Origin of the sequence: Nocardia barduliensis (assembly GCF_013315795.1) — a bacterium.
Taxonomy (GTDB): Bacteria; Actinomycetota; Actinomycetes; order Mycobacteriales; family Mycobacteriaceae; genus Nocardia; species Nocardia barduliensis.
Map to the genome: position 1 here is coordinate 1 of NZ_JABLTE010000048.1, position 54,928 is coordinate 54,928.

The following is a 54,928-nucleotide window of genomic DNA, read 5'->3' on the forward strand; positions in this document are numbered from 1 at the left end:
GCCCCCACCTTGCGCGGCAACTCCGACCATCGACGTTCGCCGCACCGCCGCCTCGCCACCCGTGCCGCCGCACGCAGCGCGAATCCCGAACGGAGACTTACGATGACCGCCAAGACCACCCCGAACGCCGCTCGGCGACTGCTCACCTGTGCCGCGATCGTCGGCGTACTCACCGCGGGCGCCGCGGGGGTCGCGGGCGCCGAGTCGCACTCCGGCCCCTCGAACCCGCGCAACGGCACGGGCGACAACACCGGCTGGCATCACATCGACCCCATGGGTCAGCACCACCGCAACAGCGATCGACTGGACGCCGAGGAAGCCGACCAGGCCGTCCGCGACTACCGCAGGCGGCAGAGCCAGGCCGCGCCGACCGACGTCGTCACCAACGGAAACGCCAACGGCTCGAGCTGGTCGCGTGTGGCCCGCCCGGACGGCAGCGGCTACACCGTGTGCCGTCCGCAGGCCGCCTGGTGCCGGTGACCGCAGGCCCAGCGCACTCCCTCGCACCCGAAACCTTCCGTGGCATCACTCTGACCTAACCGTACCGCTAACTAGCGGCACATTACTTGAAGTATCACCATCCCGGAAATCCACTCCGGCCGGGATAGCACGAAATGGGGAAACACATGATCAAGTTCAACGGGCTTCGCCGGACGACCGCGTGTGACGACAAGCGCGGCGGCACGGCACGGACGCTCACCCTGCTGGCGGCGGCAGCGGTGGCGGCGGGCGGCCTGAGCCTCGGCGCGGGCACCGCCGAGGCTCAGGGCGCTGCCTGCCTCTGGGCCGGGGGCGCCTACGGCCAGGGCAGCACGGTGGTCGCGGGCGGCTGGACCTTCGCCTGCGGAACCGACGGGCACGGCGCACCGTACTGGCACCGCGGCCACGCCGTGCGACAGGCCAGCACCGTGCCCAACCCGGGCGCGTACGCCCACCCCGCGGGCCTGTTCAGCCCCGGCGCACGCCAGTACGGCACGGAATACAACGACTACTGCGTCGGAGCCCAGCTCATCGAGGGCTCCGAGGACGTCTACCAGGTGGTCTCGGACGGCCGCGGCGCACTGTGGTGGAAGGCCGCAGGCCCGATCGACCAGTGGGCCTTCGATCCCGGCACCGGGCCGCAGCGGTCCTGGCGGTCGGCGAGCCTCTGCTACGACGGCTCCCTGACCTGACCCGATCACCCGGCTTCCGCACGCCCGTAACCGTCCACGGTTACGGGCGTGTTCGCATTCGCGCGGGCCGTCGCTCGGACTCCAGCCGGATCCGCTCGCCGAGGTGATCCGGTACGTGCCAGCTGATGTCGGCTCTGGTGGCCGCGATCAGCTTGCGGCGCACCGACGCGACCTGCGCGTCGACCGTCCGGATCGAACTGCCCCTGCGCGCGGCGATGGCACTGTTGGCCCAGCCGGCCGCGGCCAGCACCGCGACCTCGCGTTCGGCGGGCGTCAACTCGTCCCAGCGCGAGGCCGTCGACCTGACCTGGGCGCGGGGGCTCGGCAACTGGTCGGCGGGCAATCTGCCCAGCAGCAGCAACTGCAGTTCGTCGCGTTCGGGACGCAGGCGGGCGCCGCGCTGGACGGCCGCCGCGTGGGCCTCGGCGCCGATGACCGCGGTGACCGCCGCGACGGCCTGGGCGGTGCCGCGGGCCACCAGCGTCACGCGATCGGCGACGATGCCCATCGAGCGGTGCAGCGTCGCGATTCCGCCTTGCAGATGGGCGATCTCGGTGGCGGCGGCGGACGCTTCGGCGCCGCGGATGTCGCCCGCTTCGATCCGGGCGGTCAGCGAGTAGGTCAGCGCCATCATGCTGAAATGCGCGACCCAGCCGGCGGTCCAGGTGTCCCCGGTGCTCAGTAGGCGTTCCAGCGTGGACTGTCCGAGTTTCACCGCCTCCCGCGGATCACCGTGCCGGGACACCGCGATCATCCAAGCCAGCTCGGCCCAGGAGGTCGCCCAGCCCGCGTCGGAGGCTACGGCCCGATCCAGATGTTTGCGCGCGGCCCCCAGCGCGACGTCCGCCGTACCCAGGTTCGCGTAGCTGAGCGCCTCGAACAGCTCACTGCGCTGCTCCCCCGCCCGATCACCCAGGGCAGCGAATTTCCGGCGCGCCCTGGCCAGCACGTCGACCGCCCGCAGGTCGAGGTGGATCAGCAGCAGTTCCAGGCCCCAGGTGAACTCGACCGCGGCGGGCAGGCCCACGTCCACCGCCGTCGTGTCGCGCCAGCGGCGGCGCAGGTCCGGGTCGGTCAGGCACTCCGCGGCGCATTCGTCCAGCAATTGCGCGGTGTAGGCGTGCCTGCCCTGCCAGATGGCGATCCATCCCACCAGCGCGGTCGCGTTGATCCGCAGCCGCGTCGGCGGCGGCTCGACCTGCGCGGTGACTTCCAGGGCCTGTTCGGTCAGGCTGGTGATGGCGCGGTTGGATCCGGTGATGAACGGCACGCGCAGCGCCATCAGCGTCGCGGCCGTCTCCAAGCCGACCACGGCCTCCTCGGGATCGGCGAGGCTGGTTTCCACGGCGATGAGGATGTTGTCCCACGCCGCCCGCGCCCACGTGATCCATTCCTGCTCGCGCGGTCCGTACCACATGGCGGGGCCCGCGGCGACCCGGTCCCGGTAGTGCCGCCGATGCCGGGCGAGCAGGCGCGCCTGGTCCAAGTGGTCCTGACGGGTGGAAAGGCGGTCGCGCACGAACACCCGGACGCTCTCCAGCAGGTAGTAGCGGACCGTGGCCGCGGTGAAGTGGACCGACAGCAGCGAGCGTTCGACCAGGCGCTCCAGCAGCCCGCCGATCTCCGCCGCGGGCAGCGCCGCGTCCGCGCACACCGCCACGATCGCGTCGAGTTCGGCTCCGCCGGACGGGCTCTCGTCGTCGTCGGTGTCGCAACCGGTGGCGAAGACCGACAAGCGATCCAGCAGCAGCTGTTCGGACGCGGTGCACAGGCCGTAGGACCAGGCGATCACATCGCGCACGCTGCGGTGCCGTTCCCCGACGCCGCCCCGGGCACCGTGCGTCCATTGCAGGCGTCGATCGTCGAAGTCACCGGACAATTCACGCAGGACGATCGCGGGTGGCCGGTGCAGCAGCCGCGCCGCGGCCAAGCGGATGAACAGCGGATTGTTGTCGACGTGCCCGCAGATGCGGGTGGCGATGGCCAGCTGCCCGGGGTCCTCGGGGATCGGCCGGCCGGTGCGCTCGGCGCGCCGCCGGAACAGTTCCAGGGCGTGCATGCTGGACAGCGGCGGCACGGTCACCAGGTGCTCATCGATCCAGCCGACCGGCTCGCGGCTGGTCGCGACGATGGTCAGGCCGGAGACCGCCTGCAGCAGCCCCACGATGAGCGGGCCCACCCCGCCCAGCACGTGCTCGCAGTTGTCCAGCACCAGGATGGTCCGGTGGGTCTCGTCGTCGGTGCCGCCCTCGGTGAAAGTCGCCATCAAGCCGTCCCAGGCCGAGCGGCCCGCGATGCCGTTCTTCGCGACCGACAGCAGGACCTCCTCGGCGACCGCCCCGGTCTCCACGCCGGCCGCGAGCCGGGCCAGGCGTGTCCAGTAGACCGCGTGCCGCGCCGCGCCGCGATAGCGCCGCACGGCTTCGACCGCCAGCGTCGTCTTGCCGATGCCGCCGGGCCCGACCAGGGTGATCAGCCGGGCGCTCGGCGAGTTCAGCAGGGCGTCGATCTGCCGCAGTTCGGCGTGCCTGCCCACGAACTCACCGGGCGCGGCCGGACCGTTGCCGCCACCGCTGTTCACCTCCGACATGCCGATCCACCTACCGATCCGGAAAACCACCGCTCGGGCAGCCTAGTAGGCGCGGAAGGGCGAAACGATTCGCGAGTCCCGTGCCCGCGCGGACGATGGAGAGGCAGCCGTCTACCGATCCCTGGTCACCCCTCGACGGCGGCGGCTGGGCCGCCGCTCGGATTCGTACCGGACCCGATCGGCGAGCTCGTCGGGGATGTGGCGGGCGATGTCGGCGCGGGAAGCGATCATGAGCTTCTGCCGGATGGCGGCGACCTGGGCGTCGACCGTCCGGACGGAGCTGCGCCTGCGGCCTGCGATGGCGCTGTTGGGCCAGCCCGCCGCCGCGAAGACCGCGACATCGCGTTCGGCCTCCGACAGATCGCTCCAGCGCGAGCCGGGCCGCCGCGACACCGGCCGGGAAGCGACCGGGCGGTCCGGCCGTCGCGAGACCGGCGCCGGATCGCCGGTGGCCCCCCACAGCGCGTCCAGTTCGGGACGCAGCCGCGTCTTGCGTTCGGCGGCGGCGTAGGCCCGGTCGCCGAGCACCGCGCGGGAGACCTCCACGGCGCGGCGGATCTCGGCGGCGACCAGCGGCACCTGGTCGACGAGGATGCCCATCGAACGCTGCCGGGTCTTGAAACTGCCCATCAGGTAGGCGATCTCCGTCGCGGCGTCGGCGGCCGCGGTGCGGTCACCGCCCTCGGCCCGCTCGGCGCTGACGACCTGGGACAGCGCGACGATGTGCGCGCCCACCGCCCAGCTCGCCGTCCAGGTGTCCTGCTCACCGCGGTGGCGGGCGAGGACGCCCTGGGTGAGGGTCAGCGCCTCGGCGGCGGACCCGTGCTTGGCCAGCGCCACCGCGCGCGCGATCTCGGCCCACGCTCGCGCCAGCGTCGATCCGGACGACACCGACCGCTCCAGGAACCGGGCGGTGTTCTCCAGCGCCGCCCGCCGGTCGCCGAGCAGCGCGGAGCAGAACGCCACGAACACGTCGCTGCGCTCGGCGCCGATGCGATCGCCTTGTTCGGCGAATTTGCGCCGGGCCCGGGTGAGGACGGTGACGGCGCGCGGGTCACCACGCACGAGCATCAGCTCGAGTCCCCACATCCACTCCACCGGGGCGGGCAGCCCGAGATCGGTGTCGGTGTATCGGGGCCCCACACCAGAGGGGACGGTGGCGCAATCGGCGAGCAACTGGGGGATCTGATCGGCGCGGCCCTGCCACAACGAGATCCAGCCGAGCAGCGCGGTGGCCAGGTCGGCGAGCTCGGCGGGACCGAGTCCGGCCGCCCGGGTGACCTCGAGTGCGCGTCCGGTCAAGCGGGTCAGCGCGCCGGCGCCGGACTTGACGTAGGGCACTTTCATCGAGAGCAGGACGGTGGCGGTCTCCAGGGACACCACGGCCTCCGCCGGATCGGCCAGGCCCGATTCGATGCCGAGCAGGATGTCGTTCCACGCCGAGCGCGCCCACGCCAGCCAGGCCCGATCCTGCGGACCGAGCCAGATGGCCTGTCCGGCGACCACCTTGTCCCGGAAGTACCGGCGATGCCGGGCGGCCAGGCGGTCGAATTCCGCGCGGTCCCGACGGCGCAGCCGGTCGCGGGCGAACACCCGCACGCTCTGTACCAGATACCAGCTGACGGTGGTCGCGGTGAGATGTGCCGACAGCAGGGACTGTTCGGTGAGCCGCTCCAGCAGGTGTTCGATCTCGCGCGCGGGCAGGGTCTCGTCGGCGCACACCGCGATCGCGGCGTCGAGTTCGATGCCGCCGCGCAGCGACTCGTCGTCGGTCTCGTAGCCGGCGGCGAAGACCGACAGCCGCTCCAGCAGCAATTGCTCGGCGGGGCCGCACAGCGCGAAAGACCAGGCGACCACGTCGTAGACGCCGCGATGCCGCTGTTCGGCGCCCGCACGGGCCCCGTGTGTCCAGTGCAGGCGCTTGTCGTCCGCGTCGCCGCTGAGCTCGCGCAGCACCATGGCCGGCGGCTGATGCCGCAGGCGCGCCGCGGCCAGCCGGATGAACAGCGGGTTGTGGTCGACTCGCCGGCAGATCCGCGCGGCGACGTCGGCCTGTTCGCGCTCGTCCGGGATGGCCCGTCCGATGAGTTCGGCGCGCTGCCGGAACAGTTCGAGCGACTGCCGCGGCGAGAGTGGCGGGACGGGCAGGATGTACTCGTCGGCCCAGCCGATCGGCTCGCGGCTGGTGGCCAGGATGGTCAGCCCCGGTGCGGCCTCGAGCAATTCGGCGATCATCGCCGCGACCGCGCCGAGCAGGTGTTCGCAGTTGTCCAGTACCAGGACCGCGCGCTCGACGGATCGGTCGCCGCTGGTGAAGGTGCGCACCAGCGCGGCGCGGGTCGGCGGCGCGCTGGGGTCGGTGCGCACGGCCGACTGCATCACGTCCTGCGCGGTGGCGGCGCTGTCGGCTTCCAGCCCGGCCAGCCGCGCCCAGTACACCGGCCTGCGCCTGGCGGGCGCGCCACGGCGCAGCGCCTCGGCGGCTAATCGCGTCTTGCCGATCCCGCCCGGGCCGACCAGGGTGATCAGGCGGGCGCCGCCGTCCAGCAGCGTGCCCAGCCGGTCCAATTCCGTTTCCCGGCCGATGAATTCACTGGTGGATGCAGGCAGCACGTCGCCACGTGCCTGAACCAGGGACATAAAACGAAAGTTAGCCGACAACGCGGCAACGCGCTCGGCAATCAGAGGTTACAACGAGGTCAAGCCCCTGCTTTTGCGGGCGATGGACCCCGTTTCGCGCTTCCCGTGCGTGCGGGTTCTACCCGGCGGAGGCCATTTGCTGGTAGTGCATCTGGACCACCGCGCTGTCGAAGGTCATCACGTCGACCAGTTGCAGCCCCGACACCACCGCAGGCGTCGGGAACAACGGAATCCCGCCGCCGAGCAGGATGGGATGCACGAACAACCGGTACTCATCGATCAGGTCGTGCTTCATGAAGGCCGACGCCGTCTCGGCGCCGCCGAACAGCACCATGTCGCAGTCCGGCCGCGCGCGCAACGCGGTGATCTCCTCGACGAGACCGTCGCTGACCACGCGGGTGTTCCACGCCGTGGTGGCCAGGGTCCGGGAGAAGACCAGTTTGGGCGTCTGTTTCCAGCACCGCGCGAAATCCACGTAGAACTCCGAGATCGCGGGGTCCACGTCGGCGGTCGGCCAGAACGACGCCATGATCTCGTAGGTCTTGCGACCGTAGAGGAACAGGTCGGCCGAGCGTAATTCGTCCAGGAAGGACTCGCACAGTTCCTCGTCCACCACCGGCCAGTGGACTTCCTGATCCGGCCCCTCCGCGAAGCCGTCGAGCGACATCTGCATCCACAGTGTCACGGTTCCCATGTGCCCACACCCATCTGCTGCCCTTGTGCGACAGTCAGATTGTCGGGGTGAGCGACACTTCGGCGCATCGGTAGGTGGCCGCCGGACATACTTAGGTAGACCACCGTAGGTATTCCCGTTGAACTGTGAACGCACACGGGATGCTTACCAATATACCGCTGATCAACGGCACGTTACTGTCACGTATCGCCAACGGTGGGAATCTGAAACGTTAATGCTCCGGTCGTCGACGCGGCCCCGCGCGACCGATCAGGTCTCCGGCAACGCCTCCGACAGCTCGGCGTCCTGACCGAGATACCTTGCGACGGACTGATTTACGAGGGACGCGGCGACCTCCGCCGGGATCACTCTTGTCTCGTCCAACTGCTGCGCGAGTTCGGCGGCGCGCGCCGGGCCGCGATCGGAATCCTGGAACGACGCCCACACGGTTCGCCGGAACAGGTCCACGTAGCGGCGCGCGATCCGGTCGGCGTCGGCGCGCAGCTTCTCCAGCTCGCCCAGCGCCTCGTCGGCCGGAATGCCCGCGGCCGCCAGGCGATCGAGGCTGTGCGCCAGCCTGCGATCGGCGATCCGATAGGTCGCCGCGTCGACGGGTTCGTACAGACCCGCGGTGACGACCCGCGCCAGGCCGTTGGGCACGTCGCGGTAGCGCTCGGCGAGTTCGGTCGCCGCGATCGTGTCCCCGGCGTCGGCGGCGGCGGTCTCGTCCGCGTCCGGCTCGACGACCCCGAGAATGTCCCCGAGATCGTCGCCGCGATCCCAGGCGTTGAGCAATTCCTTGATGCCGTTGAGCTTGATCCCACGATCGAGCAATCTGCTGATGGTGCGCACCCGGTTGAGGTGGTCGGCGCCGTAGAACCCGGTACGCCCCTTCACCTGCGGGGGCGGCAGCACACCGCGTTCGTGATAAACGCGCAGGCTGCGCACGGTCGTACCGGCCTCCCGCGCCAGCTCGTCGATCGTGTACTCCACACCCGCAGTCATATCTCAAGGAAACCACATCGCAACACGGGACACCCGCCGGTGCGCGGCCATTGCCGGGGCGACCGACCGGTCTCTAGCAACAAACTGGCTAACATGCTCCGCGCGGGGTCGATCCGCCTGCGAAGACGCTCGCGGACGGCCCTTCCCGCCGCTGGAAATCCACTCGGGTGCCCGGCTCCGGCCGCTGCGCCTATCCTTCCGGCATGGGTGAATCAGCGGGCCCCCCGGCCAGTCTCGCCGACCGCGAGCGCGCGATGCGCGAGCTGACCCACCATCTGGGCACGGGCCGGCTGAGCCTGACCGAATTCGACGAGCTCAGCGCCGCCGTCGCCGCCGCGACCAGCAGGAGTCAGCTGGCCGAGTTGTTCGCCGACCTGCCTGGCACCACACCGCCCGCGGCCGAGGTCGTCCCGGTCAATCCCCTGCCCCGCCTGGTCGTGCTGGCCGGGGCGGCCGTGGTCTTCTCCGTGGTGCTCGCGGTGACCACCGGCAGCTGGCTGTGGCTGCTGGTGATCCTGGCCGCGCCGGCGCTTTTCATGCTCACCGCGCGCGCCACCTGAGGCCGGTCACCACCGCGACTTCGGCCGCACGTAATTGGCCAGGTCGACCAGCCGATAGCGGTGCAGACGATGCGGGGCGATCCGCGCGAGCGCCCGCAGGCTGGACTCGAGCCCGCGCTGCAGACCCATGGTGGTGAACGGGAAGCCGAGCAGGGTCGCGTCCGGATCGGCCGCCTGACCGCCCGCGCGTACCCACTCCAGCGCCGCGCCCACCACGATGACCTGCAATTGCAGCGCCCGCGGTTCGTCCGGCGCCGCGTCCAGCCGAGCCGCCGCCTCGAGCAGATCGGCCTCGGTGGTCTCCGGGATCGGTTGCGAGACCAGCAGCAGACACCCGGTCATCCGCGCCACGCTCTGATATCGCGACGCCTCCGGGACCTGATCCAGGACCTCGACGGCTTCCAGCAACCCGCCGTCGGCGGCGAGTCTGCGTGCCAAGCCGAAGGCCGCGCTCACCACGCCGTGGTTGGTCCGCCACACCGTGCGGTAGTACTCCTCGGCGAGCCGATGCCAGTGCTCGCCCGCGGCGTCCCCGAGATGCTGCAGGGTGAGTTCCGCGGTAGCCGCGAGGGCGAGCGCCGGGGCGATCTCACCGGGCAGCATGCAGTGCACCAGGTCGAAGTATTCGTAGGCGCGTTCGTACTGTCCGTCCAGCAGGGCGGCGACGGCGGAGTACCACTCCAGGCGCCAGTCCGTGCCGTAGTCGGGCCGCAGATCGGCGAGCCGATCGCAGGCGGGTATCACCTCGCCGAGGTCCAGGTGCGCGCGCACCGCGGTCAGCGTGCCCTCCAGTTCGAACGTCTCCGGCTCCGGAATGGTCCCCGAGACGATGCGGTCGGCGGTGCGGCGCAGCGCGTCCAGCGCGTGCCCGGGGTCGCCGTGCAGCAGCGTGGACAGCAGGTCGGCACTGGGGTCTTCGCTGTCGATCAGCGGAACCGGCAGGGCAGCGACCACGCTGGGCGCGTCGAGGGCGGGCAGGCGATGGCGTCCGTCGGTCATACCGTCGGTCTGCCCGATCAACGTCTCGATGCCGAAATCGCCGCGCATGGCGCCGAACTCGAGCGAGGACTGCGGATGCTCCTTGCCGGTGTCGTAGGCGAGCACCATGCGCAGGACGCCGGCGAGCTGACCGTACATCGCGTAGGCGGTCGGGAAGCGGCGGCGCGGATCGGGGTCGGTCGCGCGGCGCAGCAGCCGGTGCAGCGCCGGATAGTCCCGCAGCAGCGGCTGGTCCTCCGGCGACGGGATACCGGGCAGCTGGTGCCCGTCGGCGTTCTTGGGCATGTCAAGCACCAAGGCGGCCAGCGTCCGTCCGACGGTGTAGATGTCGGAGGCGACCGTCGGGCCGGTCTCGGTGATCTCGGGCGCTTGGTAACCCGGGGTGCCGTAGATACTGCCGTAGGACTCCATGGCGGCGACCGCGCCGAGGTCGATCAGCTTGACCTCGTCCTCGCTGACCATGATGTTGTCGGGCTTGAGGTCGTTGTAGGCCAGACCGAAGGAGTGCAGATAGTCCAGCGCGGGCAGGATCTCCATCATGAAGGCGATCGCCTCGGAGACCGGAATGCGGTCCGGCGCACGCAGATCCAGCATCTTCTTCAGCGAGCGGCCGCCGACGTACTCCATGACGATGTAGCCGTCGGCCACGTCGCGCCCGGAACGGTGCTTGACGAAGTTGTGGATCTTGACGATGCCGGGATAGGCCACTTCGGAGAGGAACTGGCGTTCGGCGAGGGCGACCACGTGCGCCTCGAAGTCGAGCGGGTTCTGCAACCCCTTCAGCACCACCCAGCGGTCGCTCACATTGCGGTCGACCGCGAGGTAGATCCAGCCGAGCCCGCCGTGGGCCAGGCAGCCCTGGACTTCGTACTGGTCGGCGACCATCTCCCCGGGCTGGAGGGAGGGCCGGAAGTTGAACGGCGAGGCGCATCGGCCGCACTCACCCTCCACGGCGCCGGGCCCCGCGTCGGTGGTGCGGCCGACCGGCTGCTGACATTTCCAGCAGAACCGTTTGTGCTCCGGCACTTCCGGGTTCGGCATGACCGCGGTGCGCGGATCGAGCGGGCTCACCTTGGGCATGGACACCAGCCCGCCGCCCAGTCTTCGCACGCTCGGCCGCGAACGCGCGCTGCGCCCGGAACCGGGCTCGGACTCGAGTGCGCCGAGCAACAGCTCGGCCGTGCCGATGGTGCGCTCACCGGCGCCGTCGGAGCCGGTCGCCGGTTCGGCGACCCCCGGAGCCGGGTCGACGGCCACGGCACGTGGTGGTTCGACGTACCGTGGCGCCGACCACGGATTGGGTGGTAGTCGCGGGGGCACCTCGGTTTTGAGCAGGTGTCGAGTTGCCCAGGGGTGGGAAGTTCGCCGAGGCACGTCGGTGCCGCGCATTCGCCGATTCGCCCATGGATGCGCAAGTGGACGGTCGGATGCGCTGGGGTGCTCCGGCATACGAACCTCTCAGACCCGCCGTTGAATCGCGGTTTCATTCTGGTCCGCCGCCTGTCGATGCGCGCGAGTATTGTTCCCGGCATTGGGAATGGATCCGCCCCGGGCGAACGGCCCGGGGCGGATACTGCTTCACTCCTCGTCGGGCTTGTCGAGGATCACCACCGGGTCGCCGCCCTGTGCGCGCAGCGGCCGCTCGGCCAGAACCGGGAACTGACCGGTGATGCCCTGGCGGATCTCCGCGATCTGCAGCACCCGCTTGCGGGCCAGGAACCAGCCGCCCACCAGCGCGGGAACCATGATGACGAGCATCGCGATCACCGCGCCGCGCTGCACGTGGTCGTCGCTGAAGGCCATCAGACCGACCACGGCAACCAGGAACACCAGCGTGGCGAAGCTCGTGTACGGCGCGCCGATCAACCGGAACGACGGCCGTTCTACGCGACCCTCGCGTGACCAGCGCCACAGCTGCAGCTGGCAGATCACGATCGCGGCCCACGCGAAGATGGTGCCCAGTGCCGACATGTTCAGTACGATCTCGAAGGCCTGCTCCGGCACCACCGCGTTCAGGCCGACGCCGATCAACGCGACCGCTCCGGTGGCCAGGATGCCCACATAGGGCACGCCGCCGCGGGACATCCGCGCCGCGATGGTGGGCGCGCTGCCGTTCATCGACATCGAGCGCAGGATGCGGCCGGTCGAGTAGAGGCCCGCGTTCAAGCTGGAGAACGCCGCGGTCAGCACGACGAGGTTCATCACCGAACCGGCGCCGTCCACACCGAGCCGCGAGAAGAAGGTGACGAAGGGGCTTTCACCGTTCTTGAACGCGGTGTAGGGCAGCAGCAGCGCGAGCAGGACCAGCGAACCCACGTAGAACAGCGCGATCCGGGCGATCACGGAGTTGATCGCGCGCGGCATGATCTTCTCCGGGTTCTCCGCCTCACCGGCTGCCGTGCCGACAAGTTCCACCGCGGCGTACGCGAACACGACCCCGGTGGTGACCAGAACCAGCGGAAGCAACCCGGTCGGGAAGAGCCCGCCGTTGTCACCGATGACGCTCGGGCCGGTGACCTGGCCGTCGACCTTGAAGCGGCCCGCCAGGAACACCGTGCCGACGATCAGGAAGGTGACCAGCGCGATCACCTTGATCAGCGCGGCCCAGAACTCGAGCTCGCCGAACCACTTCACCGACACGAGGTTGATGCTCACCACGACGGCGAGGGAGACCAGCGCGATCAGCCACTGCGGTACCGCCTCGAACGCTCCCCAGTAATGGACATATGTCGCGATGGCGGTGATGTCTACGATCCCGGTCATGCACCAGTGGAAGAAGTACATCCACCCGACGGCGAATGCCAGCTTCTCGCCGTAGAACTCGCGGGCGTAGGAGACGAACGATCCCGAGGAGGGGCGATGCAGCACCAGCTCACCCAGCGCCCGCAGGATGAAGAACACGAACACGCCACAGATGGCGTACACGATGAAAAGCCCTGGTCCCGCACTGGCCAGCCGGCCACCCGCACCGAGGAACAACCCGGTGCCGATCGCCCCACCGATAGCGATCATCTGCAGCTGACGCGGGCGCAGCGACTTGTGGTAGCCCGAATCCTCGTCTTCGAGCGCGGCAGACTGCGCGGACGCCTCCGCGGGTGGTCGAACTGTGGTCATGGCGATGGCCTTTCAGGTGACGGCGATCATAACTTCGCTCAATGTACCGTTATCTAGCGGCACGTTCAATAGCGATCCACACCTTGTAACACGCTGGACATCAACGGCTTTGGAAAAAGTGCCCCCGAACAGGGGCGATAGTGAAGTAATTCGTTGAACGTACCACCGGTTATCGGTACGCTCGATGAGATAAGACGGATGAGGGAGCGCAGATGGCCTGGTTCGAGCGGGAGTTCGTCGCGGTTCCGGAGGACCGCAAGAATCAGCTGGTCTACAAGTGGCCGGATGTCAACATCCGCCGCTACACCCGTGCGATGGTCAATGCCGACCAGATCGCCCTCTTCGTCAAGTCCGGGCAAGTGGTCGGCGCGATGGGCCCGGGACGCCACCGTATCGACGCCGACGAGCTCCCCGTGCTCGGCGCGCTCGTCGACACCCTCACCGGCGGCAACTACTACCGCGCCGAACTGTATTTCGTCTCCACCAGAGAGTTTCCGGGGATCCGCTTCGGCGGACGGCTGGACGACATCCTCGACCCGGTCAGCGAGCAGGTGGTGACGCTGCGCGTCTTCGGCGAGTTCGCCCTGACGGTTCGCGATCCGGCCGAGTTGCTCACCGCGCTCGCAGGCACCGCCGATCTCACCGACCAGGAGCGGGTGCAGAACTGGTGCGCCGACTTGCTGCTCAAATCCATGAAGATGGCGGTGACCCAGGGGGTCGCGCGCCGCGACTGGCCGGTGCTCGGGCTCTCGGCGCAGCTGCAGCCGATCGAGCAGGCGGTGCTGCGCCAGACCAATACCGCGCTCTACGAGTACGGGCTGCGCATCCCGCGGATGGGCAACTTCGACATCAGTCTGGCGCCGGAGGACGCCGACCGACTCAAGCGCCTCGCCAAGGACGTCAAGTACATCAGCCTCACCGGCGATTTCCAGCGTTACGCCGCGGGCGAGCTCGCGCTCGGCGCGAGCCAGGGGTTCGCGCGCGGACACCACGGCATGGAAGGCGGATTCCTCGGCGCGGCATTGAGTTTGAACGCCATCGGTCACCAGGTCGGCAACCACTCCCCCGCGCCGCAGCTGCCCGCCGCGGCGCCGGAGACGGCCCAGACCTCGTGCGCCGCCTGCCAGGCCGCCAATCCGGCGGGCGCGAAGTTCTGCATGAACTGCGGCGCGCGCCTGGCGCCGCAGCCGCGGCACTGCCCGAGCTGTGGCGCGGAATCGAGTCCGGGCGCCAAGTTCTGCGGCGCCTGCGGAACGCCGATGCCCGGAGGCTGACGCCGAGCGCGCCTGCCTCCGGGCATCGTGCGGTCGATCAGCCCGCGACCGTCGGCGCCACGGCCGTCGACTCGCTGCCGCTCACCATGCCGCGGACCTGCCGTGCCGCCACCGAGAGCGCGGCGAGATCGTGCGTTTCGGCGGCGAAGATCTGCGCCAGCGACGCACCCGCGCGGGCCAGCCGCGACCGGTTGGTCGACTCCCAGTACGCGATCTTCTCGGCGGTGCTGTCCTGCGGTTCGGTCGCGGTGAGCACGTCGAGGGTCAGCGACCGCAGCGAATCGTAGAGATCCTCGCGGACCGCCAAGCGCGCCAGCGCCCGCCAGCGCCCACCGCGCTCCAGCTTGCCCACCGCGGTGAGCAGCCGTTCGATCTGGAAGTGCTCGTTGAGCGCGTAGTACAGCACCGCGACCTCCGCCGGATCACGCTCCGCGATGTCGGCCAGGTCGATCACGTCCAGCAGCGGGAACCGGTGGATCAGGCCGAACACCTCCTCGGCCAGCTCCAGCGGCGCGCCGCGGGAGATCGACCGCCGCGAACGCTCGGCGAGATCGTCGATGAGATAGCCGGTCAGCCAGCCCGGCACCTGGCCGGACAGCGCCCGCACGCCCGCGCGGTACCTGGCGATGTCCGCGCCGATCGCGATCGGCTGCGGCCGGTTGGACAGCAGCCAGCGGGCTGCCCGGTCGAGGGTGCGCTTGGTTTCCAGCTCCAGTTCGTTGCGCGCCGCCGTGGACATCGGCGTCTGCCTGATGCGCTGCCAGAGGGTGTGCAGGTCGAAGATCTCCACTGCCGCCTTGTACGCGCGCACCGCGTCGTCGGTGGTCGCCCCGGCCTCTTCCGCGAGCCGGAAGGCGTAGGTGATGCCGCCGTAGTCGACCATCTCGTTGACCACGACGGTGGCCACGATCTCGCGCCGCAGCGGGTGCCTGCCGATCGCCGAGGCGAAGCGTTCGCGCAGCGGCGCGGGGAAGTAGCCGGGCAGCACCGAGGCGAACGCCGCGCTGTCGAGCAGGTCGCCCGCGAGCAGGTCGGCCTTGAGCGAGAGCTTCACGTGCGCCATGAGATTCGCCAGCTCGGGCGAGGTCAATCCGGTGCCTTCGGCCGCACGGCGGGCCAGCTCGGCCTCGGTGGGCAACGCTTCCAGCTCGCGGTCCAGCCCGCGGCGCTGCTCGAGGTCGTTGATCATCCTGCCGTGCACGCCGGACATGCCCGCCGCGTCGGCCCGCGACATACCCAGCCGGAAGTTCTGCGAGATGTTGTCGCGCAGCACGAGGTCGGAGACCTCGTCGGTCATCGAGGCCAGCAGCGGATTGCGCTCGGCGAGGGCGAGTTCGCCGCTGGAGACCACGGCGTCGAGCAGGATCTTGATGTTGACCTCGTGATCGGAGCAGTCCACCCCGGCGGAGTTGTCCAGCGCGTCGGTGTTCATCCGCCCGCCGCCACGGCAGAACTCGATCCGGCCCAGCGCGGTCGCACCCAGGTTGCCGCCCTCGCCGATCACCTTCACCCGCAGCTGGTCGGCGTTCACCCGCACCGTGTCGTTGGACTTGTCGCCCACCTCGGCATTGGTCTCGGCGCTCGCCTTGATGTAGGTGCCGATGCCGCCGTTCCACAGCAGGTCCACCGGGGCCAGGAGAATCGCCTTGATCATCTCCGGCGGGGACAGCGTGGTCACGTTCGCGGGAAGATCCAGCGCCGCGCGTACCTCCGGGGTCACCGGGATCGCCTTGGCGGAACGGTCGTAGATGCCGCCGCCGGGGCTGATCAGGGACGTGTCGTAATCCGCCCACGACGAGCGGGGCAACGCGAACATCCGCTGCCGCTCCCGGAAAGAAACAGCCGCATCCGGAGCAGGATCCAGGAAAATATGCCGGTGGTCGAACGCCGCCACCAAACGAATGTGCTCCGACAACAACATGCCGTTACCGAACACGTCACCGCTCATGTCACCGACCCCCACGACCGTGAAGTCCTGGGTCTGAGTGTCGATTTCCATCTCGCGGAAGTGGCGCTTGACGCTTTCCCAGGCGCCCTTGGCGGTGATGCCCATCGCCTTGTGGTCATACCCGGCCGACCCACCCGAAGCGAACGCGTCACCGAGCCAGAAACCATAACTCTGCGCCACATCATTGGCGATATCAGAGAACGTCGCCGTACCCTTGTCGGCCGCCACGACGAGATACGTGTCGTCACCGTCCCGGCGCACCACCTGCGCGGGCGGAAGCACTTCGCCGGTCGCGCGGTCGACGTTGTCGGTGATATCCAGCAGGCCGGAGATGAACGTGCGGTAGCAGGCGACACCTTCCGCACCCAACGCCTGCCGGTCGGCGACCGGATCACCGGTGACGGCGGGCGGTTGCTTGACTACGAAGCCGCCCTTCGCGCCCACCGGCACGATCACCGCGTTCTTCACCGCCTGCGCCTTCACCAAACCCAGGATCTCGGTACGGAAATCCTCCAAACGGTCCGACCACCGCAAACCACCACGCGCCACCGATCCGAAGCGCAGATGCACACCCTCCACCCGCGGCGAGTACACGAAGATTTCGAACTGCGGCCGCGGCTTGGGCAATTCGGCAATCGCGTGCGGATTCAGCTTGACCGACAGATAGTTCAGCGCGTCGCCCGCCGCGTCACGCCGGTAGTAGTTGGTGCGCAGCGTCGCCTCGATCAAGCCGAACAGCGCCCGCAGGATGCGGTCGGTGTCCAGGCTGACCACGGCGTCGATCTCGGCCTGCACCCGTTCGGCGATCGCCGCGGCCCGGTCGGCGGCTTCCGCGCCGACGTCGTCCGGGTCGAAGTACGCGGCGAACAGGTCGATGCACGACCGCGCCGTCGCCGGGTGGTTCAGCAGGACGCGGGTGATGTTGCCCAAGGTGTAGGCGAATCCGGCCTGCTGCAGGTACTTCGCGTAGGCGCGCAGCAGGGCCACCTCCCGCCAGTGCAAGCCGGCGCGCAACACCAGTTCGTTCAGGCCGTCGACTTCTGCCCGGCCGAACCACATCGCGGTGACCGCATCCGGGAATCGACGCCGCACACTGGTTTCCGGCAGTGCGGCGGCATCCACGGAGTGCCCGGTCTGCGCGGGCGGCTCACTGTCCAGCGCGTCCCGCAGAGGTGCGGAGGGCACGCGCAGCCCGAAGTCGTAGATCCAGCGATCCGGCCGGTCCGCCAGTGCGATGCGATAGGGCCGCTCGTCGACCACTTCCACACCGAGACTGTGCAGAACCGGCAGCACCCGGCTCAGCGAGACGCCTTCGCCCGCGACGTAGAGCGTGAATCGCCACTCCCCGGAGCCGGACTCGCCCTGGCGGTAGAGATCGGTGTCGATCGCGCCGTCGGCCAGCCGCTCGAGGCGCCGCAGGTCGGTGAGCGCGTGCGCGGGGTCGTGCTCCTGCTGGTAGGCCGCGGGGAAGGCCGCCGCGTAGTCGGTGACCAGCGCCTGCGGCAGGTCGGCCACGCCCGCTGCCTCGGCGACCAGCCGGTCGCTCCAGGTCCAGGTCGTCGCCAGCAGCAGTTCCTGGATCCGCTCGCGATTGTCCTCGGAGATGTCGGCGGCCTCGGCCCCCGGCTTGCGGTGCACCGTGAAATAGACGACGGCCAGCTCCGATTCGGTGGCCCGCGCCGAATAGGCGATCTGCTCGGCGTCGAACTGCTCGCGCAGTATCTCGCCCATGCGCACGCGAACCTCGGTGGAGTAGCGATCGCGCGGCATGTAGACCAGGCAGTAGATGGTGTCGCTGCGCGAATCGCGCCGGATGAACAACCGCACCTGCCGTCGCAGGCCCAAATTCATGACGGCCGAGACGGTTTCGAACAGTCTGCGCGCGTCGGTGGAGAACAGCTCCACGCGCGGGAACGACTGCATCATCTCCAGCATCGCCTGCCCGGAGAACGAATTGAGGCCGAAGCCCGCCCATTCGATGACCTGCAGCACGCGCCGCGAGATGACCGGGATGTCGAGGATGTTCTCGTGCAGGCCCGCGACGGTGAAGGTGCCGACGAAGACATGCTCGCCCTTGACCATCGCGACGGTGTCGCCCCAGGCCGCGCGACCGCTCGGGTCGCTAGCGCCGTAGTCGGCCACGCTGATGAAGTACAGATCCCGCGATCCGGGCAGCAGCGAGTCGACCGAGCCGTTGGCCATGCGCAGGACCGTGCGCTTCGCGCCGACCACGGGCACGCTGATGTCGGCGGCGGCGCCGCCCGCGAGGACGCCGAGCCCGGTGCCGGGCAGCTGCCACGGCTCGAAGTCGGCGTTCGCGCTCGGCGCGGAGCGGCGGAAGTGGTAGTAGCCGTAGCCCAGCGGCGTGAAGTGCCCGTCGGACAGCCAGCGCAACAGCCCGGCGGTCTGCGGGATCTCCGCGTCGCCCGCCCACTGCGCGGCTTGGTCGAGCTGGTCGGCGACCGTGTTGAGCACCTCGACCATGGTCGGCGTGTCGTCGGCGACCTGGCGCAGGTCGGCCAGCAGCGGCGGCAGCGCGCTCTCGATGCGGTCCACCAGTTCGTCGGACAGGCCGGTGCCCAGCTGCACGTGGATCCACGACTCGCGCAACGTATGTCCGTCGGCCTCCGCGGCCGGTTCGGTCTCGCCGTCCCGGGGCGCGATGGACAGCACACGGCCCTCGGCATCCCGGGAGACGTCGAAAATCGGGTGAACGACCTCGGTGACCGTCGCACCGAGGCGGCGCAGCGCCGCGGTGACCGAGTCGACCAGCAACGGCATGTCGTCGTTGACGATCTGGATCGCGGCGCCGAGTCCGGCGCTGTCATCCGGACGGTAGACACGGGTGGTCGCCGAGCCGGGCGCGCGGGTGGCCGCCAGTTCCAGGTGCTGCCGGAAGATCCGCTCGGCTCGATCCGTGATCGCCGACGTCGAGGGACCCGGCTGGATCCACCGGAAGTAAGCCGCCTCCAGATCGGTCGGATCATCGCGGAACCGCTTCGGTGAAATCGTCTGCTGGGTGGTTGCCACCATCGATCCGTTGCCTTCCCGAGAACTGCGCTCGTACGTGTTTCGTACTTCACATAACGTACCGCTGGATAACGGCACAATCAACAGTGTAACAATAATTTCCCGCTACGGACATGGGTCGCGGCGTCCGGATCAGGGATTTTCCGCGGTCCGGCGGAAGGGGCGCTGTCAGGTCAGCGAACCAGGCCTGCCCGCGACATGAAGGTCTGGGCGCCGGCCCGGCCGGCGAAAGTGCCCGTCTCCAAACGCAGACCCGTCCGGGTATCCGCGTACCAAACGGTTGCCGAGGGCCCGATCGCCGCATAGACGGGGCCGTCGACCAACGCGGCGCCGCCGGAACCGCGCCATCGGGAAATGCTGTCCGCCAGACGATCCTGCTGCGCCAGTTCGACGTAGAAGATCATGTCCCGCCCGCCGGCGATGCCGCCGAACAGCATCGGGTGGTTGGCCGCGACGACGCACTTCTCCCCCTGGCCACCGGCGTCGAGCCGCTGACAGGTGGCCGCCGAGCGCAACGCGCCCGGCATGGCCTGCACGGGCGTCGTGGCCTCCGAGAGCGACGGCAGCGACGGCAGCGAACAGGACCGGACCGCGAAGACGGCGAGCACCAGCAGCACCAGCAGGCCGATCCCGAGGGCCCGCCACTGCCAGCGCGGATACGCCTTGTCGACGATGAACTTCTTGGTCTCCGTGCCGACCTTCTCGGCGACTTCGGCGACCTGGGCCGGCACCTTCTCCGCGGCGGACTTCGCCGCGTCCGCCGCCGCGCGCAGCGGTGCTCCGCAGTGCGCGCACCGGGAATCCGCGCCGGTGTTGCGGTGCGAGCAGTACTGGCAGACCAAGTCGTGCAGTGTGGACACCTCAGCGCCCCGTCACGACGATGGAGGAGATCGCGGTGGTGTTGACCGACGGATCACCCTTGGACTCCAGCACCGTCAGCACGATCTTCGACGCGCTCACCGCGGGCTCCAGCTTGGTCACCACCAGAGTTCGCTGATCGAGGGTCGGCTGCGTGTAGACGGTCTTGTTGCCGTCGTCGAACTGGTACGAAACGCGGCTCACCGTGCGGTATTTCGCCCACTGATCGGTGCCGTCCGCGCTGATGTGATCCCAGCCGGGCACGATGCCGATGGAGTCGATCTGATAGGTCTTGCCCAGGTCGATGGTGATGACCTGACCGTCGACCTTGTAGGCGCGCACGCACGACCACGCCTTGCCCGTCTGCCCGCCGAACGCGTCCATCGCCGATGTGCTGCCGGGCGGGCACTTCGAGTCCGCGGACTTCACCTGGATGATCGAGCCCGCCGCGGGCGCGGCCGAGGTCGTCGGCGCCGCGGAGGTGGGCGGCGGCGTGACGACCAGCAGCTGATCCTGTGCCGTGTTCTTCTCCTGGCCGCCCGTGGTCACCAGCAGCAGCACCAGCAGCACGGCGACCACCGCGGCGACGATCAGCGCGACCCTGGGCTTACGCAGTTGGACGAGCGCGTCCTTGGCCATCCGCTGCGCGGGCGCCAACCGGTCGGCCGGTGCGGGGGACGCGCGTTCGGGTTCCGGTTCCGGTTCGTCCAGCGCGGCCGATCGGGCGGCCACCGAGGAGTAGTCGTTGCGGAGTTCCATGGCCGGAGCCGACTCCTGCGCCTGCCCGTTCAGCAGCGCGAGGATGCGCTCGCTCGCTTTCGGACCGTCACCGCTGCGCCGCCGCGGGGCGACCTCCTGCGGCTCGGAGTCCAGGTCGGGCAACCCGAGCGACGCGGCGCCGATATCCGCGCTGTCGCCGAACTCCGCCGTCGGGCCGAGCGGCGCGGCGCCGGTGAGCGGCGCCGCGGAGGACCCGAACGAGGGATCGGAGAGCAGCGCGTCGAGGACCGCACCTCGATGACGGAGAAAGACGTCTCCCGGGTCCTCGGCGGGCATGGTCCGGATCGTATCCGGCCCGAGCCACCCGCCGGGCCCGCGCTATTCCCGCTGGGGAGAACAGCCGACCCGTCCGGTCAGCGCTTCTTCTCCTCGGTCACGAAGTACTCCGGCGGCACGTCGAAGACCCGCGCCAGCGCGATCACCAGGTCCAGGCGCGGGATCGCGTCACCGTGGATCAGCCGGTAGAGGCCCGACTGCGACACCGGCACGTCCGGATAGGCCAGTTCCAGGTGCTGCGCCAGCGAGTACAGCGTCAGCGACCGCGTCGACCCGTCCTCGGTCGAGACGACCGATTCCGCGATCAACTCCGACAACCGGCTGGAGAAGATCGCCGCCGCGGCCTGCCTGGGGGTTAGCGCGTCCCCGGCGTCCGATTGAGGGAGATCGCCGCCATCGGAATGGGTGTCCGCTACCACGGTGATAGACATTAACCGACCACTCCCATCAGCTCACGCGACGGCCACCGGGTTGCGGGGGTGCAACCACGGGTCCCGATGCACCCGCGCCAGGCGCGGGTGGTCCGTCGACGGTATCGAAATATCGTGTTTCGCCTCTCGGCTCGATGAGGTCAACCCGCACCGTGCGCATCGGGATGCTCACGTCCACCGCGGTTGCGCTGACCTGCTTGATCGCGAGATCGACCGCACGCCTGCGCGGACCGCCGGGCTCGCTGATGGTGACCGTCGTGTGCGCGTTGGACGCACGCGGCGGCAGGTGGTCGAAGACCGCGATGGTGGCCGGTTCCGCGTCCGCGGCCTCCGGGTGCCCCGCGGCCGGATCGGCCAGGCGCATCGAGCGCTGGTCGCCGACCGCGGTCACCAGCTGGCGCCAGCTGTCCGGTCGCGCCGAATGGATCTCCACGTCCGCGCCGACCACCATCGCCCGCAGGATGATCTGCTGGGCGACCGGCAGCATGGCCTGCACGTCGATGGTGCGCCTGCGCGGGTTGAACCGGGCCGGGTCGAACAGCGGCAGCGCCAGGGTGTGCCGCGGCTGACCGCTGATCGCGCCGAGGATCTGGCCGTTGGGACCGATCGCGATGGCCAGGTCGGTGACGAGGTCCTCGGGTGCGATGTCGGCGCCGGACTCGAAGCCGCGCAGGGCGCGCACGGAAGCGCCGGTGGGCAACGAGGCAAGCAAGGCCGTGGACTGCGCGCCGCGCAGCAGTCGCAGGTAGTCCGGCGGTTCGGTGGTGACCGCGGGACCGATGAACCGGACGAGGGCGCGCGGACCGGCGGTATCGGCGGTCAGGCTCACCACGAGCGTGGTGCGGCCGCGGTTCCAGGTCCAGCAATCGTCCAGGCCGACCCCGTCCAGACGGGTCCAGTCGATCAGGAAGCTGGTCACACACCGGCCGGGCACCGACGATTGGAGATTGCTCCAGGTTTCCCGCAGATCGGAGAGTTCCACCCCCGCGTGCAGCAGGCGCGTCGCGTCCCGGAGGGCGGCGGCGGGCAGTGCGTGCGCGGCGATACCGCGCTCGCGCAGCCGTCCCGCGATCCGGTGCGTGGCGCTGGCCAGCGCCTTGGGCGCGACCACCGCGCACGGACCGCGCTTGCTCAGCGCCGCCAGGTTGCGTTCCTGGTCGAGCCGGACCACCAGCCAGGTCAGCCGGTCCCCGACCACCGGGTGCGAGCCGATGAGCTGGTCGTAGAGCATGCTGTAGCTGCCGGAGGAGCGGACGCGCTGACCGGTGGTGACGATATCGATGTCGACCGCGATGCCGAACTGGTCCAGCATCGGCAACAGCAGGTCGACCGGGATGGTGTCCTCGGTGTAGAGGGTGCGCTCGGAGATGACGGTCGGCAAGTCCAGGTTGGGCGCGAGCTGGATCATCGCGATGAGGGTGTCGCCCGCCTCGTTGACGCCGCACACCCCCGCGGCGACCTGAACGTCGCGGATCTGCGCGAGCTGGGTCCGTTCCTGCGCCCGCGCGGTGCGGCCGGTGCGGTAGGCCGCCCAGTCGAGCAGCCAGCGAGCGCCGGTCCGTCCGTTCACCCGGACGGTCACCGTCACGACCAGGACCGTGACCACCACCGCGCTCACCCACCACGGCGTCTTGGCCGACAGTCCGGCCAGCAGCGGACTGCCGACGATGACGAAGGCGGCGAACGGACCACGCTCGACGCCGGCGACCCGAACGCTCGGAAAGCTCACCGGCGCCTCCGCATCACGGAGTTCAGGTGGCTGCCCGCGATCCCGAGGAGCACGGCCGCGAGGATGACGACGGTCGCGGTGATCGCGGGCCGCAGGTCCTTCGCGCGCGGTGCGGGCGGGATGGGCAGTTCCGCCGACCGGAACAGACCGGCGGGCTGCTGTGGCGGCGTGCGGTAGCTCAGGGCGGCGAGCGGATCGATCATGCCCACGCCGACCATATTGTCGATGCCGCGCGCGGGGGCGTGCGCGCTGGCTTGCAGCCGAGCGGCGATCTCGCGCGGGGTCTCGTTGGGGAAGCGCGACCGCAACAGCGCGGCCACCCCGCTGACGTAGGCGGCGGCGAACGACGCGCCGCCGACCGGCACGAGTTTGTCCGGTTCGCCGACACCGTTGATCAGGCCACCGCCGCCGGGACCGAGCGACTCGATGCCGGTCCCCGGCGCCGCGACCGAAACCCAGGGGCCGGTCAGCGAATCCGGCATCGGTGCGCCGGTCGCGGTGGTGAATCCCACCGTGAGCACGTCCGCGCCGAACCAGCCGGGCGTCGAGATGGTCTTCACGTCGCGCCAGTTGCGCGGGTCGGCGGGCCGGGCGGGGTCGACGTCCGGGTTCTGCGCGCAGTTCGCGGCGCCCGCGCTGTTGCCCGCGCCCGCCACGATGAGCGCGCCGCGAACATGGACGGCATGGCCGATGGCCGCCGACAGCATGGATTGATCCACCTGCGCGTCCACCGGCAGGCAGATCGGCAGCGACACCGTGATCACCCCGGCGCCCTGGTTCGCGGCGCGCGTGATCGCCCTGGCCAGGGTCCGGATCTCGATGGCGATCCGCTGGGTCGGGTCGGAACCGGGACGTTCGGGACTGAACGCGCCGGAACGGGTGCGAATGGAGATGATCCGCGCGTCCGGGGCCACCCCGGCGAATCCGTCCGTGGGATCGGAGGCGGCGCCGATGATGCCGGCGACCAGCGTGCCGTGCGCGTCGCAGTCGGACAGTCCGTCGCCACCGGCCGCGAGGTAGTCGCCACCGCCGACGAGGTTGGGCAGGCGCGGATGGGGCTGCACGCCGGTGTCGATCACCGCGACGCTCACCCCGGCGCCCCGGCTCAGCGCTCTGGCGCGGCGCAGGTCCAGCGCCAGTTCCGGCGGCGGAACGCGGGTCAGGTCACTGTCGGGCAGCACACCCGCGGCCAGACAGCCCTTCTCCTGCTTCATCGGCTGCTCGGGGCCCGGCGGGTCGTCCACGGGCGGCACGCCGACCACGACCTGCGGCGGTTCCAGCGCGAGGGCGGGGGCGGCGGTGACGGCCAGCATCACCCCGGCGAGAACCGCGACCGCGGCACTGCCGACCTTCATCAGATTCCTCGCATCGCCGTGTAGACGCCCATGATCCAGAACGCGATCACCGGAACCACCAGGATCAGCGCGTATTCCACCAGGTCGATGACACGGCGGGTCACCGGTGACAGACGCTTGCCGGGCAACTGGAGCGCCGCGACACAAGCCACACACGCCACCACGGCCACCACGAGGCCGACCACGAGGCGGGGGGCCGGGGTTTCGTAGGCGCCGATCAGGACGAAGCCCACGCCGCAGACGGTGACGGCCGACCCAGCGATCAGCGCGATCGCCTGCACGCGATCCGGGTGCCAGCGCGCGCGCATCGCCAGCAGGCCCGCGATGGCGGTGGCCATGACGATCTCGCGAATGCCCCCGGGGCTGCCCGCGGCCGCGATCACCGCGGAGACCGCCAGCACCGTCGAGATCGCGGCGATCAGGCCGCGCAGGCTGGTGACCGCCAGCCGGGCGCGGCCCTCGATACCGGCCTCGGCGTTGTGGCGCTGCTGTTCGATGTCGGCGGGGGTCTCGTCTCCGTCGCGCACTGTCTCCGCGTCGAACAGGTCGGTCAGCGTCGTCGGCGAGACCTCGTTGCCCGGGTCGGGCAGGTCCGGCGGACGGATGCGCGCGATGGCAACGGCCAGGCGCGGCGCCATGGTCAGCAGCACGATCCCGACGAACACCACGCCACCGGCGACCTGCCCGACGGACAGGTCCACGTAGGTCAGCGGCAGGGCGGCCAGGGTCACCGTGACGCCGAGCACGGTCACGGCCATCAAAGTCGCGATGCCCACGCCGCTCACCCGCATCATGGTGGCGGCGGCCACCGCCGCGACCACCGCTCCCGCCGCCAAGTTGGCGGCCGCGAACGGGCCCGGCTGGCCGTAGGCGGGCGGCACCAGCATCGCGCCGCCCGCGAACAGCAGCGGCGTCGCCGCCAGCGACAAGCCAAGGCAGATCTTCGCCGGAGCGCTGCGCCGCCGGGCCAGCGCGGCCGCCGCCCAGCACAGCGCCCCGAGCAGCAGCGCGGGCAACCCGCACCAGAGGGCCGAACCGGTCATCGTCCACGACCAGGCCAGCATCGCGGCCGCCGCGGCGGCGCCTGCTCCGAGCACGGTCAGCCCCGCGATCGCGGCGGTGTCGGCGTCGAATTCGGCGAACTCACGCTCGTTGATCAGGGCGAGCGCGTCGGTGATGTCCTCAACCAGCGGCGTGAACACCTCGGCCGATTCCACCACCGACAGCATCAGCACCGCGCCGTCGTCGACGTCGTGGTCGGCCAGACTGCGCCAGCGCGGAATCGGCGCCTCCCCCGGGCGAGCCAGGCTCCACTGGCCCTGCGGCGGCGTGAAATCGACGCTCTCGTCGTCGATCGCCGAGGCCAGCACGACCAGCAGATCGTCGATGAAAGTCTCGATGGTGAACTTCGTCGGCACCACCACGTCGACCTGATAGCTGGAGACCATCACGGCGATCCGAGCCCGTGCGACCTCCGCCGACGGCTGCGTCCCGGCGGGCGCGGGCGCGACGGCAGTACTCATGCCTCCGCCTCGCGGACGCTGGGCTCCGGCAGGACCACCGGCGTGGCCGCGCCGATTGTTCGCTCACTCATCGCCACCCTCCGCGGTCACCGGAGTTGTCCGCTCCACCCGAGAGGTAGCCGGGGAATCCATCGGCCAGCCAAGCGGCCAGCTCCTCGAACGCGAGCACGGTCTCCTTCTCCAGCAGGCGCAGGTCGATCTCGCCGCCCTCGGCCAGATGCGCGTCGTAGGGCAGCACACAGGTGGGGCGCTGCGCGGTCTCGAACAGCTTCTCGATCGCGTCCACCTCGACGGTCGGCTTCAGCGGCTGGTGATGCACGATGCCGACGATCGACTTCGCGATCAGGTGTTGCAAGCCATGCGAACTCAACCAGTTCAGGGTGGCCACCGCGCCGGTCACGCCACCGACGGTGGCCGGGGTGACGACCACGACGGCGTCGCTGGTCTGCAGCACCGTCGCCGTCGCGGAATCGAGCACGCCGGTTCCGCAGTCGACCACCAGCAGGTTGAAGTGCTTGCGCAGTATTTCCACGGCGGTGCTGTACTCGCGGCCCGACAGCGCCTCGGTGGCCTCGGTGCTCCACGGCGACGCGATCACGGCGAGGTCCGCCGAATTGATCGAAGTGAACGACTGCACCGCGGAGAACGCGTCCAGGTTCTGCGACTGCGCCAGGTCCCGCAGGGTCAGGCCGTAGGGATGGCGGCAGGTGCGCGTCGAGAGGTCGCCGAAGTCCGGGTTCGCGTCGATCGCGACCACCCGGTCCGGGCGCAGGCTGGCGAAGGTCGAGCCGAGCGTCGCCGCGGTGGTGGTGCGGCCGACGCCGCCCTTCACACTGATCACCGCGATCTGATAGGTCGTGGTGAGCTGGCGCCGAATGCGCGTCTTGCGGTCCTCGGCGCGCTGTTCGGCAGGTGAGAGGCCGAGGTTGAAGCCCACTTTGTTGAGCGCACCCCGCACGCCGGAGTTGGAGCGCAGCTGCGCGCGCTTCGCGGCGGAGATGTCGGCGAGCAGTTCGATCGAGCTGAGCGCGGCGGGCAGCACCTCGATCCGCGGCGTCGGCTCATGGGTCGAGCGGTCGATACGCTCGGGCACCCACGGCGACGCCGATCCGGCCGCCCACTCCTGGTTCGCGGACGCGGCCTCGTTGCGCGCGAGCGCCTGCGAGGGCTCGGCCAGGTACTGCTCGGCGCCGTGCTGCTGAGCCGAATAGGGCTGCGCCGCCTGCGGTTGCGCCGGGGGCGGCGGAGCGGCCGAGTGTTCCCGCTGCGCATTCGGCTGCGCGGGCCGGACACCCGCCTGGGGCGGCTGCGCGACAGCTTGCGGTGGCTGGGAATGCACCTGCGGTGGAGGCACACTCGCGCTGGGCGGCGGCGCGACCACGCCCGCCGACCGGTGGTCGGGTTCCGCCCCGGCGGGCGCCTGGGGCTCACGCGGCGGTTCGACGTGGGTGAACGTGTCGGCATCCTGGCGCGTTTCGGCTGCGGGACCCTGCGCGACGGCCGCATCCGCCAATTCGCCGGTAGGTGCGAAGAACGCGTCGTAGCCCCCGGCCCGCGCGGCGTCGGCCGCATGACCGTTTCTGCTCGGTGCTCGGTTCATTTCCGTCGTCCTCTCCACAACCACGGTCCGACGTTCAGTTCACTCTGCTGGTGTCGAACCAACTTCGACCGGGCAGCAGGTCGATCAGCGCCCCGATGCCCGACCGCAAGGCCGCATCATCGCCCGGCGCATATCTCGCCCACTTCCGTCCGTCCATCGCGACGCTCGGAGTCACGATGATCCGCCCCGACAGCGTATCCACCACGTTCACGCTGGATACGGGGTGCGCAGAGCTGCCGTCGTGGTGCTCGATGAGCACCACCTCCGCCCGTCGGACCACCTCGTCCAGCACCCGGCTCAGCACCGCGGCGGCGTGCGGTTCCGCCCCGAGTTCCACCAGGGCACGCCGCCGTTCGTCCTGGTCGTCCGGAATCTCGCCGAATTGCTCGACCGTCGCGGCGATCGGCTCGAACTGCAACACCGGTGCCGGACCGAGCGCGGCCAGCACGGCGGCAGGCAAGGTGTCGAGCTGGTTGTCCTGCTGGAACACCGACTGGATGACGACATGGTCGTCGGAGCGCACCGCGAGCACATGGGTCTCGCCCGCGCGCACCAGCGACATCCGCAGCATTCCTTTCCGCTCGCCATCCAAACCGGTGTCCAGGATCCGTACCGCCATTTCCACGTCCGGCCGGTACAGGCACCCGAGCCAATGCTCGACGACCGGGTGCACGCGACCGTCCTCGAGCACACCCACTTCGGTGAGCTGCTCGGCGACTACGGCATGCACCCGATCCCGGTCCTCGATGCGGTAGATGTTCGGCAGCAGCGCCAATACCGGCGGATAGGACTCGATGCCGACCAGATGCTGTAACAGCAGGGCTGCATCGACATTCAGGTCGATTGCGACCGGATCGTCTTCCACACCTTCCCCGAATGCATTGTGATCATCTACCTCGGTTGGGTATGACCTCCGCGTGTTCACCGAGGACGTTCTGCGGAGGCCAGCACCGCTTCGTCTTCGTTTTCGTTGTCGTTCCGCTCGATGACGCCGACCGCCAGCACCGGTTCGAGCGTCGGCTCGTCTCGGCTGTCGCGGTCCTCGTACTCGATGACCCCGATGACAGGAGGTTGCTCGAGTACCGGAACATCCTGAGGTTCACCCGGCACGAACACCTTCGACGACCTCTTCTCGTCGTCGCGGCGCCGTCGCATTCGCGCCTTGGGCGCGAGCGCACCGCGCGGCGGGCCCTTCCGGGCCATCGGCCCGGACGCCGCTTGTTGCGGCATGGCGCCGAATGCCCGTCCGGCCCCTGGATTCCAGCTGGCGGGCATCCGGAAGCCGGTCGCGGCGCCCGGCATCGATCCGAGGCCGCCACGGGCCATGTTCAGCGCGACCAGGCTTCCGGCCCCACCGCTCAACGCGGCCAACGTCGGCGAGTTCTGCGACGTGTCATAGAACCAGGACTGGCCCATGTCTCCGTCTCCCGAGCCGTTCATTCCCGAATCTCCGGACCAGCCATTGGCATTCGGGTCCGGCGACAATTGCTCGGGATTGGTGGCGGGGTCCAGCGGATCCGCAGGCTGGGTCGGATCCGCCGGTTGAGTGGGATCCGTCGGCTGGGTCGTATCGCTGGGTTGTGTTGTATCGCCGGGCTTCTGATCGCCCGTCCCGGTGTTGTTATCCGTTCCGGTCGGCCCATCGTCCGTCGTCGTGGTCGATGTGTCCGTCTGCTGGGTGAAGTCGTTACCGTTGTAGTCGGTCGGGTTGTCGTAGGACACGTTCTGCGTCTGCGGGCCCGGCCCTGGGCCGCCGGTCACGATCGGCGGCGCCTCGATCGGCGGCGGCAGCGCGGCCAGTGTGGGCACCAGCGCCCCGGCGTAACCGGCCATCACCCCGAGGGCGGCCGCTCGCAGCGCCATCAACTCGGCTTCGGCTTCCAAGAGCACCGGCCCGCTCGCCGGTCCGAAGCCGCCGCCGAGCGCGATTCCCTCCTGTACCCGGACCTGGGCGGCCTTGGCAGCGAGGACCGCCATGGCGGCCTTCGCCGCGGTGGAGATTTCAGCCGCTCGGTCCAGCAACTGGCCGGTTACCTCGGCCACCGCCGCCTGTTCACGCAACCACGCCGAGTGTTTACGGAAGGCCGCCTGCGCCTGGTCCGCGGTGAGCGCTTGGAACGTCCCGCTCATCTGAAGCATCGAACTGTCGGTGTTGGCCGCGGCGGCATTCAACCGCACGGCCATAGCCGTATAAGCCTTCGCGGTCGCCCGCGTCGTGGCGACCCCATCGCCGGCGAGCACCGGGGCGATGATCCCCTCCGGCCCCAGCGCGCCGAGTACCACAGCAAGCATCTCGTCAGCTTTCGCTCGCGCTGTCCGCGGCTAGAACGCGGCTACCTTGCTGATCACCTGGCCGTGCCCGGCCACGTCACCGGCAGCGAAGGCGGCGCCTACCTCTGGTAGAGCGACCGCACCATCGGTGCCCAAGCAGACTCCCTTCGCCGTGGTGGGGAAGAACAATCCTGCTTGCTTGGCGCACGCAGTGGGGATGAGCGCGCTCACGTCATCGAGACCCGGCGGGGCCGGGACAGCGAGGGGAGCGGCCGCTCCGAGCATCAGCATCAGATCCTCCGCGCTGACGCCGAGCTGGGAAGCGATAACGGGGAGATGATCCCAATCGACAGCGAGATGCATGGACGTCTCCTAACAACCGGTACCCACTCTTGGCGAGTAGTACTTCGACATCGAGCGGTGCACTCAGAACGTTAGGCTATTCCCAACAGTGGGGATTGCGGTGCGGACCTCGCATTCACCCTGGCCGACCGCCTCTATCGCAGCTTGCCGGAGACTCCGCGAAACACACGAGTGGAGACGTCACGTGACACGATCCGCCCGGCCGACCGGCATCCAGACATGCGATCGCCCTCGACGAAGTTCGCGAACGAATTCGTCGAGGGCGATGGCATTCGATTTCCCACCGGCCGCGGCATCGCACAACGCGAGCGCCGCGATCGACCATCACGGAGCCGGCTCGCGCGGAGCCGGAAGATCCGCCGGGATGGCGATCCGGACCGGCGTCGTCAGAGCCCGATCTGCGAGAACCGCATGGCCTGACCCTGGTCGACCACGCGGAACTGGCCGTCGATGCCGGAGACGTTCTTGGTGGCCGCCTTCAGACTCTCCAGCGCCTCGTTGTACTGGGTGATCAGGCCATCGATGCGTTTCTGCAGGCGCTCGTTTTCGCTACCGGCCTCACCTTGGAAGTATTGCTCGAGCAGAGCGGCCACCGATTTCCGCTCCTCCTTGTTGACGGTCATGTCTTCGAGCGCCTTACTGGTGCGGATCACCAGGCCCTCAACGGCATCGTAATCGTTCTTCAAAGCCATTTTTCGAGACCTTTCCCGATATCTTTCTGTTGCAGACCCGGCATTAGAAATTGAGGTTGTATTTGTTGACCTGTGCGGCGTTCTCCTGGTCCTGGCTGCCGAAGGTCGAACCGGCCGTATGCAGTGCGTCGACGATCTCCATGAAGGTAGCGTGCAGCTTTCCACCCTTGTCGAGAGCTCCCTGCATCGCCTGCTGGATAGCATTTCCGGTCGCGCCCTGGACAGCGGGCGCGTACTCCATCTTGATGCCCTCGAGAATGCCCAGATGGTTCTTGAAGGTGTCGGCGTGCGTAAAGAACTTTTTGGCGGCGGTGTTGATGTCATCCTCGTCGCCGGTGTAGCCGATGGCCATATCTGTTCCTATCCTGTGGGGCGTTTACCTTGCCTCGGACGGATTCGCCGAGGACGTTGACAACGTGTGCATCGGACTCATCGACACGCGACTTGCGACATCGATATCCTCGACTACACCGCTTGCCGAAAGTTTCTCCAGTACCGGCACCTCCTGAGTTACTTCGGGAACGAATACCGCCGCGAAAGCTTGGATTTCCCTCGCTTCGGTGGCGTCCCGTCGTCGGCGATCGCACCGTGCGGCAAACACCAGCGTGGCGGTATCCGAGTGCCTTCCGACATCGCTCAGCGGCATTCCGCGCGTTTCCGATGCCTGGCCACCGTTCAACGACATCCGCGAACCGACGGCCCTGCCGGAGATGGACCCGAGTGTCCACCGGGGATCGAACTCGGCCTTCTGCACATCCGGCAGCACGTTGCCAACATCCGGGAGCGCCATGGCGATACTCCAATCGAGCGTGACTACCAGCTCGGATCGAGCGGCTGCTAAGGAAACGGTAATTCATTCCCAACCCTGGGACGATCCGCCGAAATCACATCTGCTGGGGCACCCAGGCCACCTGGACGAGGTCTCTACGGGAGCTCATGGGCTCCACGTAGATCCCACGTCCAGGCGGCTGCTTGGTGGCTCGCACGTCGCCGATCAGTATGCCGTCGAGCTTCGAGCCGTCCATGATCAGACCCGAGGAATTGAGGTTCTTCATCTGGCCGATCACGTTGTCGTACAACGCGGTATCCGCTTGCGCGATGTTGCGCGCCGCGATGACGTGCAAGCCGGTGTCTCGGCCGTCGACAATGATCTCCTTCAAGGGCTCCAGCGGATTCAACGCGCCGCGCTGCGCGATCATGTGGTAGTCGTCGATCACGACGAAGACCTCGGGCCCGCTCCACCAGGACCTTTCCGCGAGCTGCCGCGTGGTCACGTTCTCCGGTGGTCGCCGCGAGCGCATCTTCTCCACCAGCGCCGGCAGCGCATCTCGCACGTCGCGCTCATTGGTCACATGGCCGATGAGCATCTCCTGCGGCACCGTCTCCAGATGCCTGCGCCGGTAGTCGATCAGCAGCACGCGCGCCTGCGAGGGATCGTACTGACGCTGAATGGACGCCAGCAGGGCGGCCAGGGTGGTGGACTTCCCCGAGCCGGTCGAGCCGAGCACGATGAAGTGCGTCGACACACTGAAATCGATCGTCGCGGGCTGCAAATCGGACTCCCGCAGACCGAACGGCACGACGAGACGCTGCGCGAGCGTCTGCGCCACCGGCCATCCCGCGCGCACCTCGTCGATGCCCACTTGCGGCGGCAGCAGTTTCACCTGCGGCGCGCGGCGACCGGGGTAGCGCTGGGCGACCTCGGCGGACGCCGCCGCGAGACCCTCCGCAGCCGATTCCGCCTCGCCGACCCCGTCGATGCGCGGCAACGCCGTGAGCATGTGCAGCCCGTCGGTCGAGATACAGCGACCGGGCCGATTCGCGGGGATCGCCGCGACCACATTGCGATGGACATTGAATGTCGTGTCGGCCAGGTCGCCCAAACGCATCTCGATGCGCGTCTGCATCAGGTCCTTGATCGCGGGGCGAATGGCGATCCAGCGTGAACTGCTCACCACCAAGTGAATGCCGTAATTCAAGCCTTGCAGGGCAATGGATTCCATCACCGGGGTGTACTCGTCGTAGTACGGGCCGTTCGTGCCGAACCCGACATCCCATCCGTCGATGACCAAGAAGACATCGCCGTAGGGATCGCGGTCCAGCCACGGTGCGGCGCCCGCACCATCGCGCATTGTGCGGAACTTGCGGATGTTGTCGATGCCGAACTCGGCGAACATCGATTGCCTGCTCTCGAGCAGGTTCGTCACCAACGCGATCGTGCGGCGGATGCGGTCACCGTCGCGAGCCGCGGCGACCGAGCCCACGTGCGGCAGGTTCGCCAAGCTCGACAAGCCGCCGCCGGAGAAGTCCAGACAGTAGAACTGGACCTGCTCCGGGGTGTGCGTCAGTGCCGCGGACAGGATGAACGACTGCAGCGCGGTCGACTTGCCGGACTGCGTACCGCCGACGATGGCCATATGGCCACCCGCGCCGGACATGTCGACGGACCAGACGTCCTGGCGCTGCTGACGCGGCTTGTCCACCAGCGCCAACGGCATCTGCAACGCCCCCTGCGGCACCGCGCGCACCATGCGCTCCAAAGTGGGCGGCGTGACCAGCGGCGGGAGCCACATCTTGTGCGCGGGCTGACCGTGCCGGGCCAATTGCTGCAAGACCGCTTCCATCACGGTGATCGTTTCGCCGTCGGCGGCCTCGGGCGCCTCCTGGACGACCACCGGCTCGACCACCACGGGGCGGGTGTCGACAATATGGCCGGTGATGAAACGCTGCGGCGGGCGGTATCCCCCACCGGGCCGTCGCGCGCGCTGCGCGGAGGCCGCGGACACCTGCGCGGGAGGCGAGTACTTCTCACCCACGTACGCGGCCTGGAACCGCTGGAGGTCGCCGGAGCCGACCCGCAGGTAACCCGAACCGGGCTTCTTCGGCAGGTGGTAGGCGTCCGCGGTGCCGATCGCGTCGCGCGAGTCGCTGGTCTGGTTGGTGCGCAACGCGATCCGGTAGGAAAGGTGCGCTTCCAGCTCGCCCATCCGGTTGGCGGGCACTTTCTGCGACGCGAGCAGCAGGTGGATGCGCAGCGATCGGCCCAATCGGCCGATGGCCACGAAGAGCTTCGAGAAGTTCGGGTACTGCTCGAGCAGTTCGGCGAACTCGTCGAGGATGATCAGCAGCGTGGGCAGGGGTCGCAGGTCCGCGCCCTGCTCCCGGGCGCGCTCGTAGTCGGCGACGCTGGCGAAATTGCCCGCGTCGCGCAGGATCCGCTGCCGCCGTGCCATTTCACCGTTGATGACGTCTTCCATACGGGTGACGAGGTCGGCTTCCTCCTCCATGTTCGTCACCACGGCCGTCACGTGCGACAGCCGGTCGAAGCCGAGGAAGGTCGCGCCACCTTTGAAGTCGACGAGCAGCAGGTTCAACACGTCCGGCGAATGTGTCGACACCGCCGACAGCACCAGGGTCCGCAGGAATTCCGACTTACCCGATCCGGTGGCGCCGATGCACATGCCGTGCGGGCCCATGCCTTCTTCGGCCGATTCCTTGATGTCGAGATAGACGACACTGCCGGCCGGATCGTGACCGAAGGGAATGTTCAGCCGGGCCCGATCCTCGTCGCGGCGCCGCACCCACGCCTGCTCGACGCGGATGGCGCCGGGGTCGGCGATGCCGACCATCTCCTCCCAGGACGTGCCTCCGCTGGCCTGCTCGGCGGCCACCGCCTCCACCACCGTGGACAACCGGTACGGCGAGAGACTGCGCGCCATCGCCGTCATCGCCGCCGTGGACAGCGCGTCGGCGACGCCGACCCGGCGCAATCCGCGCGGGGTCACCTCGTTCAGCGACCGGTCCTCGGTCACGGTGAAGCGCAGCGCACGGGGCAGATTCTGCTCCGTGGAACCCATCCGCAGCCAGGTGCAGCCATCGATGCCGGAGATGTCGCGGTCGCTGGCGGGCCCGCTGACTTCGACGATCAGCAAGTAGTGCGTGCGATCCAGGGTTGGCTGCGAATTCGCCGAGAAGGGGCCGCGGTTGAGCCCGGCGAGCACCTTCGTGCGCAGCTCGGCGACGGTGCGATAGACCATCCGGCTGGAACCGATCGCGTCGGTCTCGCTCGGATGCTGGGTGTGCGGAAGCCATTTCAGCCAGGACCACTCCGGCGCGTCCGGATCGGACAGCACCGCCGCGACCGCCACCTGGTCGGGTCCGTGCAGGACCACCACCTCGGCGATCATCGCGCGGATCAGTCCGGCCACCAGGTGCGCGTCACCGTCGATGCCGACCTGCGGCGCCGACAGCAGATTGATCGCGACCGGCATGCCGCCGACCGTCGAGTACGCCTTGGCGAACCGGGTCAGCTCGACGACGCCGACCGGGTCCAGATCCGACGTGGGCGCGGCTTCCGGCACGATCACGCGCACCTGATTGGCGATGCGCCCCCGGCCGACGCGCACCCGGAGGAATTGCGGACTCGCGACCTGCACTTCCCACATCCGCTTGCCGCCGATCAGGCGGGCGATCTCGTCGGGACCGGGATGGGTATAGCGCAGGAAGGCATACAGTTCGGCTTCGGCACCGTGCACGGTCTTGCGGTTGTCGGTGAGACTGCGCAGGTAGTCCTTGCGTTCCTCGTTGAGGCTCGCCGCACCGCCGCTGGAGTTGCCCGCGAACGCGCCGCCCATCATGCCGAACATCGACACCAGCATCATGGCGGGGAACATCAGCATCATCGGGTTCATGGCTCCGCCGCCGCGGAACATCATGACCATCATTCCGCACATGGCCGCCACCATGACCACGGGCATGATCATGCGCAGCCGCGACGGCGGGACCGGCTTGGGCAGCTCGGTCGGCGGTTGCAGCCGCAATTCGGTCACGGCGGGGGCTTTGGGACCGCGCACCGTCCGCGCGGGGCGGACGAATCGACGAGTGGTGGTCACTACGAACCACCGAGCCCGGCGACGATCTTGTTGTTCGGGATGCCGTCGTGCTGAATGCGAGCTTCCTTCTGGGACAGGGCGGGACCCACCGCGAACAGCGAGATGATGTTCCACGGCGCCGGGACCGGGGTCCGCAGTGCGAGCGCGGACAAGGTGGGATCGCCGGTGGCGCCGCCGGGATCGGTGATGACGCCGTAGCGGACGCCGCTGTCGGAGACCCAGTAGAAGGCCTCCCGCAGTGGTGATCCCGGCTCCGAGCCGGTCACCTGCACGAAACGGCCGGTGTCGCGGGGCAGATAGGCCGCATCCGCGGTGGTGCCGCGCGAAGCCGCCGAGGTCACCAGGTCCACCGTCCGGCCCTGCTCCTCCTGGGTGAGCGGAAGTTGCTTGCCCACCAGCAGTTCGGTGGCCGCGTTCGGATCGTTCCCCGACCGCGACCAGTGATAGCACGTCACGCCGGACCGCTCGGGGTCGACCAACCGGATGGGCCGGGTGGGGTAGGACGCGGTGCCTGGCCACTGCCCCGGGCGCAGATTGGCCGCGATCACGTCGGGTCCCACGGTGCGCGTGGACACCGCGCCCTGGGAGTTCGCGTTGCGGACCATCGCCGCGAGGACGGCGCTGATCCGGACCAGACCCGTCTGCGAGACGAGGTAGTACGAGACGCCCTGATCCGGCGTCGAGACGGTCAGCACCGACCCGACCGGCGTGGTGAATCCGTTGTTCAAGGTGATCGACTCGCCCGCGCCGGGCACCTCGGGCACCCGCAGCGGCGGCGCCTCGGGTATCGCGTTGACCAGGCCCTTGGACGCGGCCATCACCGGAGCGGTCGAATCGATGCCGAGTGCCATCGCCACCGCGGTGTTCGCGAGATCGATCGCGGCGCGCACCACGCCTTTCTCGGCGTCGCCGTACACCAGCCAGGTCGTGGAATCGTCGCGCAGCAGACGGGCTTCACCCTCGCCCAGCAGGCGGGTGGCGTCGCCGTCGACGGTGAGCGGCCCGCCGATCGCCGTCGTCCGCACCGCGGAGCGACTCACCGTCGGCAGACCGGTGGCGGGGTTCACCGGCGCCGCCGCACCGGTTCGCGCGGTGTCGCACACCGTCCACGACGAGTCCCGCTCGGCGGTGTCGACGATGCTGCCGGGCGCGCCGGGAATACCGACCCACGGCCCGCGCGGATATTTCGACAGCTCGTCCTTCGATACCTTCACCGGGTTGTCCGGAGAACCGACGATCAACCGAGCGGAGGTGAGGTTCAACGCTGGGAACAGCCGATTGTTCAGCCGCACGTACAGCGCGCCGGTGTCCTTCTCCGCCACGATCTTCGACTCCCCGACCTTCTTGGCCGGTTTGAAGAACGCCAGCACGGCGGCGCCCGCGATGATCACACACGCGAGCGCGATGCCGATGGACAATGCCGTGGAACGACCGCGCTGCGGGTCGTCGATCATCGACGCGTCTCGACGGACCAGCGCGTGCTCGATCCGGCGCAGCAGAAAACGCCAACCAGAGATCTGGTGTTTGGTCACAACCCGGAAGCGCGCCACCGGTTATCGTTCCTTCCGCCGCCCTGCCACCACACCGTAACCAGCGGTCACAGCATGAATACGACCCGTGTTCCCAGTACGGGGAATGCTGGGTCAGGGGACGCTCACACCCGCGCCGACGGCGCCAAACCCTCCAGCGCCGCGGAAACGTCGAACGCGTCGATGGTCATGAGCTCCTCGTCGCTCATCGCGGCGATATCCGCGTTCTCCCTGGTGAAGCGGTAGTCCCGCTCGGCCTCGGCGGCCTCGACCACGTTGCGCACGAAACGGCCGTTGCCTGCCAGGTCGATCAGCCGCCTGCCGTTCTTGCTCTGACCGGCCAGCTCCTCACAGCGCAGGCGCAGCACCTCACGCGCCTGCTCGGAGAGGATCGAGTCCTTCTTGCGCGCGATGTGATCGGCGATCTGCACCAGTTCGTCGGCGTCGTAGCTGGCGAACCGGATACGCTTGGTGAACCGGGAGGCGAGGCCGTCGTTGGACGCCAGGAACCGGTCGATCTGGTCCTCGTATCCCGCGATGATCACGACGAGCTTGTCGCGGTCGTTCTCCATCCGGGCCAGCAGCGTGTCGACCGCCTCCTTGCCGAACGCGTCACCGCCCGAGAGCCCCTCCTGGATCAGCGTGTACGCCTCATCGATGAACAGCACGCCGCCCAGCGCCGAGTCGATCAGCGCGTTGGTCTTCGGAGCCGTGTGGCCCAGGTGGGTGCCGACCATGTCGTTGCGGGAGACCTCGATGACCTCCGCGTTCTCCACGACACCGAGGCCGGCGAAGATCTTGGCGATCACGCGCGCGATGGTCGTCTTACCGGTACCGGGCGGACCGGAGAAGATCAGGTGCTGCGACCGCGAATCCACGGCCAGCCCGCGCTTGGCGCGCACCTGGTCCATCAGCACACCGGACTTGAGGCGGTCGACCTGTTCCTTGACCGAGTCCATGCCGATCTGCGCCTGCAACAGGTCCGAGGCCTCGGTGAGGAGACTCTCGCGCTCCGCGCGCGCCGCGCTGGCGGCCGCCTCGCGCGGGTCGTCACCGGTCTTCGGGTCCCACTTGTTCGTGCGGGAAGCGATGAGTTCCGCGGTGGCGACCTCGAACCGGTAGCTCTTGTCCCGCACCGCGCGCTGCCACTCCTCGCGCTCGGGCCACAGCGCGGAGCCCTGCAGTCCTTTGAGGATCTTGTCGGCGGCATCGTGATCGCCGTTGTGCCGCATCAGCATGCCGAGCAGGAAGTGCGCGTCGGCCCAGATGTAGGACAGATTGCCCGAGGAACTGTCCTCGACGATCCGCTGTGCGCGCGGCATGGCTTCACCGAAGCGGCCCAGGTGCGCCAGTGACTGGGCGGTCATCAACTCGGCGGCGATGTCCAGCAGGCCGTCCTCCAGCACCGGCCGGGCGTTGCGCGCGGCCAGCACCTCCGGCCACTGCTTGGTCCGGAAGTACAGCGACATCCGCACGAAGTCGGCGACGTCGTCGCTGGGGACCTCGTCCAGGATGGCCGCGGCCTCTTGCCATTCGCCGCCTTCGGCGTATGAGCATGCCTGTGCGATGGCGATCTGGTCCCGGTCGGCCATCGCGACGCGCAACCCGTACATGCCGATCTCGACCTGGCACCACAGAGCGCGGTCGACCAGACCGGCCCGCTGCTGGTCGCGATAGAGGTTGTGCACCGAGCGGTAGGCGCCGTAGATCACCTCCGAGGTGACCTCTCCGGCCATGGCGCGCCCGAGCCAGGCATCGCACATATCGGGGTCGAGGTCGGTGGCGGCCCGAAACGCCGCCCCCGCGTGCTGCTCGTTGCGCACGCCACCCGCGACCAACCCAAGATTCTGAACACCCGTGTAGAACGCGTCCTCGGCCGCTGACACTCGGACTTCCCTTCCGCCGAACTAGCCTGCTCGAACGATAGATTCCGGGGGTAACGCCACGGACACGGAGCCTTCCCAATAATGGGAAGCGAGGGCGCGTTCCGCGCGACCCGCTCCGCCCGGCCGGTCTCGGGCAACTCACCGGCTCACGTTCGAGGCCCACTCCCGCCCCGCACACCCGACTCACATGCCAGTTTTGAACGTACCGTCATGTAACGGTATGTTTACCGCGGGGTCGGCAATCATCCGCCTGCAGACGGCCCCTTCGGCGGCGGCTGGCCAGCCGCGATCCGGTCCCCCAGCCGCCGCGCAGCAGGTCACAGCCGGTCCGGAAATTTCTTGCCGCTATTTAGGTGCACACTATTGAACGTTCCGACAGAAGAGGGTACTGTCTGAACACAGATCGCCGGTCCCTCATCCCGACGATCTGAACCCAAAAGCAACGGCCGGTGGCACCGGCAGGCCACCGGCCGTTGTGGGGGTGCGACACCCGAGGCGTTCCGACGCCGTGCGGGTGTGACTACGTTTACCACTGTCGACACTTCGACTCAGCAACCCATTCCCGCGCTTGGGAATGGGTTTTTCGCGTTCTCCCACCCGCGCACGTTTTCGGTCAGCCGCGAGCACCGGGCGGGTCCGTGCGATCGGATGGCGGGGCCGTCACTCCGGACGGCGCGACTTTCGCGTCGGCCAGGCCGGTGTTCTCCGCGCCGCCTTCTTTCGCGTCTTTCTCCCGGATCACGTGCACCGGTGGCCGCCCGGCGGCGGGAGCGTGCACCGCGGCGGGAACCTCCCGGGTGCGACGCGCCTTCGCCCATGGGGTGGCCGCGGGCCGACGCACTTTCGGCGCGATCGCCGCCGGGCGTTCCGCCTTGAGCGGCTGCGGATTCGGCGTCGCCGCTGCCTGCTGCCCGGTGCGCCCCCAAGGGGTGGCCGCCATCCCGGCACCCTGCTGAGCGAGAGGCGCGACGCTGGATGGACTGCCCGCGATCGAAGCCTCGACCGGCAACTGCTCCAGGGACGGAGCCGGATCGGACGCCGAGCCGGGTTGGCGCACCGCCGTGTCGGACGCCGGTCGCGCCGAATCGGTGAGCGCCGCCTCCCGGGCGAGCGTCGTCCCCATCTCGGAGGCCGCGGGCGCGGATACCGAACGCGGAGTGTCGATTCCGGCGGAGCGCTCCGCGGCAGCCGCGTCCGGGGTGTTCGCGACCGCGCCCGGAGTCGGGGATTTCGCAGCCGCGGGGTCCGAAGTCGAATGCCGGTCCGCTGCCGCGGCCTGCTGGGACGCTTGCTCCGCGGTGCCGACCGGGGAACCACCCGTGTTCCCGGTTCGATCCGCTGGCGGTTCCCCAGCACGGATCGCGTTCGCGCCGACCGGGTCTCGTGCGTCGGGCGTGTTGTTCCCGGCAGGACTTCCCGATCCCACCGGTAGGTCCGGACCGAAGCGTGCCTCGGGATTCCCGTTCGGCCGGAACGCGAACTCGTCCGGCCGCACGGCGGGACCGATGGGGAGCCCGGCGTCCGGCACGGTGGGGCCGGTCACCGGGGGATGAGCCGCTTCGTCGATGCGCGGCGCGGTGGTGAAGTCGAGTTTCGAGACGTTCTCGGCGAAGTTCGCCGCGTGCTGCATGATGTCGTCGGCGTGATCGTCGAGCACCTTCGCGAAACGCTGGACCTCGTCGGGGTCGATGTGCAGGGCTTTGGTTCCGTTCGACGGCGGCACGTCGAGCGCGTCGCGGGCGGCGTCGTAGACCAGCCCGTTGACCATGTCGCCGATGGCCTGTTCGAGCGGTTCGATCGCCTTGCCGATGACTTCGGCGACGATGTAGCCGACCAGGTACTGCACCATCTGCTCGCACAGCCGGCGCGCCGCGGCCGCCACCAAGGGCGCGGACGGCGCGAGCGGCGGGGTCAGCATGATCGAGGTGTAGGCCGCGGCCAGCGCGGCGAGTTCGGCGAGCACGGCGACCTTCACCGCGGTGATCACGGTCGCCGCCACCTCGAGGGCCTGCCCGACGAGCTCGCACGCGCTCTCGAGCTGCCGCATGTTGGTGGCGCTCATTTTCGCCCAGGTGGCCACCAATTGCTGGTAGGACTCGCCCGAGTAGAAAGCGCCCATCTGGTCGATCACGCCGGTCGCGGAGTCGTGCGTGTCCTGCACCTGCGCGGCGAAGGTGCGGACGTGGCCTGCGAGGGCGCGCACGTCGTCCTCGTTGATGTCCGGGTACGGAATGCCGCAGATGTTGAGGAAGAGCGCGACCTCGCTGGGTATGTCTATGGCCACGCCGTGATCCTCTCCCGGGTCACCGCGTCACAGCACCCGCACGACGACGGCCTCGCTCGGCATGCGTGACCACTTCACCGTCGAACCCGTGTAGGGCGCCTCGATGACCATGCCGTTGCCCGCGGCCAGCTGCACGTGTTCCGGCCCTCGCGCACTGAACGATCCGGCGGGGAACACCAGGTCACCTGGGCGCACGTCGTCGGCGGACACCCGGGTCCCACTGTAGATCTGCTCGTAGGTGGTTCGCGGCAACACCACTTCGCCGTTGCTGGCTTGGGCGATCGCGTATTGCGTGAGGCCCGAGCAGTCGAATCCACCTCCGGTGGGCCCACCGGCGCCGCCCCCGCCCCACACATACGGCGTGCCGAGCCAGTTGCTGGCGGCGAGCACCGCGTTGCTGCCCAGCGTCCCGTCCGAGCGCACCCTGCCGTTGCGGCGCAGCCGGGAAGCGGAGCTGGACCTGGAGCGCGTGCGACGCCGTCGGCGCGGTGCGTCGCCGTGGCGCGCCCGCCTGGTCGGCGGCGTGGCAGGCGGCATGATCTGCGCGGCCTGCTGGCGTGCGGCGGCGACATCGGCGTCGACCTGCTTCGTGGCATTGGAGATGGTGGTCTGCGCGGCATCGAGCAGCGCGGGACCGCTGAAGCGGGTATCGCTCACGGAGGCGATCGCCTGCATCCGCGCCTGGAAATCGGCGATGTGGTTGGTCAGGCGGCCACGGCCGTTGACCGTTCCGTCGCTGGATTCGCCAACGGCTTTGCGCACGATGCCGTCTTTGCCCGCATGCGATTCCGCGACCGACAGCTGCATCCCCTGGGCCTCGCCGTACCGCAGCGCCACCGCCCCGGAATGGGCACGCAGATCGGCGGCCAGCGCTTGGGTCGCGCTCGCCGCCTGGCCCGCGGGCTGGCCGTCGCCGTACAGGGCGAGCAGCGAGCGGAGCACTCCATCCAGGTCGTTCGTCAGTGCCGGTGCCATCCGACCGACTCGCCATCGCTCATCAACGACCGCCTCTCACACTTTCCAGTTATTGTGTCGTCCGCACAGATTCCGTCGTATTCCCATTCTTGGGTGGGTAATCGAACTATGCGCCACTTCCCAAATCCGGGAAGCCCTGACAATGGATGTGACTTCCTGAGAGGCGGTGGCGACGGTATGGCACCAACGGCGGCGGAAACCAAAGCCAAGACAGCTTCGGTAGCGTCCAGCCCGCTGGCCGGTATGGCCGCCGAGGCCAAGCATTTCTGGTTGGTCGACCTGCACTGCCCGCCCGGCGCCTCGGAAGGGCTGCGCGCGTTCATCGCGCTGGCGGACACCGCCATTCAGACCGCCGTCGACCTCCTCGGCCGTGGCATGACCACTCCCCCGCCGAAGGTCGACGACCTGCTCAAGCCGGCGATCTACGAAACCCTCGGCAAAGGCGAGGCCGACGACGAATACCGCAAAACCATCGACAAGGTCGAGGCCAGGCAGCTGAAGTTGCTGCAAATGGACGACAAGGTGGTCAAGACCTCCGTCACGGTAGCCGCCGAACAGGTACAGGCCCTGCGGTCGATCAAGACCATCGTGACCGAGCTCAATACCAAGCTGAAGGCGGCGGGCAAGGCCAAACTCAAACCCGCGCAAGAGCTTCCCCTGCTCAAAGCGGTGGCCGCCGCCGTGGAGGCGGTATACGACAAGGTCACCGCCATCGCCGACCTCAACGAGGACATGGCCAACGGCGGCGGGAAAGGCAAAGGGGGCGGCGGAGGCCAATCCAACGGGGGCGGCGCAGCCGGCGGCAGCAGTGGCGGCGGCGACGGTGGACTGTCATCGCTGTTGCCGATGCTCGCGATGCTGCCGATGGCGGCCATGCCGCTGATCTCCCAGATCCCCGAGATGTTGCAGAAGGCCGAAGAGGACAAGGTCGACAAGGCGGAGAAGGCCGAACAGAGAGGCGCTCCCGGACAGCCGGGCCAGGCACCGCCGCCGGGCGATCAACCCGCGGCCGCGCCGCCGCCCGGCGATCCGAACGCGCAACCGGCCGGTGCGCAACCGGCCGCCACGGAGCCCGGCGGCGTCACCGCGGCCCCGGCCGCGAATACCGCACCTCCCGCCGAACAGAACGGGGCTCCGGCCACCACGGTGGCACCCGGCGTGATTCCGGTTCGGCGGTCCAGGGACGTGTCCTCGGCCGACCGGCCGGGCAGCGGGACCACTCAGGATGTGGCGGCCGAGGAAGAACCGGATCAGGAAGCAAGTCCCGTCATCGACGCCTAGCCCTGAGCGGCCTATCGTCCGGCGGCGAGGGGCATTGTCCACGTGGCGGTCTCGTCCTCGTAAGTTGACGACCGCCACGAGTGCTCATCGCGTAGCTCCGGTGCACGACGTGCAGTAGAAACGCACGCTCGCCCATCGCTGCCGGGCACGGCGGTCACGAGGCGCACAGCGATGCTGTCTGTCCGCACACGTCGGCGTCAGCGACACACTGCCGATACTTATTCTCTTGCTCGAAGACTGGCCGCGTTTCTCTTGCTGGGCGGCCGTGGCCGCCTTCCGTCAGCGAGTGCCGGTCCACCACGGAAGCGTGCCGTACCGGCACGTGGTCAGGCCGCAGGATGAGCTCTAGGAAGACGCTGGTGCCCGGGTCGCGGCGCGGCGGAAGGAAACGCCGCGCCACGGCCCGGAGCGCCGGAATTCGCTACCGGCGCGCGGTTTTCACGACCGCTCCGGACGGGCCACCGGCGGCGGTGTCGAGGGCGCGACCACGACGGTGGGCGGCGGCCCTCCGGCGACCTCCGGTGCGGCGACCGCCGGAGCCGTAGCGGGCCGGGCGACCCGCTCGGGCGCCACGGTGGTGGACACGGGCGCCGGTGTGGAGACGAACTGCGGGTGCAGCGTGATCTGTTCGTGCGCGTAGACGGCGTCGCGCAGCGTCTGCCTGCTCGGCTCGTCCGCCAGCAGCAGCACCAATTCGTTGCAGCGGCGTTCGAAGACCATGCTGCGCAACGGGGAGACTCCGGCGTCCAGCCGCAGCTGCCCGATCTCCACCCGGCCCACGTCGACCCGCTGCCCGAGCATCGAGGCCGCCAGCAGATCGTCGGCGTCGCGCAGTTCTTCCCACAGTTCGCGCGGCACCGGCTTTCCGGCCTGGACCTCGGCCAGAATCCGTTCCCGGACCCGGCGCGAGGTGGCGGCTTCGGCGGGTACCGACCCGGAGCGGCCGACCTGGCCGTGCGCGTCCGCGGCGAGCTCCACGCAGCGGGAGCGGACCTGCGCGTCCGGTACCGCCGAGACATGTTCCAGGCCCGCTATCGAACCGGTGAGACCGAGCCGGTCGGCCGTATCGGGTGTGAATTCGCGCAGGTCGACGTCGTAGGACGGACCGACGAGCCCTTCCATCGCCGCGTCGGCGAATCGGGAACGCAAACCCGGGTCGATCGGTCCGGAGGACACGAGCGCCGACAATTGCGCGTTCGCCTTGGCGCCCCAGGCCAGACCGAATTCCGCCAACACACGCGCCGGATCGGTGACCCCCTCCCACGGCGAGCCGCTGCCGTCGTCGGCGGTGAGCAACTCGTCCCAGTTCCACGGGGTGGAGACCTCACGCGGCAGGAACAATCCGGCAGGCAACCAGCCACGGCCTTCGTTCGACGTGATGAAGACGCCCGTTCCCCCCGGGCCGCGCAGCACCGCCACCGACCAGGCCATGCCCACCGGGGAATCCACGGCGGCGAGCACACTGCCGAGCAGCGTCCTGGCCAGGACCAGGTCGTCGTTCACCTGGCTGCCCACCACGTACGCGGGTTCGGCCTCCTTGTCCTTCGCCGAGGCGACGGCGGCGGCGAACGGGCTCGCGACCGGCACCGGCATGGGCGGCAGGTCTCCCCGGCCCGTCGCGCCGCTGGGCGGCTGCGTGGCGCCTCGGTCGTCCGGGCCCGCGTTGAGCGGTCCGACGCCGGTCGGCGGCATGCCCGCCGACGAGGGCGCCGTCACGCCGGTATTCGACGGCCCGCCCGGTGTGGTCGTTCCCGGCGCGTTCGGCGTGCCGGTGCCGTTGGTGCCCGCCGGGTCCGTCGCGGCGGTCGCGCCGGGCGCACCGGTGCCCGTCGGCGACGCTCCGTTCGGACCGCCGGGCGAAGTACCGAGCGGGTTGTTCTGGGTGCCGTCGGGGCCTGCCGATGTGGGTGTGGGACCCGCCGAAGTAGGACCGGCCTGCACCGGACCGTCGCCGGGCAGGGAAGCGACCGGTTGCGCGGGGACGCCAGGACCGAACGAATCGGGGGAGGTCGCGACCGGCATCGTCGGGGACGGTTGATCCGTGACGCCGCCCACCTGCCGGATGTGCGAGGCGAAGTCCTCGTCGGATTGCTCGTAGGCGGCCGCGGACGCGCGCAGCGAGTCAGCGGTGCGGTCGTGTTCGCTGGCCAGCGCCTCGCCCGCGCGCTGCCGGGCGTCGTAGTACCGCTCCAGCGCTTCGTACACCGGATAGGCGATCTTGCCGTAGGTGGGCAGGAAGTTCGCGAGCCAGTCCGCAGGGGGTTTGGCCCACTCTCTGGTATCGCGCGCGACCCGGTCGTGTTGGTCGGCCAGCTGACGCAAAACCGCAGGGTCGATTTCCATGCTGTTCGGCATGCTCGATCAGATCCTTTCCCGCCACACGTCCCCCATATTGTCGATCCTTCCCAGGAGTGGGGAGCGCGTTCCTTTCAGCTCAGCGACCAGGACCAGCCGTGATGGTCGGACGGCGAACCGGATCGGCGGCCGGGCCGGGAGCCGGTGCGACGAACGCGGGGTGGCCCACGATCTGCGCGTGCGCGTACATCGCGTCGCGCAGGCTCTGGCGCGTAGCGGCCTCGGCCAGCAGCAGCACGAGTTCGTCGCAGCGCCGCTCGAAGACCATGGCGCGCAGGGCGTTCATCTCCGACGCGTACCGGGCGTCGGACTGGTCGGCGCGCAACTCGCCCAACGCGACCCTGGACACATCCGCACGCCGCGCCAGCATCGTCGCGGTGAGCAGGTCGTCGGCGTCCCGGAGTTCCTCCCACCACTCCTGCGGCACCTCGCGTCGCTGCCGCAGCGCGGTGAGGATCCGCTCGCGTGCCGCGGGCGCGCCCAGCGCGGCCGGAGAACCCAGACCGGCCTGCTGGAGACGAACGTGCGCGTCCGAGGCCAACTCCCAGCGTCGCGTGCCGATCTCCGCCTCCGGCGCGGCCACGGCTCGCTGCACCAGCGCGGGAGCCCCGACCAGTTCGAGGCGGTCGACCAGACTCGGCCGCGGCGCGCTGAAGTCCATCGCCGCGGAAGCGGCCACCGAGCCTTCGATCGGCACGTCGCCCAGCTGTCGTCGCAACTCGGCGTCGATGTCCTCCGACGAGACGACGGCGGTCAGCCGGGCACCGGACTTACGCCCCCAGGCGATTCCGAATTCCGCGAGCACACGCGCGGGGTCGGCGACCCCCTCCCACGCCGCCTCGGAAACATCCCAGACCCAGGGTGTGGACATCTCCCGCGGCAGGTGGATGCCCGCGGGCATCCAGCCGCGTCCCTCGTTCGAGGTGACGAACGCGCTGATCCCGCTCGGATGGCGCATCACCGACACCGCCCAGCCGAGGCCGAGGACCGCGTCGCCCCCTGCGGCCAGGATGCCGCTGAGCAGCGTGCGGGCCAGCACCAAGTCGCCGTCCACCCGCTCACCCAGGACGAATGCCGGGGCGGCGGCCGAGGTCATGGCCGCACCCACCACGTTGCGGATCGATTCGTCGCTGCCGTCGTCCTCCGCCCGTCCGGCGTCGGCCCGCTGCTCGCCCCGCTCCGGCGGCGGCGCCTTGACGGCTCCGGCGGATCCGGGAGGCGGCCCCGAACTCGCCGCCGTGACCTTGGGCGCGACGGCGGCTGCGCGTGCTTCGCCGGGGGCCGCGGCCTGCTTGGCCTGCACCTGCGGCGGGGGCGAACCCGCCTGTGCCGCCGGGGCGGAGACCGCCGGTCCGGCCGGGTTGACCGACGCGGCCGGAGCCTGCGGCGTGAAAGCGGGCGGCGGCGTCACGACGGGCGGCGGAAGGATGTAAGGCACCGCGGCGGTCGGGTCCGCCATCGGCGCGGAGGAAGTGGCATATCGTTCGGCACCGGTCGCGTCGGTCGATTCCGCCGCCGGAGCGGTCGTCGGCCGGTCCTCGCTCACGGACTCGGTTCGCTCCGCCGAGGCATCCGGATCGCTTCCCACCGGATCGCGTTCGTCCGGATCCCGTTCTTCCGGGCCCGGCGCTCCCCGATGGTCGTCGTCCGCCTGGACATCCCGGCCCGAAGCCACCGGCTCGGGGTCCGTCACCGGCGCGCGCGGCCCGCCGCTCACGGCGGGCATGCCCGGTCCGTCCTGGGGCGCCGCGCCGGGCGTGTTGCCGACGGGGATGGTCGTCGGCCCACCCGGCGTGTACTGGTCGGTGTCCGGGCCCGTCGACGGCGGGCCAGCGGAAATGTCCTGCGTGGGAAGCTGATTCGGACGCTCGCCGAGATCGTCGCCGGGCGGGAGCTGGCCGACCGGGTCGACGACCGGATCGTCGGCCACGACCTGCGGCGGCACCGGGAACGGAACATCGGCCGGCCGGTGCGGGTCCTTCGGTCCGTCCTGACGCGGGTTGCCGGAGTGGTCGGTCGCGGGCCGGTGCTGTCCGTGATCGTCCGCACCGTTGTGCCCGGGAGCCCATGGTCCCGGCTGTCCCAGCGCGTCGGCGATCAGCCCCAGGCTGGGCAAACCCTGCGGGCTGATCGAGTTCAGCGCGGCCCGGACAACGTCCTCCACCGCGTCCCGCGCAGCGGCGATCATGCCGGGGATACGGCTGCGGATGGCCTGGGCGTCGGATTCGTCATCCTCCGCGGCTGCCGCGCGTTTGGTCCTGTTGACCTGCGCGGTGGTCTCCTCGACGATGTCCAGGATCTTGTTGCGGGTCCGATACACCAGGTCGGAGAAGTCCCGGAAGGTGTCGGCGGCGGCCTCCAGCGCGTCGGCGAACGCCTGCGGATTCGCCCGCTGCCGCAGCATGTCGTCCTTGACCGGTTGCAGACCGGCACTGGAACGGGCCCGTTCGTCGAAGTCGCGGCGTTTGCTGTCGGCGTCGAGCAGGTCCAACGCCGCCGCGCCGTCGCGCGCCCGGCGTTCCAGCGCACTCCAGTCCCCGGGCGAGATCACCGGCCAGTTGTCGCCGACGATCTGGTCCCAGTACGGACTGTTGCGCTCCGGCTCCATCAGCGGGTCAGATGGATTCGGTGCGGCGGCGCACCGCGGCGGCGCCCGCGCGATCGGCCTCGCCGTGGGTGTAGGAGGCCTGGGTGGTGAACTGCGTCGTCGCGTCCACACGACGGCCGTTGGACCGTACGGCGCGCTCGAAAGTGGTCTTCATCCACTGCACATGCGTCACCAGTCGCCGATCGATCTCCGATTCGGGTCGCCGGGGCGCGACGAAGCCGCCGGAGATCGTTTCGACTTGACCGCCGATCGTCGTGATCGCGGTGCGGAACTTGTGCGCGGCGGCGACCACCTCGTGCGGGTCGTCGGTGTCGAACTTGTCGGTCATGTCGCTGTCCTGTCTCGCCGTGCGGCGGATTCGGCACTCAGGTGTCGCGCCGGAACTCGGCTTCCTCCATGGCGCGGTAGGAAGCCTCGGTCGGAAGATCGAACGAGTCGATCGTGTAGGGGCGGGTGCCCTTGTACTCCATCTCGGCCCGCAGACCCACGCGCGACTTCGCGTGCGCCAGTCGCGCGAGCCGCACGATCTGGGACGCCAACCACTCGTCTCCGTTGTCGCGCGCGTCGTCGGTGATGTACAGACCGATGATCTCCCCGTCCCGGTCGCATCCGACGCCGACGGTGTGATCGGGGTTGAACACCTCGTAGGTCAGGTTTCGCCAGTCCGGTGGCGGCGTATCGAGTTCCTCGTCGTCGAAGTCGTCCACATCGATCGCGTGCATGTCGGTCATCGGTTGCTCTCCGAGAATCGTTCGCCGGATGGCGGATTGAAGGGATTGTCGACGTCGTCGACCGCGGACTCCAAGCGGGCCGCAAGCACGGACCAGGCCGCGTCCTCGATGCGCATGACTTGGCGCAACTGCCAGAACCGAGCACCGAGATACATCTCGCCGGTGCCGTCCGGCGCGACGTCCAGATGATCGGGACCTTCCGTGGTCGCGTTCAAGGTCACCGCGGTGACCGGCGGCCTGCCGTCGTCGACGTTGACCAGGGTCGCGCCGCCGCCAGGAATGAAACTCTGCCGCAGCCGCGCACTGGTGCCGATCGCGACGTCGGCGCTGTTGGTGGTGATGGTGACCTCGGGATTCAGCAACAGCTGCAACACCCAGGAGCGGGCCGCCTGCGCGGGACGGTCGGCGTTGATCGCGATCGTGAGGGTCGCCGCCAAATCGATCACGAGCACCGAATCCGCGGTCGTGACCCCGACGACCACGAGCCGCCGTGCGGTGCCCACCGGGTACGGCAGGTCGTCCGCGGCCAGGGACACCACGTCCGCACCGACCCCGCCGCCGGTCGCGGGGTGCGCGGACACCGTTCCGGTGGCTATGTCGATCGTGTAGGCCACGATCGTCTCCGAAATGCCGTCCGCCACTCCGGCCAGCCGGACCAGCCCCTCGTCGTGCAGCCACCGCACCGTGTCCGCGACGGTGACCTCCGGGGCCGGCTCGGTCATCCGCCCTGCCCGGAAACGGCAGCGGTGGGCTGGATTTCGTCGACGGGAGTCTCCATGACGCTCTGGTACTGCCGCGCGGCGTCGGCGGTGCTCTCCCGGATCGCGGACATGATCTCGGCGACCAGTTCGGGGCAGGTGAGCCGCGCGGCGGTACCCGGAGCCAGATACAGATCGGTCAGCCTGCCCATGGCGTCGACCTCCGGGATGACCGCGCCGCTCGGCGAGGGCCTGCGGGCGCGGATGTTGTCGATCTTCTCCCGCATCTCGGCGATCCGATGCCGCAGATCGCGCGCTGCGTCCAGGGCCGCCTGCACATCCGGGTGGATGGCACTCACGACTCCACCTCGCTGTGCTCACTCATGCGTTACCTCCGGGTTGGGTCGGGGACTGGTTGCTCGGCGTCGGTGTCGGCGGGGTCACCGTCGGCGCGATGGTGGGCCGCTCGCCGATCACCGCTTCGGTGTGCGGTGTGTCGTCGACGTACATCAAGCGGTCGGGATGCCACGCCACGACCCGGTTGCGTTCGTTGTTGCCACCCCCGTTGCCCGCACCGGGCGCCATCGGCATGTACGGCATCATCGGCGCACCGGCGCCGCGCGCGGCGGCGGCGTTGGCCGCCGAGGACGAGCCGAGGGGATCGATCACCGAGGTGCGCGGCATGCCGGAACCCAGGCTGGCCGCCGCGGCAACGGGCAAGGCGCTCGCCTGAATGGTTGCGGCGTCCACATCCGGGATGCCGGCACCCGGGCTGCCGACCGGCATCCCGCTCGGGCTGCCGGTGCCGAGGCCGCTCGGGATGCCGAGGTCGTCGTATCCGTATTCGTCGAGGCCGTAGTCGTCGTACGCCTCGGCCGCGTCCGACTGCGCGAGCTGGCTCAGCGGCATTCCGGCCGAGGCCATCGCGCTCATCAGGGCGGGCAGCATCTGGCTCAGCGCGTTGCTGTCGCCGCCGTTGCCCTTACCGCTGCCGTTGCCCTCGGCCGCGCCCTCGCCTGCGCCGACCTTCGAACCCACCTCGGTCGAGTAACCGGTGATCGTCTCGGCCGAACGGGCGTTCTGTTCGTTGAATTTCGCCAGGGCGGCCTGGATGCCGACTTCGTTCTTGGAGCGCATCGCCGCGATCAGCTCCTTGCGCGCGGCGATGATCTCCTCCGGCGTGGGATGTTTCGCCTTCGCCGTCCGGAAGGCGTCGCTGTAGGTGTCGATTCCGTCGGCCAGCAGGCCGAGGCCGGTGCCGAGCTGATCGAGCCACCCGCGACGCTGGCCGAGTTCCGCCGACGCGGCGGCGCCGACCGGCTCCCAGTGCTGCATGGTCTTCGCCGCGGAGTTCACGCCGTCGATGGCCGCGAGATGCGGGCCACCGGCGAACTTGCGCAGCGCGTCCGCGAATCCCTTCGCCGCCCCGGGGCCGGGACCCGAGTGCAGCTGCTGGGCGAAGGTCAACGGATCGACGGCGCCACCCGCGACGGGGAACCGGAGAGCGGGCGGGCGTCGCGGTCCGATCTCCTGCACTTCGCCGACCGGATTGCCGAGGATATCGCCGCCGCTGCCGTTGATGGTGCGGGCGCCGCGGTCGTCGGCGGCGGTGTAATCCACGGCGGCCGCGCCGATGTTGTACGCGGTGCGCTGGATATCGGTGAGGACATCGGCCATGCCGTTGAACAACGACGCCGCATGGGCGTTGAGCTGCGGTACCGCGGCGGCCGATATCGGGTCAGCTCCCGCGGGCACGACCCATCCGCCCGGCAGCGCCGCCCCGGTATCGCGCGCCATCGCGGCGAGCTTCGACGCCGCAGCGACGAGTTCCTGCGGATCCACATTCAGCGCCATCGCGACCTCCTCTCCTCATCTGCCGCCACCGCACTCGCTCGCGCGATCAGCCCGCGGGTGCCGCGACAACCGGCATTGCCGCGGCCGCGGACTGATCGGCCGAGCCCGGCGTCGCCGGGGGCGCGCCCCCGTCCGCCGGCGCGGTCAACTCGATGCCCTTCGGGTGGACGAATCCGGAGAACTGACCGAATTCACCCGCGCTGTCGGACATCTCCGGAGTGAACGGTTTCAGCTCGCCGTTGACGACGGCCTCCAGCGTGCCACCCTCCTCGGAGCCGAACACCACCAGGATCGCGGTGCGCTTGTCCCACGTGGCGACGTCTCCGGTCATCAGCTGGTAGGGATCGACGCGGTCGCCGATCTGCTTCTTGTCCGACCACTTCGCCGGCGTCTTCTCGTACGCCTTCTGCGCGTCGGTGCCGCTGGCGTTGCCGAACGCCCCGTCGAGCGCCTGGGCGACCATCGCGGACACCTTCTGCGTGCGCCCGTCGGGGAAGGTGTAGATCACGCTGCCGTCCGCCCCCGGCGTACGGCCCGGCGCCCCCGCGGGCTGCGTGGAAGGCGCTGCGCCGGTGGGCGCCCCGCTGTGCTGCGGCGCCGGAGCCGTCGTCGAAGGCTGCACCGTAGCGGGCTGCGCCGTGACCGGCGGCGCGACCGGCGGCGGGGACACCGGGTCCATCTCGTCCTCGAAGCGGCGCGGATCCAGTTCCTCCCTGCGGTTGTTCAGGTCCTGGTCGGCCATGTTCCGCATCATCGCCTGCTGCATCATCATCGGCAGCATGGAACTCATCAGATCCATGCCGGAGCCCATCGGCGACGAGACGGGGGTCACCGGAGCGGAAGGCGTTGTCGGCGTCGTCGTACCCGGGGTGGTCGGGATGCCGTCGAGACCGCCGGGTGTCTGGCCGTTCTGGCCGGGGGTGTCCGTACCGGGGATGTCGGTCAGACCGGGCGGCGTCAGATCCGAGTTGCCCGGATCGTCCAGGCCGTCCAAACCGTCCAAGCCGGGAGGCAGGGTACTGTCCACGCTCGGAGGAGTCGTCGTGTCGGCAGGTGGATAGTTCGTCGTGCCGACGGGCGGCGGATACGACGCCGGATCCTTCGACGCCGCCTCCAGCTTCTTTATGGTCGCTTCCAGCTCTTTGATTCGCGCGGTCTGATCGTCGATATCCTTTGCGACGCCGCCCTGCTCCTTGGAGATATTCTCCAGTTCGGTGCTCGCGGTGTTGCACGCGGCGATGATCCAGAGCCAGTGATGGTCATCGATTTTGAATCCGTCGGTCGGAGTTTTGGCCGCCATCGGGACGACTTTCTCGTCGATCACGAGATTGATTTTCCGCTGCCCCGTATCGGACCATTTGGCGGAGTCCTTCACCGACTTCTTCACCATGGCGTCCAGCGTGTCGTGAACATTCCGGTAGGCTTGCTGGAGCTGCACGGCCACCGTCGCGTAGTCCTGAAAACTACCGAGAGCGTTCGACGGTGCGACCTGGGCAACCTCCGGCGCCTTCGGCACCTCGTCTGCCGTGGCATCTTTGCCCAGACTGGCGTAACCGTCTTTGAAGAATAGGTAGAACTCTTTGAAACGACTTTCGGTGAACGGCGAGTGAACCCACGCAGGAGGGTAATTACCCGCCCGTATCGCTGCCCGATCGGGCATCAGCATCAGGTGCATTTCCACAGAACTGCTCCTCAGGCGCTGAGGTCGAATGTCGTCGAATCATTGAGGATCTTGGTCGGCAGCGTTTTCTCGTACACCTTCGCGGGCTCGCCCGGTTTGGGATGGATGACGTCGTATCCTCTGCTGGCCAAGGCGTTGCCGAGGCCCGCGGTCAGCGCTCCGGCACCGAGTCTGTTCATGTGGGCTCTGGAGAAAGCCAATCGATCGCCCAGTCCGCCCAGATTCGCTTTCTTACTCAGGAGATCGGGGACGTCTCGGAAACTCTGCCCCAACGCCTTGAGGCCGCCGCCGGCGATGCCCTTCGTCGCGCCACCGACCACGCCACCGGGTATCGCACTGAAGGCAGCGCCGACCAAGCCGGCCTGCAAGCCCTCTGAGAAGGAACCTCTTTCGATGCCGGTCCAGATGCCACTGACCGCACCGCCGAGTATCGCGGAGCCGACCGGACCACCGAACGCGAACCCCACGCCGCTGGCTACGCCGGAGACGACGTCTTTCCATTCGAGACCGAACAAGCCCATGCGATTTCACCTATTCGACGCGCAGCGAGTTTCTATCGAGCCCAGCCGGACACTGTCGCCGCCGCAGGTTGACGCGATGGGGCGACCGTGGTCTGCGGCTGCACATCGACCATGCTCGGGGTTCCTCTCGACACCACCATTGTCGAGGATTCCCAATGACGGGAAGCGCGGCCCTGACCGTACCGGTCAGGATGATCCTCGAAGACATACACTGACGTGCGCGAATTGCCCGGGCCGCCAGCTATTTTCCAGCCGACGGCGAGCGAGCAGAAGGGAGCAGCGGATGAATCTCCGTCGCCGGTCGCTCGAACGTGCCGCCCCGATGGCATCCGCCCGTCTATTGCGCCGACCGCTGAGGATGGGTCATGACCAGCGCTGAAATCTGGCCCGCGGAGGTCGAGGGAGAAGCAGGAGAGCCGGGTTCGGCGGAGGAGCAACAGCAAGGGCCGGTGACTCCGTGGTCGAGCCGTCCGGAACAGAGACGGCCGGGAACGCCCGTACCCGGCCAACCCGCGGCTCCGTCCGCCCCCGGCCAGCCGGGCACTGCCGCGCCTGCTCAGCCGAGTAGCGCTGGCCCCCCGGCTGTTTCCGCTCCGCCGAGTCACTCCGGTCCGCCCGGTGTTCCTGGTCAGCCTCAGCCTGGTCAGCCTTCGCCGGGTCAGTCTGTGCCGGTTGAGCCTCCGGCTGGTGTGGTTGCGCCGGGTGAGGGTGTGCCGGGTGGTGTGGTGGCGCCGCGGTCGGAGGGTGTGG

39 protein-coding genes are annotated in these 54,928 nt (G+C 69.2%); 5 read left to right on the plus strand and 34 right to left on the minus strand.

Going from position 1 to position 54,928, the window contains the following annotated elements; all coding sequences use genetic code 11:
• The coding region (locus tag HOV91_RS21040; RefSeq protein ID WP_217440956.1) for a hypothetical protein at window positions 1–480 on the plus strand (480 nt) is incomplete at its 5' end.
• 146 nt (window positions 481–626) lie between these two features.
• Complete coding sequence (locus tag HOV91_RS21045; protein ID WP_174187123.1) at window positions 627–1,172, plus strand: hypothetical protein; 546 nt, start codon at window positions 627–629, stop codon at window positions 1,170–1,172.
• A gap of 40 nt (window positions 1,173–1,212) precedes the next feature.
• Here the strand turns inward: HOV91_RS21045 and HOV91_RS21050 are convergent, their stop codons facing one another.
• From HOV91_RS21050 to HOV91_RS21065, 4 genes are all read right to left on the minus strand, one after another.
• Window positions 1,213–3,762: an ATP-binding protein gene (locus HOV91_RS21050; protein ID WP_174187124.1), complete on the minus strand. Its 2,550-nt coding sequence runs from the start codon at window positions 3,760–3,762 to the stop codon at window positions 1,213–1,215.
• A gap of 111 nt (window positions 3,763–3,873) precedes the next feature.
• Entirely contained in the window at window positions 3,874–6,402 is a 2,529-nt protein-coding gene (locus HOV91_RS21055; protein ID WP_174187125.1) for an ATP-binding protein, read from the minus strand.
• 118 nt (window positions 6,403–6,520) lie between these two features.
• Window positions 6,521–7,096, minus strand: coding sequence for a dihydrofolate reductase family protein (locus HOV91_RS21060; RefSeq protein ID WP_246350497.1), 576 nt, complete (start codon window positions 7,094–7,096; stop codon window positions 6,521–6,523).
• Between the two features lie 249 nt (window positions 7,097–7,345).
• On the minus strand, window positions 7,346–8,080 hold the full coding sequence (locus HOV91_RS21065; protein WP_174187126.1) for a MerR family transcriptional regulator: 735 nt from the start codon (window positions 8,078–8,080) through the stop codon (window positions 7,346–7,348).
• A 203-nt stretch (window positions 8,081–8,283) separates the two neighbouring features.
• Between HOV91_RS21065 and HOV91_RS21070 the strand changes: the two genes are divergently transcribed.
• The gene (locus HOV91_RS21070) at window positions 8,284–8,640 is read left to right on the plus strand and encodes a DUF1707 SHOCT-like domain-containing protein (RefSeq protein WP_174187127.1); all 357 of its coding nucleotides are present in this window, start codon (window positions 8,284–8,286) and stop codon (window positions 8,638–8,640) included.
• Between the two features lie 6 nt (window positions 8,641–8,646).
• On the opposite strand, the gene HOV91_RS21075 is transcribed toward HOV91_RS21070, so the two are convergent.
• Complete coding sequence (locus tag HOV91_RS21075; RefSeq protein WP_312884721.1) at window positions 8,647–10,896, minus strand: serine/threonine-protein kinase; 2,250 nt, start codon at window positions 10,894–10,896, stop codon at window positions 8,647–8,649.
• Between the two features lie 321 nt (window positions 10,897–11,217).
• Complete coding sequence (locus tag HOV91_RS21080) at window positions 11,218–12,753, minus strand: amino acid permease (RefSeq protein ID WP_174187129.1); 1,536 nt, start codon at window positions 12,751–12,753, stop codon at window positions 11,218–11,220.
• Window positions 12,754–12,965: 212 nt separating this feature from the next.
• On the opposite strand from HOV91_RS21080, the gene HOV91_RS21085 reads away from it, so the two are divergent.
• Window positions 12,966–14,027: an SPFH domain-containing protein gene (locus HOV91_RS21085; protein ID WP_174187130.1), complete on the plus strand. Its 1,062-nt coding sequence runs from the start codon at window positions 12,966–12,968 to the stop codon at window positions 14,025–14,027.
• Window positions 14,028–14,064: 37 nt separating this feature from the next.
• Here HOV91_RS21085 and HOV91_RS21090 read toward each other — a convergent pair whose 3' ends face one another.
• The 19 genes from HOV91_RS21090 to HOV91_RS21180 all read right to left on the minus strand — a co-directional run bounded on the left by HOV91_RS21090 (window position 14,065) and on the right by HOV91_RS21180 (window position 42,449).
• Window positions 14,065–19,008, minus strand: a complete 4,944-nt coding sequence (locus tag HOV91_RS21090) for an NAD-glutamate dehydrogenase (RefSeq protein WP_174187159.1) — start codon at window positions 19,006–19,008, stop codon at window positions 14,065–14,067.
• A 170-nt stretch (window positions 19,009–19,178) separates the two neighbouring features.
• Window positions 19,179–19,865 carry a hypothetical protein gene (locus HOV91_RS21095; protein ID WP_174187131.1) on the minus strand — a complete coding sequence of 229 codons (687 nt, stop codon included), beginning with the start codon at window positions 19,863–19,865 and terminating at the stop codon, window positions 19,179–19,181.
• Between the two features lies 1 nt (window position 19,866).
• Window positions 19,867–20,919: a discoidin domain-containing protein gene (locus HOV91_RS21100; protein WP_174187132.1), complete on the minus strand. Its 1,053-nt coding sequence runs from the start codon at window positions 20,917–20,919 to the stop codon at window positions 19,867–19,869.
• Between the two features lie 77 nt (window positions 20,920–20,996).
• Window positions 20,997–21,350 (minus strand): helix-turn-helix domain-containing protein, encoded by a 354-nt coding sequence (locus tag HOV91_RS21105; RefSeq protein WP_174187133.1) that lies wholly within the window; start codon window positions 21,348–21,350, stop codon window positions 20,997–20,999.
• 16 nt (window positions 21,351–21,366) lie between these two features.
• Window positions 21,367–23,079, minus strand: coding sequence for a type VII secretion protein EccE (gene eccE / locus HOV91_RS21110; RefSeq protein ID WP_174187134.1), 1,713 nt, complete (start codon window positions 23,077–23,079; stop codon window positions 21,367–21,369).
• Complete coding sequence (gene mycP, locus HOV91_RS21115) at window positions 23,076–24,434, minus strand: type VII secretion-associated serine protease mycosin (RefSeq protein ID WP_174187135.1); 1,359 nt, start codon at window positions 24,432–24,434, stop codon at window positions 23,076–23,078. Before mycP ends, eccE begins: the two co-directional genes overlap by 4 nt.
• Window positions 24,434–25,957 (minus strand): type VII secretion integral membrane protein EccD, encoded by a 1,524-nt coding sequence (gene eccD, locus HOV91_RS21120; protein WP_174187136.1) that lies wholly within the window; start codon window positions 25,955–25,957, stop codon window positions 24,434–24,436. Before eccD ends, mycP begins: the two co-directional genes overlap by 1 nt.
• A gap of 67 nt (window positions 25,958–26,024) precedes the next feature.
• Window positions 26,025–27,557 carry a MinD/ParA family ATP-binding protein gene (locus tag HOV91_RS21125; RefSeq protein WP_174187137.1) on the minus strand — a complete coding sequence of 511 codons (1,533 nt, stop codon included), beginning with the start codon at window positions 27,555–27,557 and terminating at the stop codon, window positions 26,025–26,027.
• Between the two features lie 34 nt (window positions 27,558–27,591).
• Window positions 27,592–28,422, minus strand: coding sequence for an ESX secretion-associated protein EspG (locus tag HOV91_RS21130; protein WP_174187138.1), 831 nt, complete (start codon window positions 28,420–28,422; stop codon window positions 27,592–27,594).
• Window positions 28,423–28,478: 56 nt separating this feature from the next.
• A complete protein-coding gene (locus HOV91_RS21135) occupies window positions 28,479–29,849 on the minus strand; it encodes a PPE domain-containing protein (RefSeq protein ID WP_174187139.1) in 1,371 nt (456 codons plus the stop codon).
• A gap of 30 nt (window positions 29,850–29,879) precedes the next feature.
• The gene (locus tag HOV91_RS21140) at window positions 29,880–30,191 is read right to left on the minus strand and encodes a hypothetical protein (RefSeq protein ID WP_174187140.1); all 312 of its coding nucleotides are present in this window, start codon (window positions 30,189–30,191) and stop codon (window positions 29,880–29,882) included.
• Between the two features lie 386 nt (window positions 30,192–30,577).
• On the minus strand, window positions 30,578–30,883 hold the full coding sequence (locus HOV91_RS21145) for a hypothetical protein (RefSeq protein ID WP_174187141.1): 306 nt from the start codon (window positions 30,881–30,883) through the stop codon (window positions 30,578–30,580).
• 43 nt (window positions 30,884–30,926) lie between these two features.
• Window positions 30,927–31,235 (minus strand): WXG100 family type VII secretion target, encoded by a 309-nt coding sequence (locus HOV91_RS21150; RefSeq protein ID WP_174187142.1) that lies wholly within the window; start codon window positions 31,233–31,235, stop codon window positions 30,927–30,929.
• A gap of 24 nt (window positions 31,236–31,259) precedes the next feature.
• Complete coding sequence (locus HOV91_RS21155) at window positions 31,260–31,673, minus strand: hypothetical protein (RefSeq protein ID WP_174187143.1); 414 nt, start codon at window positions 31,671–31,673, stop codon at window positions 31,260–31,262.
• Window positions 31,674–31,767: 94 nt separating this feature from the next.
• The gene (gene eccCa / locus HOV91_RS21160; protein ID WP_174187144.1) at window positions 31,768–35,775 is read right to left on the minus strand and encodes a type VII secretion protein EccCa; all 4,008 of its coding nucleotides are present in this window, start codon (window positions 35,773–35,775) and stop codon (window positions 31,768–31,770) included.
• Window positions 35,775–37,325 carry a type VII secretion protein EccB gene (eccB, locus tag HOV91_RS21165; RefSeq protein ID WP_174187145.1) on the minus strand — a complete coding sequence of 517 codons (1,551 nt, stop codon included), beginning with the start codon at window positions 37,323–37,325 and terminating at the stop codon, window positions 35,775–35,777. The genes eccCa and eccB overlap by 1 nt, the downstream gene beginning before the upstream one ends.
• A 104-nt stretch (window positions 37,326–37,429) precedes the next feature.
• Complete coding sequence (gene eccA / locus HOV91_RS21170; RefSeq protein ID WP_174187146.1) at window positions 37,430–39,190, minus strand: type VII secretion AAA-ATPase EccA; 1,761 nt, start codon at window positions 39,188–39,190, stop codon at window positions 37,430–37,432.
• A 613-nt stretch (window positions 39,191–39,803) separates the two neighbouring features.
• On the minus strand, window positions 39,804–41,474 hold the full coding sequence (locus tag HOV91_RS21175) for a WXG100 family type VII secretion target (protein WP_174187147.1): 1,671 nt from the start codon (window positions 41,472–41,474) through the stop codon (window positions 39,804–39,806).
• A 27-nt stretch (window positions 41,475–41,501) separates the two neighbouring features.
• Window positions 41,502–42,449 (minus strand): C40 family peptidase, encoded by a 948-nt coding sequence (locus tag HOV91_RS21180; RefSeq protein ID WP_174187148.1) that lies wholly within the window; start codon window positions 42,447–42,449, stop codon window positions 41,502–41,504.
• A gap of 177 nt (window positions 42,450–42,626) precedes the next feature.
• Here HOV91_RS21180 and HOV91_RS21185 point away from each other — a divergent pair, with 177 nt between their 5' ends.
• Complete coding sequence (locus tag HOV91_RS21185; RefSeq protein ID WP_174187149.1) at window positions 42,627–43,730, plus strand: hypothetical protein; 1,104 nt, start codon at window positions 42,627–42,629, stop codon at window positions 43,728–43,730.
• A gap of 438 nt (window positions 43,731–44,168) precedes the next feature.
• Here HOV91_RS21185 and HOV91_RS21190 read toward each other — a convergent pair whose 3' ends face one another.
• The 9 genes from HOV91_RS21190 to HOV91_RS21230 form a co-directional block, all read right to left on the minus strand.
• On the minus strand, window positions 44,169–46,085 hold the full coding sequence (locus HOV91_RS21190) for a type VII secretion target (RefSeq protein WP_174187150.1): 1,917 nt from the start codon (window positions 46,083–46,085) through the stop codon (window positions 44,169–44,171).
• Between the two features lie 79 nt (window positions 46,086–46,164).
• Complete coding sequence (locus HOV91_RS21195) at window positions 46,165–48,693, minus strand: hypothetical protein (RefSeq protein ID WP_174187151.1); 2,529 nt, start codon at window positions 48,691–48,693, stop codon at window positions 46,165–46,167.
• A 7-nt stretch (window positions 48,694–48,700) separates the two neighbouring features.
• Window positions 48,701–49,021 carry a hypothetical protein gene (locus HOV91_RS21200; protein WP_174187152.1) on the minus strand — a complete coding sequence of 107 codons (321 nt, stop codon included), beginning with the start codon at window positions 49,019–49,021 and terminating at the stop codon, window positions 48,701–48,703.
• Window positions 49,022–49,058: 37 nt separating this feature from the next.
• The gene (locus HOV91_RS21205) at window positions 49,059–49,424 is read right to left on the minus strand and encodes a hypothetical protein (protein ID WP_246350499.1); all 366 of its coding nucleotides are present in this window, start codon (window positions 49,422–49,424) and stop codon (window positions 49,059–49,061) included.
• Entirely contained in the window at window positions 49,421–50,146 is a 726-nt protein-coding gene (locus HOV91_RS21210) for a hypothetical protein (protein WP_174187153.1), read from the minus strand. Before HOV91_RS21210 ends, HOV91_RS21205 begins: the two co-directional genes overlap by 4 nt.
• A complete protein-coding gene (locus HOV91_RS21215) occupies window positions 50,143–50,481 on the minus strand; it encodes a YbaB/EbfC family nucleoid-associated protein (protein WP_174187154.1) in 339 nt (112 codons plus the stop codon). The genes HOV91_RS21210 and HOV91_RS21215 overlap by 4 nt, the downstream gene beginning before the upstream one ends.
• A gap of 22 nt (window positions 50,482–50,503) precedes the next feature.
• Window positions 50,504–51,976, minus strand: a complete 1,473-nt coding sequence (locus HOV91_RS21220) for a PPE domain-containing protein (RefSeq protein WP_174187155.1) — start codon at window positions 51,974–51,976, stop codon at window positions 50,504–50,506.
• Between the two features lie 46 nt (window positions 51,977–52,022).
• Window positions 52,023–53,657: a hypothetical protein gene (locus HOV91_RS21225; protein WP_174187156.1), complete on the minus strand. Its 1,635-nt coding sequence runs from the start codon at window positions 53,655–53,657 to the stop codon at window positions 52,023–52,025.
• 11 nt (window positions 53,658–53,668) lie between these two features.
• Window positions 53,669–54,178 carry a hypothetical protein gene (locus HOV91_RS21230; RefSeq protein ID WP_174187157.1) on the minus strand — a complete coding sequence of 170 codons (510 nt, stop codon included), beginning with the start codon at window positions 54,176–54,178 and terminating at the stop codon, window positions 53,669–53,671.
• Between the last annotated feature and the right edge of the window lie 750 nt (window positions 54,179–54,928).

Bases quoted from the DNA above. Each gene is read 5' to 3' on its own strand.
- HOV91_RS21045 (WP_174187123.1), top strand. From the start codon at position 627: ATGATCAAGTTCAACGGGCTTCGCCGGACGACCGCGTGTGACGACAAG.
- HOV91_RS21050 (WP_174187124.1), bottom strand. From the start codon at position 3,762: ATGTCGGAGGTGAACAGCGGTGGCGGCAACGGTCCGGCCGCGCCCGGT.
- HOV91_RS21055 (WP_174187125.1), bottom strand. From the start codon at position 6,402: ATGTCCCTGGTTCAGGCACGTGGCGACGTGCTGCCTGCATCCACCAGT.
- HOV91_RS21060 (WP_246350497.1), bottom strand. From the start codon at position 7,096: ATGGGAACCGTGACACTGTGGATGCAGATGTCGCTCGACGGCTTCGCG.
- HOV91_RS21065 (WP_174187126.1), bottom strand. From the start codon at position 8,080: ATGACTGCGGGTGTGGAGTACACGATCGACGAGCTGGCGCGGGAGGCC.
- HOV91_RS21070 (WP_174187127.1), top strand. From the start codon at position 8,284: ATGGGTGAATCAGCGGGCCCCCCGGCCAGTCTCGCCGACCGCGAGCGC.
- HOV91_RS21080 (WP_174187129.1), bottom strand. From the start codon at position 12,753: ATGACCACAGTTCGACCACCCGCGGAGGCGTCCGCGCAGTCTGCCGCG.
- HOV91_RS21085 (WP_174187130.1), top strand. From the start codon at position 12,966: ATGGCCTGGTTCGAGCGGGAGTTCGTCGCGGTTCCGGAGGACCGCAAG.
- HOV91_RS21090 (WP_174187159.1), bottom strand. From the start codon at position 19,008: ATGGTGGCAACCACCCAGCAGACGATTTCACCGAAGCGGTTCCGCGAT.
- HOV91_RS21100 (WP_174187132.1), bottom strand. From the start codon at position 20,919: ATGCCCGCCGAGGACCCGGGAGACGTCTTTCTCCGTCATCGAGGTGCG.
- HOV91_RS21105 (WP_174187133.1), bottom strand. From the start codon at position 21,350: ATGTCTATCACCGTGGTAGCGGACACCCATTCCGATGGCGGCGATCTC.
- mycP (WP_174187135.1), bottom strand. From the start codon at position 24,434: ATGAAGGTCGGCAGTGCCGCGGTCGCGGTTCTCGCCGGGGTGATGCTG.
- eccD (WP_174187136.1), bottom strand. From the start codon at position 25,957: ATGAGTACTGCCGTCGCGCCCGCGCCCGCCGGGACGCAGCCGTCGGCG.
- HOV91_RS21125 (WP_174187137.1), bottom strand. From the start codon at position 27,557: ATGAACCGAGCACCGAGCAGAAACGGTCATGCGGCCGACGCCGCGCGG.
- HOV91_RS21135 (WP_174187139.1), bottom strand. From the start codon at position 29,849: ATGCTTGCTGTGGTACTCGGCGCGCTGGGGCCGGAGGGGATCATCGCC.
- HOV91_RS21140 (WP_174187140.1), bottom strand. From the start codon at position 30,191: ATGCATCTCGCTGTCGATTGGGATCATCTCCCCGTTATCGCTTCCCAG.
- HOV91_RS21145 (WP_174187141.1), bottom strand. From the start codon at position 30,883: ATGGCTTTGAAGAACGATTACGATGCCGTTGAGGGCCTGGTGATCCGC.
- HOV91_RS21150 (WP_174187142.1), bottom strand. From the start codon at position 31,235: ATGGCCATCGGCTACACCGGCGACGAGGATGACATCAACACCGCCGCC.
- HOV91_RS21155 (WP_174187143.1), bottom strand. From the start codon at position 31,673: ATGGCGCTCCCGGATGTTGGCAACGTGCTGCCGGATGTGCAGAAGGCC.
- HOV91_RS21180 (WP_174187148.1), bottom strand. From the start codon at position 42,449: ATGGCACCGGCACTGACGAACGACCTGGATGGAGTGCTCCGCTCGCTG.
- HOV91_RS21185 (WP_174187149.1), top strand. From the start codon at position 42,627: ATGGCACCAACGGCGGCGGAAACCAAAGCCAAGACAGCTTCGGTAGCG.
- HOV91_RS21190 (WP_174187150.1), bottom strand. From the start codon at position 46,085: ATGCCGAACAGCATGGAAATCGACCCTGCGGTTTTGCGTCAGCTGGCC.
- HOV91_RS21195 (WP_174187151.1), bottom strand. From the start codon at position 48,693: ATGGAGCCGGAGCGCAACAGTCCGTACTGGGACCAGATCGTCGGCGAC.
- HOV91_RS21200 (WP_174187152.1), bottom strand. From the start codon at position 49,021: ATGACCGACAAGTTCGACACCGACGACCCGCACGAGGTGGTCGCCGCC.
- HOV91_RS21205 (WP_246350499.1), bottom strand. From the start codon at position 49,424: ATGACCGACATGCACGCGATCGATGTGGACGACTTCGACGACGAGGAA.
- HOV91_RS21210 (WP_174187153.1), bottom strand. From the start codon at position 50,146: ATGACCGAGCCGGCCCCGGAGGTCACCGTCGCGGACACGGTGCGGTGG.
- HOV91_RS21220 (WP_174187155.1), bottom strand. From the start codon at position 51,976: ATGGCGCTGAATGTGGATCCGCAGGAACTCGTCGCTGCGGCGTCGAAG.
- HOV91_RS21230 (WP_174187157.1), bottom strand. From the start codon at position 54,178: ATGGGCTTGTTCGGTCTCGAATGGAAAGACGTCGTCTCCGGCGTAGCC.